This is a genomic window from Salipiger mucosus DSM 16094 (assembly GCF_000442255.1).
GTDB lineage: Bacteria > Pseudomonadota > Alphaproteobacteria > Rhodobacterales > Rhodobacteraceae > Salipiger > Salipiger mucosus.
The window spans coordinates 41637-98335 of record NZ_KE557282.1 but is presented as its reverse complement, the minus strand read 5'-3'; the positions used below and the strand labels follow the sequence as shown (position 1 = coordinate 98335).

The window sequence follows — 56699 nt, the reverse complement described above, 5'->3', positions numbered from 1 at the left end:
TGATCGAGGCCAGCTCGAGCTCCTTGTCGATGGGCATCAGCTCGACGTTCACGCGGCCCTCGGGCAGCGCCTCGACCATCTGCTGGGTGTAGTATTCCAGCGCGGGCTGGCGGTGGCTGATGACGCGGATGGCGTCCTGCGCCAGCGCGCCGCTGGCGACCGAGGACAGAAGCAGCGCGGCGGTCGCGCCCTTCATCATCGGAACATTCGGTCGAATGGTCATTGTATCGTCTCCTCCCTTGGATTGATCCGCCCGGTCCTCCTCGACCCGGCGGCCCTGTGCACTGCTCGTCAGGTCACCCGCATGCGGATCACGTGGTAGGACAGCGGCGCGAGGCGCCCGCGCAGCTGCCCGTCCTCGACCGCCGCGTCGCGGCAGTCGTCCAGGGCGACCTTGTCGGGCGTCTCGGGCCCGTTCGTCGCCATCAGATCGTGGCCCTGCATCACCTTGTGCATCTCGATGCCGTCCGGCGCGAAGCCCGCCATGTCCATGCTCAGCTCGGCGGTTTCGGTCAGGTGGCGGTTCAGCACGAAGACGGTCAGCATTCCCGCCGCATCGTCGTGGGTCACGGCCACGTCGAGGTAGGAAATGTCGTCGCCCACCCGGCAATCATAGGTCGGCGCCTCGACCTCGGCGCGCAGCGCCCTGCCCCGGCCGTAGAGGCTCGCCATCTGGTAGGGCCAGTAGATCGTCTGCCGCCAGGCCGGCCCGCCGCGCTCGGCCCGGATCGGCGCGATCACGTTCACGAGCTGCGCGATGCAGGCGATCTTCACCCGGTCGGACTGGCGGATGAACTCGTTGAGCAAACCGCCGATGAAAAGAGCATCCTCGAAGTTGTAGGTCTCTTCCAGCAGCGGCGGTGCCTCGGGCCAGTCCCACTCCTTGACCCGCTGCTTGTCCTCGGCGCGCTGGTGATACCAGACGTTCCACTCGTCGAAGCAGATGTAGATGTCGTTCTTCGCCCGCTTCTTGGCCTTCACGTAGTCGATCACGCCGCCGACGGTCTGGATGTAGCGCCCGGTCTGCTCGATCTTGCCGAAGTAGTTGAGCGTGTCGCGGCTGCGGTTGCCGAAGTACTTGTGCAGCGAGATGTAGTCGACGCTCTCGTAGCATTCCTCGAGCACCTCGCGCTCCCATTCGGGATAGGTCGGCATCTCGTCGTTGGAGGAGCCGCAGACAATGGTCTCGATCGAGGGATCGAAGGCCTTGAGCGCCTTCGAGGTCTCGTCCGCGATGCGGCCATAGTCCTTGGCCTCGCGGTGGCCGATCTGCCAGGGGCCATCCATCTCGTTGCCGAGGCACCACATCTTGACGCCGTAGGGCTGTTCGACCCCGTGCGCGCGGCGCAGATCCGACCAGTGGGTGCCGCCGGAATGGTTGACGTATTCCATGTACTCGCGGGCGTCCTGCAACCCGCCGGTGCCGAGGTTCACCGCCAGCATCATCTCGATGCCCGCATCCTTGGCCCAGACCGCGAACTCGTTGGTGCCGACCTGGTTGGTCTCCTTGGACCGCCACGCGAGGTCGAGCCGCACCGGCCGTTCGTCGCGCGGGCCGACGCCGTCCTTCCAGTCGTAGGCCGAGACGAAGTTGCCGCCCGGGTAGCGGATCGCGGGCACGTTGAGATCGCGCACCATCTCCATCACGTCGCGGCGGAAGCCGTTGGCGTCCGCCTGCGGATGGCCGGGCTCGTAGATCCCCGAGTAGATCGCCCGGCCCATGTGCTCGATGAAGGCCGAGTACAGCCGGTCGTCGATCCGCGAGATCGCGAAATCCCGGTGGATGGTCACGCGTGTCTTCATGCTCTCCCCCCTTATGCGCCCGATTTATGGGTGCATATCATCTTTTTTGATTTGTATGCAGCGGAGGGAACTGCGTCAAGCCCCGAGATGGCGGGGCGGCCGGGGGCGCGGCCAAGCCCCGGTCAGGGCTGCATTCTCATCCGCAGGACGATGTCCTGGTCGTAGTTGCCGAAGCCCCGGCCGAAGATGTTGAGCCCGCCGGGATGCTGCGCATCGGCGCGCACCTCGATGCGGACGCGAATCGAGCGGTGCGCTGAGAGGTCGAGGTCGTCCAGCGTCACGTCCGAGATCCGGACCCCGTCGACGAAGCTGCCCTGTGGCGTCACCGACCAGGTCTTGAGCATGCCGTATTGCGAGCCCTTGAGCTTCCACCACTGCGGCGTGTAACGCCCGCGCTTGTCGCCGAAATCCCCGGGCGAGGTCCAGTCACCGAGCGGCACGCCGTTGATCGAGACGGTGATGTCCGAGGGCCAGTCCGGGTCGGTCCCCGGGACCTCCGAGGAGCATTCCATCGACAGTTCCACCCCCGCGAGGCCGGCACCCAAGACACTGGAGTTGCTTGGAAACTGGTACTCCACGTAGCCGCTGGTGAACCACAGGAGCGCGGTCTTCATCCGGTCGGGTTCGAGGAAGGTGGCCGGCACATCCAGCAGCCCGATGATCCCCTCGGGCGAGCAGATGCCACAGGGCGCGGTGACCTCGCAGTTGGAATAGAGCCCCAGCGGCATGGCCACCTCGAGCGTGTCGTCGCGCGGCGAGTCGAAGCTGCGCTGGAAGGCGACGATCAGCTCGTCGTAGCGCGTGCGGCAGATCTTCTGCGTGCCCTTCCGGGCGTTGCGCAGCTCGGTCTCGATCAGCCCGGCAGCCTCGAGCGCGCGGACGTTGGTCGAGACCGATGACTGCGGTAGCTCGAGCTGTTCGGCGATGACGTTGACGTTGGTCGGGCCGTTCTCGTGCAGCAGCTTCAGGATGCGTATCCGGGTCGGCGAGGACAGGCCCTTGAGCACCGCGAAGTCCTTTTCCGGGTCCACGACCATGAACCGTCCCTGCATGCGACCCCCTTCGTTTCATCCCGCCGAATACAAATCCAGATTGTTGATACACACTTTGTGGCGCTTCGTGAAGGCCCCCTCGACCCGCGAAACGCCGGGAAGCCGGACCCGGAATACCCCTTTCGTCCGGCGCCTTGCCCTGCTCCCACGGCGGCGCCGTTGCGCGATCAGGGTTTTGGGCGCACCCTGCAGGGGGAGAGGAGCACAAGGGGGGAAACAGCATGAAACCGCAGGAAAGGGTGCATCCGAACGTGCCCGGCGTCGATCAGTCCGACCGCCTGGTGCCGATCAACCTCCGGCAGTCGGGGCCGACGCCGGTGCAGATGCTGATCTCGACGCGGGTGCGGAAATCACCGTTCTGGCACCTGTCCATCGAGGCCGGCTGCTGGCGGGCCACGGTCTACAACCGCATGTATCACCCGCGCGGCTATATCCGCCCCGAGGACGGCGGCGCGATGGCCGAATACGACGCGCTGGTGAACCGCGTGACGCTCTGGAACGTCGCGGTCGAACGCCAGATCCGCGTGCGCGGCCCCGGGGCCGAGGCCTTCGTGAACCGGATCGTGACGCGGGATGCCACGAAGATCGAGCCGATGCGCGGAAAGTACGTGATCGTCTGCAACGACAAGGGCGGTATCCTGAACGATCCCGTGCTGCTGCGGCTCGACCGCGAAGAGTTCTGGTTCTCGACCTCGGACAGCGACCTGCTGCTCTGGCTGCAGGGCGTCAACACGGGCCTGGGCTACGACGTTGACATCGCCGAGCTCGACGTCTCGCCGCTGCAGATCCAGGGGCCGCTCTCCGAGGACTTCATGGCCGACCTCTTCGGCAAGGCGATCCGCGAGATGCCCTACTACGGCCTGATGGAGGCGGAACTGGCGGGCTGTCCGGTGCTGGTCAGCCAGACCGGCTTTTCCGGGGAGGCCGGCTTCGAGGTCTACCTGCGCGACGCCACGCTCAACGCCGAGGCGGTCTGGTATGCCCTGCGCGGGCACGGCGCGCGCTACGGTCTGCGGGTGGTCGCGCCCGCGCATCACCGGCGCATCGCTGCCGGCATCCTGTCCTGGGGGCAGGACATGGACACCGAGACATCGCCCTTCCAGGTCAACCTCGCCTACCAGGTGCCGCGCAGGAAGGAGGCCGACTACATCGGCCGCGCCGCGCTCGAGGCGCAGCGGGCCGAGATCGACGCCGGGCGCTATCCGTTCCGGCTGAAGATGGTCGGCCTCGCCATCGGGGGACGGCCGATCACCGATTATGCCCCTGATTTCTGGCTGGTTTCCGCGCCAGATCGTGGGCGGGTGGGATATGTCACCTCGCCCTGGTGGTCGCCCGAGCTGTGCCACAACATCGCGCTGGGGTTCGTTCCGCACGAGCTGTCCGAGCTTGGCACGCGGCTGACGGTCGAGCTGCCCGAGGCCTATTGCGATCAATCGGGCCAGCCGGTCGCGGCCGAGGTGGTGCAGGTGCCCTTTCGCCCTTCGGCCCATCCCAGCGCCCGCGAACGGGCGCGGGCGGCCGGGCGGGACTACGTCGTCTGAGGCGGGCCGATGCGTGGCGCGCCGCTGATACCGGAGCCGACCGACGCCCTGCTGCGGCGGCTCGTGGAGTCGCGCGGCGCGGTGCCGCTGGGCTTCGAGCTGTTTCCGCCGCGCAGCGCCGAGCGGCGGGAGGCGCTGCGCGAGACGGTGGAGCGCCTTGCCCCCGTGGCGGGCAAGGGCTTTTCGGTGACGATGGGCGCGGGCGGGACCACGCGGACGGGCACGCATGACACGGCGGTCGAGGTCGCGCGGATCGCGGGGCGGCCGGTGACGGCGCATCTCACGGCGCTGGGGCTCTCGCGCGAGGATGCGCTGGCGGCGGCCGAGGGGTTCTGGGAAGCCGGGATCACGCGGATCCTCGCGCTGCGGGGCGACCGGCCGCGTGCGGTGCAGGGGCCCCTGCCCCCGGGCTTCGCGCATGCCGCCGACCTCGTTGCGGCACTAAGGGATTGTCATCCCTTTGAAATTTCCGTGGCCGCCTATCCCGAGAAGCATCCCGAGGCGGACACGCTGGAGGCGGATATCGATCATCTCAAGGCCAAGCTGGACGCCGGGGCGACGAGCGCGGTCTGCCAGTTCGTGCTCGACCCGGAGGCCTACGGGCGGTTCCTGGAGACCTGCGCGCGGCACGGGATCGACGCGCCCATCGTGCCGGGACTGATGCCGCTCGAGGGCTGGAGCCGCCTGCGCGGCTTTGCCCGGGAGAACGGGGCGCACGTTCCGGACTGGCTCAACCACCTGTTTTCACAGGCGGAACAGGCGCCCGAGACGATGCCCTACCTCTCGGCCGTGGCGACCGTCGAGCAGGCGCGGCGGCTCGTGGGCTACGGCGCGCCGGCGCTGCATGTCTACGCGATGAACCGCTGGCCGCTCGCGCTGGCACTGGCGCGCCTGCTGGGGCATTGATCACGGCTGCGCCAGAGAGGCGGTTTTCCGGACACGCGGGGTCCCGGGTCGTGCTAGGCGCAGGCAGACCGATGACCGCGAGAGGCCCGCCCGACCGATGCATCCGTACGACCCGTACAGGCGTTCCGTACTGTTCGCCCTGACCGGCCTCATCGCCGGGAGCGCCGCCGCGCAGGGCGCCCGGCCGGCGCCGCAGCGGGGCGACTGGGAGACGTGGAAAGCCGCCTTCCTCGCGCCCGAAGGGCGGGTGATCGACGACGGGCAGGAGGCGATCAGCCATTCCGAGGGACAGGCCTACGGGCTGCTGCTGGCGCAGGCCTTCGGCGACCGCGAGGCCTTCGAGCGGATCGAGGGCTGGACGCAGCGCCGGCTTGCGACGCGGCAGGACGCGCTGATGGCCTGGAAGTGGCAGGCAGGCGCGGTCGGGGACTGGCGCAACGCGACGGACGGCGACCTGCTGCGCGGCTGGGCCCTGCTGCGGGCGGGCCGGGATTCCGGCTGGACCGGGCACGCGGACAAGGTGGGGCCCATCGCGCGGGCGATCGCGGAGATCTGCCTTGCCCCGGACCCGCGCGCGCCGAAGGAGCCGCTGCTGAAGCCCTCGGACCAGTCGCTCGCGACGGCAGAGACCGTGCTGGTCAATCCCTCGTATTATGTGCCCCGCGCGATGATCGAGTTGGGCGAGGCGACGGGCGTGACGGCGCTTGTCCGGGCCGCCGCGCATGGCGAGACGCTGCTGAGGGACCCGCGCGCCCTGCGCGACTGGGTGAGCGTGACCCGCGAGGGCCCGCGCCCGCCCGAGGGGCTGGCGGATCGCTTTGGCTGGGACGCGCTGCGCATCCCGCTCTACCTCGCATGGTCCGGGCGCTGGCGGCATCCGGCGATGAATGTCGCCGCGCGGCGCTTTTCCGCGGCCCCGGCCCCCGGCCATGTCGCCACGGTGACCGGGCCGGACGCGCACCCGTTGGTTCAGAGCAACGCGCCGGGCTTTCTCGCCGTGGCCGCGCTGGCCGCCCGCCGCGCGCCCCCGGCGTCGGCGGGCGGCACGGCGCAGGGATACTATCCGGCGACGCTTGCGCTGCTGGCGCAGGTCGCCCGGGCCGAAGGTGGTGATGCGGAAGGGCCTCACTGATTTCCGGGACTTGCGCGGGGGCCTGTTCCACGCAGGCGTCATCTGCGAGACCATTTCGCGGTAAAAACCCGTCGCCGGGTCGGTGACAAACCCGGAGACCCTGACATGAAGACGCTTCGCGTGGTCCTGAGCGTGGCCCTGATCCTGTTCGCGCTGTGGGTGATCGTCGGAGAGCAGATGACCGGCGCCAGCGCGAACGCGGTGGTCAATGCCCCCGTCGTGACGGTGCGGGCGCCCACGGCGGGCAACCTGTCGCTGTCCGAGCGGCCCTTCGGCGCGCGCATCCAGGAGGGCGAGGTCATCGCCTCGATCGACGACACGCTCGTCGACACGATCCGGCTGAACGATCTGCGCATGGAACGCGAGTTCGCCTTGGCCGAGGTGACGCGGATCGAGGCGGACCTGGAGAGCACGCGCGCCATGCGCGACAGCCTGATGCAGCGCGCGAACACCTTTCGCGAGAACCGCCTGTCGGAGCTGCGCACGCGGCTTTCGCACGCGCGACGGCGCCTCGCGATCCTCGAGGGCGGCGAGATGCCCGCGGACACGGATCAGCGGCTGATCGACCTCGTGGACGACATGCAGGCCCGCCTGCCGCAGGAGCCCTACGTCGCGCCGCTGGTGCTGGACCACGCGCGCGAGCGGGTCGCGGTGCTGGAGATTGCCCTGCGCGCGGCCGAGGCGGGCGTGTTCCTCGGCGACGGCTACAACGACTCGCCCAACGCCGAGCAGCGCGCGACCGAGCTGGAGAGCGTGATCTCGGGTCTGGAATCGCGGCTGGCCGAGGCGCGGGCACGGCATGCATCGCTGGACCAGCGCACCAGCCGCGAGCGGCTGCGGGTCAACGGCCTGGCCGGCGGCGACATCGTCGCGCCGGTGAACGGGCGCTACTGGGAGACGCTGCAGTCCGACGGCGTGGCCGTGCAGCGCGGCGATCCGATCCTGCGTCTGCTGGATTGCGAGGGGATCGTCGTGACGCTGTCGGTCACGGAAATGGTCTACAACGACCTGCGGATCGGACAGGCCGCCACCTTCCGCCTGTCGGGCGGCGATACCGTGCATGAGGCGCGGGTCGGGCGGCTGGCCGGGACCGGGGCGGAGCGGATCTATCGCAACCTCGCCGTCGCGCCGACACAGAAGCACCTGGAGCGCTACGACGTGACGCTGCAGGTGCCCGGGCTTGCCTCGGACCCCGCGCGCGGCTGCGCGGTGGGCCAGACCGGGCGCGCCTTCTTCGACACCCGCCCGCTCGACTGGCTGCGGGGGCTGCTGCCCTGATGCTGCCCTTCCCTCACCTTGCAGAGCTTGGCGCCTCGGCGGTGCACGTGCTGCTGGTGATCGGCATCGCGGGACTGCTTCCGGGCGTGATCGACCCGCGGCGATCGCTCCACCGCGCGGTCCTGCTGGGTATCGCCGCGGTGCTGGCGCTGCGCTACGCCTGGTGGCGGGGGACCGAGACGCTCGCCCCGTTCGGTCCGAGCTTCGACGCGCTGGCGAGCTGGGCGCTCTTCTCGCTGGAGGGGCTGTCGCTGGTGGGCTCCCTGAGCGCCTTCCTGATCATGTCGCGGGTGCGGCTGCGCAGCGAGGAGGCCGACGCCAACCGCGACTGGTGGGGCGCGCGCGAGCCGCGCGTGGCCATCCTGATCGCCACCTACAACGAGGACAGGGACGTCCTGGAGCGGACCATCGTGGGCGCCAGGTTCCTGCGCCACGAGAACAAGGAGGTGATCGTCTGCGACGACAACCGGCGCGACTGGCTGCGCGGCTACTGCGCCGAGGCGGGCGTGCGCTACATGCGGCGGCCCACGAACGAGGGGCAGAAGGCGGGCAACATCAACCACGCGCTGGACCGGCTGGCCGAGGACGCGGTGGTGCCGGACTACGTCGCCGTGCTGGACGCCGATTTCGTGCCGCACCGGGGGTTCCTGTCGCGGACGCTGGCGCTGTTCCACGCGCCGGACGTGGGGCTGGTGCAGACGCCGCAGCATTTCTTCAACCCCGACCCGATCCAGCACAACTTCAACCTCGGCGCCTCCTACCCCGACGAGCAGCGCTTCTTCTTCGACCACATGCAGCCCTCGCGGGACGGCTGGGGCATCGCCTTCTGCTGCGGCACCTCGTCGGTCTGCCGCTGGGAGGCGCTGCGCGCCATCGGCGGGTTCAACACCGAGTCGGTGACCGAGGACTTCATGCTGACGCTGGCACTGCAGGACGGCGGCTGGCGCACGGTCTACCTGGCCGAGCCGCTGACCGAGGGGCTCGCGCCCGAGGGGCTGAAGGAATACGTCACGCAGCGCGCGCGCTGGTGCCTGGGGCTGATGCAGATCGCGCGGTCCTCGCTGGGGCCGCTGGCGCGCAGCAACCTGCGCCTGCGCGACCGGTGGAGCGTGGTGGATTCGATCCTCTACTGGACGACAACCTTTCCCTTCCGCATCGCGGCCATCGTCTTTCCCCTGCTCTACTGGTTCTTCAACATCACGGTGGTGAACGCCTCGCTGCCCGACGTGATCAGCTACTTCGGGGCCTACTACATCTGGATCCTGATGACGCTGAACCTGCTGAGCCGGGGCATGGTGGTGCCGATCCTGAACGACGTGAGCCAGCTGATCGGGGCCATTCCGATCAGCCGCGCGGCCTTCACGGGGCTGTTCCGGCCGCACGGGCACCCCTTCTCGGTGACGGCCAAGGGCGGCGACCGGTCGAAGGTGGTGGTGCAGTGGCGGATGATGATGCCCTTCCTCGCGGGCTTCGTGCTGACGCTGGTGGGGCTGTTGCTGGCCATCCTGCACGACGGCTTCGCGCATTACGACGCGGGCGACGGCAAGTGGGTGATCCTGTTCTGGACGCTCTACAACCTCGTGGTGCTGGGGGTCGCGTGCCTCGCCTGCATCGAGCTGCCGCGCCGCGAGGTGCATGTCGCGGACCGGCCCGAGCACGTGACCTTCAGCATGGAAGGGCGCGAGCACCGGCTTTGGATCACCTCGCTGACGATGGACACGGTGCGCATCCGGGGGCTGTCGCTGGAAGAGGAGACGCGCGGCACCCTGAGCATCGAGGGCATCCCCGGCCCGATCGAGGCCTACGCGATCTCGCGGCTGCGGGACGGGACGCGCCTGCAGCTGCTGCCCGACGACGCCCAGCGCGAGGCCTTCTTCGTGAAGTTCTACGCCGAGGGGGGCGAGCCGGGCGTCAGCCGGGTCCGGGCGGGCACGCTGATCCGCGACTTCTTCGAGCGATTCACGCCCCGCCGGGACTGAGCGCGCGGCGGGGCGCGGGGTCAGTAGGTGTTGACCGAGACCCCGATGAAGCCCGTCTCGGCGAGAAAGCGGTAGCCGGCGCGCAGGCTGACCGGCCCGTCGCCGATGCGGCTGTTCACCGCGATGGTGCGCTCGTCGTAGGTGTCGCTTCCGCCGGCGGAGAAATCGACCGAGAGCCCCTTGCCGTCGCCGACCTGCACGAGCGCGAACCAGTCGTTGTCGATGGTGTTGAACTGCGCCGCGAGGAACATGAAGCCGAAGGAGGTCGGCTGGTAGCGCTCGGCCACGACCTTGGCGCCGAGGGACCAGTCGTCGGCCTCGTCGGTGGTGCCGAGGCTGGGGCCCAGCTTGAGCGTGCCGATCCCCTCGAAGGCGACGTCGCGGGCGACGAAGGCGCCGCTGCTCCATCCGCCATCGTAGCCGGAGTAGTTGGCGCCGAAGCTGACCTTGCCGCGCGTGCCGGCGAAGACCGCGTCCTGCGTCTCGGGTGCGAGGTCGAACTGGAGGAAGGTGCCGTCGGCCTGCGCCGTGGTGGCCCCGCCGAGCGCGAGCCCGAGGATCGCGAAAAGCCTTGCCTTGATCATGGTGTCTGGTCGTGTCCCTGGCGCATCTAGCGTGTTGGTGGCCGGTTGCCCGCCACGGGGGCGGGCCGGGGCGGGCGTTGTGTCCGGGCTCAGGAGGCCCGCTTGCGCGGCATCCAGTCCGCCGCCGGCGCCTCGGGGCGCTCGCGGTAGACCCGGCCGGTGCCTTCCGGGTCCGGTCGCCCCGCCGCGACGCCGAGGTAGCGGGTGTCTCGGGCCGACTCCCGCGCCCTGAGCGTGGCCAGTTCCGCCTGGATCCGCGCCAGTGCGCGCGACAGGTCCGAGGCCTCGCGCGAGCTGCGGCTTTCGACCGGGTAGACGAGGCTTCCGGCGGCGACGTCGGCAGCGGTGTCCGTCAGGCATTCGAGCGGGCGGAGCAGCAGGCGCAGGACCATCATGGTGGCGCCCAGCACGAAGGTGGCCGCGATGGCGACCGCCAAGATGATGTCGCGCAGCAGCGAGGGCAGCAGGTCGAGGTGGCTGCTCTGGTCGAGCACCGCGAAGACGCGCCAGCCGAAGTCGGGCAGCGACTCGCCCACGAAGCTGGGGGTGAAGGCGTAGAGCCCCTCGGTGTCGCGCAGCAGGCGGAAGGCGCCCGCGGCGTCGGCTCCGAAACTGGCGGCCGCGGCGGCATTCTCGGGCAGCGGGGCCGGCTCGGGGCGGGTGTCGACAAGGGTCCGGCCCCTGCGGTCCTGCACGACCACGTCGATCCGCAGTTCTTCCTTGGCGGTCGCGAGGTAGGAGGCGACCCAGGCCATGCGCAGGCTGTAGACGGCCACGCCGATCGTCTCGCCCTTGGCATCGCGGATGGGCGTGGAAAGGTTCAGGAGGGACTGGGGCTTGTCGTTCTCGTCCCGCGCCAGCGAGCGGCTGTCGAAGGCGTTGCCCACCGCGGGCCTGCGGAGCCCCTCGCGGTACCAGCGCCGTTCGCTGACGTCCTGGCCTTCGCGCAGGCGGTGCGAGCCCGAGATGATGGTTCCGTTCAGGTCGGCGACCCCGGCCCAGGCGACCCGGCCGCCGGCCGCGACCACCGCGTCCATGAAGTCGTTGATGTCGGCCGGCGTCGCGCCGTCGATGGCCCGGGCGACAGCGTGAAGGCTGTCCCATTCCCGCTTGAGCGCCGTGTTGAAGCCCAGCGAGATCGCGTCCGCCCCGCGCATGACCACGTCCTGCTGCAGGCGCGACTGCGCCTCGTTCGCATGCCGTGTCACGGTGACCGCCACGAAGACCGCGGCGATGATGACCGCGACAAGCACGGTGATCGCGGCCCTCGTGAAGGCACGCGGCATGAGACCATGATCCGTAAGACGCATTCTGCCGATCCCCTACCCTGAAAACCTCTTCAACGTCGGTGCGTTAAGGTTAACGCAGGGTTCTGAAGACCAGTGGAATGCGGCCGCTATGAGGCATCTTTTTGTGCATTTCCGGATATCGGCCGGGGCTGCCGCAAGGGAGGCCCCGGCCCGCGCCCGCGGGCGGACGCGATCACGAGAGGTGGTGCACCTCCTGCAGGCCGTAGACGGGGGTGTCGATGCCCTCCATCCGCGCCTTGAGCTGCAACGCCAGATACTGCGAGTAGTGCCGTGACTGGTGCAGGTTGCCGCCGTGGAACCACAGCGCCTCCTGCTGGGTGGGCTTCCACATGTTGCGCTGTTCACCCTCCCAGGGGCCGGGGTCCTTGGTGGTGTCCGAGCCGAGGCCCCAGACCTTGCCCACCTTGTCGGCCATCTCCTGCCCCATGAGGTCGGCGACCCAGCCGTTCATCGAGTTGTAGCCGGTGGCATAGACGATGAGATCGGCCTCGAGCTTTTCGCCGGTGTCGAGCATGACGCCGTCCTCGACCACCTCGACCACCTGGCCGGCGGCCAGCTTGACCTCGCCGTCGATGATGAGCTGGCTGGCGCCCACGTCGATGTAGTAGCCCGAGCCGCGGCGCAGGTACTTCATGAAGAGGCCCGAACCGTCGTCGCCCCAGTCGAGCTTGAACCCGGCCTTCTCGAGCCCCTCGTAGAAGTCCTTGTCGCGCTCCTTCATCTGCTCGTAGAGCGGGATCTGGAACTCGTGCATGATCCGGTAGGGCAGCGAGGCGAAGATCAGGTCGGCCTTTTCCGTTGTCATGCCCTTCTGCACGGCCTCTTCCGAGTAGAGCGCACCGAGCCCGATATCCATGAGCGTGTCCGAGCGCACGATATGGGTCGAGGAGCGCTGCACCATGGTCACGTCGGCATCGTGCTCCCAGAGCGCGGCGCAGATGTCATGCGCCGAGTTGTTGGAGCCGATCACCACGCATTTCTTGCCGGCATAGGCATCGGGGCCCGGGTGCTGGCTGGAATGGTGCTGGTCGCCCTTGAAGGTGTCCATGCCGGGGAAGTCGGGCATGCGCGGCTTGCCGGACATGCCGGTCGCCATGACCAGCTGCTTGGGCTTCAGCACGACCTCTTCTCCGTCGCGGTCGACCACCACGGTCCATTCGCCCTTGGCCGCGTCGTAGCTGGCGGATTTCGCCGTGCTGCGCGTCCAGTAGTTCAGCTCCATGACCTTGGTATACATCTCGAGCCAGTCGCCGATCTTGTCCTTGGGCGCGAAGACGGGCCAGTTGTCGGGGAACTTGATGTAGGGAAGGTGGTCGTACCAGACCGGGTCATGCAGGCAGAGCGACTTGTAGCGCTTGCGCCAGCTGTCGCCGGGCCGATCGTTGCTTTCGAGGATGATGGTCGGCACGCCGAGCTGCCGCAGCCGCGCGCCCAGCGCGATGCCGCCCTGCCCGCCGCCGACGATGACGGTGTAGGGCTGTTCCTCGTAGCCCAGCGTCGCAAGCTCGTGCTCGCGCGCCTCCTTCCAGGTGGCGCGGTTCTTGTCCGCGCCGTGGCGGGCGCCGAGCGGACGGTCGAAGCCGCGCGGCTCCTCGTGGCCCTTGAGCTCGACCATCGCGGTGAGCAGGGTCCAGATCCTGCCGTCCTTCAGCCGCAGGAGCCCGTAGCCGCGCGCGACGTCGGTCTCGAACTGGATCCAGGCGGTGGTGACGCCGTCGGCCTCCTCGGGCATCTCGCCCTCGGCGACCTGCCAGTTGCGGGGCCGGGTCGTGGCGAGCTGGTGGTTCAGCATGTCCTCGACCTGGTCGCGGCCCTCCACGGTCTTGAGGTTCCAGGTGAATGCCACGAGGTCGCGCCAGTAGCAGTCCTCGAGGAACATGTCGCGCGCGGCGGCGATGTCGCCGCGTTCGAGCGCCCCTCCGAAGTCGTCCAGGAACGCCTGGGTGCGGTCGAGAACCGTTGAATCGAGCATGTCGTCCTCCCTTTTGGTCTGTCTCTCTCCCTTGGAAATCGTCACACGCGGGCGGGCGGCGGCGCCACGGCCGCGGCCGTCCGGACCCGGAAAATCCGCCCTGCGCGGGCCGGGCCGTTGCGCGCGCAACACCGCGCAACGGGGGCTGTTGCGCCTACTGCGGCGGGGTGAGCCCCGCCTTGCGCACGCGGCGCATCACCGTCGAGCGGTTGACGCCCAGCCGCCGCGCGGCCTGCGCCATGTTCCAGCCGCAGGCGTCGAGGATCGCCTCGAGCCCCTCGTCGGGGGCGCTTTCGCGCCGGGCGGCGAAGCAGGGGGCGGGCAGGTCCGGCAGGTCGATCACCCGGCCCTCGGCCACGGCGGCGGCGACGCGGAGGACGCTTTCCAGCTCGCGGATGTTGCCGGGCCATTCGCGGCCCTGAAGCTCGGCGCGGGCGGCGGGCGAGAGGCCCATGTCGGGGACGCCGCTGCGGCGCAGGGCGCGGTCGATGAGCCAGGCGAGATCGTGGCGCAGGCGCAGGGGCGGCAGGCGCAGCCGGTCGCCCGCCAGCCGGAAGAAGAGCTCGGGGCGGAAGGTGCCCTCCTGCGCGGCGCGGGCGAGGTCGGTGCGGACCGAGGCGACGGGGCGCAGGTCCGCACGCGATTCCAGCAGGGCCAACAATGCGCCCTGCGCCTCGGGGCCCAGATCCTCGACCCCCTTGAGGAAGAGTGTGCCCGCGCGCGCCTCGGCGAAGGCCTGCAGGGTGCCAGGCGTGGCGCTGGCGCAGTGCAGGCGGTGGAAGGCCCGCTCGGGCGGGCCGCAGACGTGGATCGCGCGGGCGAGCGTCTCCTTGCCGGTGCCGGTCTCGCCCTCGATCAGCAGGGGCACGGGGGTCGCGGCCAGCCGCGCGGCGCGGTGCAGCAGCGGCTCGAGCACCGGCTCGGCGCCGCAGAGGCTGGAGAGGCCGCCGGGCAGCTGCGCCGGGCCGCCGCGCCCGGGAACGCGGGGTTTCTGCGGCGCGATGGCATGGCCGAAGAGGCCCCGGCCGTCCCTGAGGCGGATGACCCGGTCCTCGGTCGGGCGGCCGCGCATGAGGTCGGGCAGGTCGTCGACCGAAAGGTCGATGTGGCGGCCGACGGGGGTGCCGATCAGCGGCCCGCCGTCCTCGGGCGCGAGCAGCGTCTGTGCCGCGTGGGTGAGCCCGACGATGCGGCCGGAGCCGTCCAGCGCCACCGCCGCCTCGGGGTCGACCTCGAGAAACTCGGGCGAGCTGGAGAGCCGCAGCACCCAGTCGCGGCGGGTGGTGGCCATGAGGTTCGCCATCTCGACGCGCCGGGCCGAGGCCCGCACGAGGTTCATGGCGAGGTTCTGGCTGGATTTCGGCGAGGGCGAGCGCAGCAGCGAGATGTCGAGCACCGCCGTCAGCTGCCCCTGCGTGTCGTAGATCGGCGCGGCGGTGCAGGAGAGCGGCGTGTGGGCCAGCCCGAAGTGATCGCTCTGGTGGATCGTGACGGCCTCGCCGGTCACGAGGCAGGAGCCCACGCCGCAGGTCCCGGCGAGATCCTCGGACCAGTCGGAGCCGAGGTAGAGCCCGGCCTCGCGCAGTTCGTCCTCGAAACGGGGATCGCCGAAGAAATCGACGCAGACGCCCTCGGCATCGGCCAGCAGCAGGACGTAGTTCTGCCCGGCCACCTGCCGGAAGAGCGACCGCAGGCCCGAGCGCGCCGTGGCGATCAGGCGCTCGGACTGTTCGCGGTGCCGCCTGAGTTCGGCCTCGGTGACGATATGCGCCGCCTCCGCGCGGGCGGGGTCCATGCCGTAGGTCTCGACGCAGCGGCGCCAGCTGTCGATGACCAGCGCATCGCGCAGATCGGCGGTCGGCTGACCGCGCAAGGCGCTGTCGATCTCCCTGACGTGAGCCAGATCGCGCAAACCATCCTCCCCCAGCTTGCGCGGCGACGATAGCACGACAGGGCGCGCAAGACGACTGATCCTTCCGTCGAAGGGCCGCGCCGGGCGCTGCGGGAGCGCGCCCGGCCCGGCAGGGGCGCGCGGCCCTCAGTCGGCGCTGGCGGTGAAGCGGCTGTTGCGGGTGATCTCGGCGCGCTCCTCGGCGCGGGCCTCGGCGCCTTCGCAGATCGGGCCGTAGTCGCCCGGCTCGCGGTGGAGCGCGAAGTTGAAGACGTTCTCGCGCAGCTCGCGGCAGCGGTCGAGGTCGATCTCGGCCACGGCCACCTCGTCGCCCACGCCCTGCGTGCGGGCGATGATCTCGCCCGTGGGGGCGATGATGCAGGAGCCGGCGATCAGGTCGCAGCCCTCCTCGCGGCCGGCCTTGGCTGTGCCGATGACCCAGGCACCGTTGGCATAGGCGCCGTGCTGCATCGAGAGGTGGTTGTGGAAGTCCTGCAGGTGATCGTGCTCGGGCGCCTGCGGGTAGTGCTGCGGCGTGTTGTAGCCGAGCATGATGAGCTCGGCGCCGCGCAGTCCGAGCACGCGGAAGGTTTCCGGCCAGCGGCGGTCGTTGCACAGGCACATGCCCAGCGTGCCGCCCATGGCCTCGAAGACCGGGAAGCCGAGGTCGCCATGCTCGAAATAGCGCTTCTCGAGGTGCTGGAAGCGGCGCCAGTCCTCGTGGTTGTAGTGCCCCGGCAGGTGGACCTTGCGATACCTGCCCGCGATCTCGCCCTCGGGGGTGACGAAGATCGAGGTGTTGAAGCGCCGCGTGGTGCCGCCCTCGTGCAGGAGTTCCGCGTAGCCGAGGTAGAAGCCGACGCCCAGCCGTTTCGCCGCCTCGAAGAGGGGCGCGGTGTCGGGGCCGGGCATTTCGGTCTCGTAGAAGGCGTCGAGCTCGTCGCCTTCGAGCAGCCAGCGCGGGAAGAAGGTGGTCAGCGCCAGCTCGGGAAAGACCACCAGGCGCGCGCCGCGCGAATGGGCGGTCTCCATGAGCGCGATCATGCGCGCGACGGCGGAGGCGCGCGGTTCATCCCGCGCGATGGGGCCAAGCTGTGCGGTTGCGACGACGATGCTGCGACTCATGACTTGGGTCCTTTCGAGACGCCCGCGCGGTCGAGGGCGACCTCGGCCAGCAGGCGCGCGCCCCGGACGAGGTCCTCGGGCGCGGTGTATTCCTGGATGTTGTGGCTGATGCCGTCCTTCGACGGCACGAAGATCATGGCGGAGGGGCAGCGCGGCGCGAACATCTGCGCGTCGTGCCCGGCGCCCGACGGCATGTGCCGGTGGCTGTACGCCCAGCCGGTCAGCGGCCTGCGCGACCTGCGCCACGACGGCCCGCGTCGAAGACCACCGGCTCGAACCGGGCGAGGCTGCGGCGGGTGACGGTGCAGCCCTCGGCCCTTGCGGCCTCCTCGGCGAAGGCGAAGAGGCGGGCCTCGGCCTGTTGCAGGCGGTCCTCGTCGGAGTGGCGCAGGTCGACGGTGAAGGTCGCGCTTTCGGGCACCACGTTGACGAGGTCCGGGGACAGGGAGAGCCGGCCCACGGTGGCGACCTGCGGCGGGCCGAAATCGCGGGCGATGGCGCGGGCCTCCATCGCGATGCCGGCGGCGACGTGGCCGGCGTCGTGGCGCAGGGGCATGGGCGTGGTGCCCGCGTGGGCCGAGCGGCCGGAGACGGTGAACTCGGTCCAGGAAATGCCCTGCACGCCGGTGACCACGCCGATCTGCAGCGCCTCGGTCTCGAGCACGGGGCCCTGTTCGATGTGCAGCTCGAGGTAGGCGGCGGGTTTCAGCGCGCCGGCAGGCGCCGGGCCGCGCGCGCCGATGCCGTCCAGCGCCTCGCCCACGGTGGTGCCGTCGATGCCGGGGCTTGCGAGCATCTGTTCGAGGTCCAGCGCGCCCTGCGCGACGCCCGAGCCCATCATGTCGGGGGCGAAGCGCGCGCCCTCCTCGTTGGTGAAGAAGACGACGCAGAGGGGGTGGTCGGTCTCGATCCCGGCCTCCAGCGCGCTTTCGATCACCTCGAGGCCCGCCAGCACGCCGAGCGTGCCGTCGTAGAGGCCGCCGGTCGCGACGGTGTCGATGTGCGAGCCCATGACGACGGGCGGCAGGTCGCGCTTGCCGGGGCGGATGGCCCAGGTGTTGCCGATGACGTCGGTGGCGATCTCGAGGCCCAGCTCGCGGAACCAGCCGGTGACGAGCGCGCGGCCCTCGGCGTCCTCGGGCGTGAGGGCGAGGCGCTTGCAGCCGCCGCCCGGGAGCGCGCCGATGCGGCCAAGCTCGGCGATGCGGGACGAGAGGCGATCGGCGTCGATCATGCCCCTGCCCTCACCTCGTCCGCGCTGCGGCCGACCAGTTCGGCGTAGAGGCCGGGGTCGGTGTCGGCCTCGGAGCCGAAGACCAGCACCCGCGAATCCGCGTCCAGCCCCAGCGCCTCGCGCGCGGGGGCGTGGCCTGCGACCGAAAGGAGCGCGGCGAGCCCCGCGACGGCGCTTTCGCCCGCCACGATCACCGGATCGCCCGGCAGCGGATCGGCCAGCCGGCGCATCATCGCGACGGCCTCGTCGTCGCGGACCGAGACGGTGGCGCAGGCGAGCGGCTTGAGCACCTCCCAGGCGAGCAGCGAGACCTCGCCGCAGGCAAGCCCGGCCATGAGCGTGTCGAGATCGCCGTGCACCGGGGTCGGCGCGCCGCTGCGGAAACTCTCGAGCCAGCAGGCCGAGCGGTCGGGGTCGGCAAGGATCACGCGGGGTGCGCGGGCGCCGTAGCGGCGGCGCATCTGGGCCGCGATCGCCGCCGCCATGCCGCCGACGCCGGTCTGCACGAAGACGTGGGTGGGCGGCTCCGGCAGGGCATCGGCGGCCTCGGCGGCCATGAGCTCGTAGCCCTGCATCACGTCCTTGGGGATCTCGGTGTAGCCCGGATAGGAGGTGTCGGAGACCACGGTCCAGCCCTCGGCCTGCGCGGTGCGGTCGGCCTCGCGCACGCTGTCGTCGTAGTTGCCGTCGCAGCGGCGGACCTCGGCGCCGTAGGCCTCGATGGCCTCTTTCCGGCTCTCGGAGACGGTGGCGTGGATGAAGATCACGCAGTTGCAGCCGAAGGTGCGCGCCCCCCATGCGACCGAGCGCCCGTGGTTTCCGTCGGTCGCGCAGCAGACGGTGATGCCGCGCACCACGTCGTCGTGATCCCCGGCGAGGATCTGGGCCACGGTGGCGGCGACGCCCTTCTTCGCCTCGATGGTGCGCACCAGCAGGCGCAGCACGGCATAGGCGCCGCCCAGCGCCTTGAAGCTGCCGAGGCCGAAGCGCGAGCCCTCGTCCTTGTAGTGCAGCGCGGCGACGCCGGCCTCTGCCGCCAGTCCCGGCAGGCTGCGCAGCGGGGTCGGCGCATAGCCCGGCCATGCCGAGATGGTCGCCTTCGCCGTGTCGAAGGCCGCGTCGTTCAGCACCGCCTGCTGCGCCTCGCCATAGGGCGCGGCGGGGTCGAAGTGGGGGTTGGAGATCAGCTCGGCGCTTGTGCCGAGCGGGCTGTCGAATTGCATGAGGGTCCTCATCTTGGGCGCCCGGAGCGGCGGCGGATGGTCTCGGCCAGCACCACGAGCGCGATGTTGCCCAGCACGATCAGCACGGCGAGCGCGTTGAGGCCGGGAGACAGGTTGAAACGGAAGTCGGAGGCCACGAGCACCGAGAGCGGCTGCGCGCGCCCGCTGAGAAAGGCCGTCAGGACGTATTCGGCCGAGGAGAGCACGAAGGCGATCACCCAGGAGGCCATGAGCCCGTTGCGCATCAGCGGCAGGGTCACGCGGCGGAAGCACTCCCACCTCGAGGCGCCGAGATCCTCGGCGGCCTCGATGAGCCGCAGGTCGATGCGGATCAGCACCGATGCGATGATGATGGTGCAAAAGGGCAGCACGATCACCGCCTGCGCGAGGATCACGGTCCAGAGGCCGCGCCCCAGCCCCAGCTCCTTGAGCAGGATGAGCTGGCTGACCGCGAGGATCAGCTTGGGCACGAGGAAGGGCAGCAGCAGGATCACGACCATGCCCCCGCGAAAGCGCATCGGGTAGACCGTGAGCGAGAGCGCCGCCAGCGCGCCGAAGAGCGTCGCGAGGATGGCGACCGGAAAGGCGGTCTTGAGCGTGGTCAGGAAGCCGCCGCCGAGGCGGCCGTCGCGCAGGATCTCGGCATACCAGTCCAGCGTGAAGCCCTGCAGCGGGAAGGCCATGACGTCGGAGGCGTTGAGCGAGAACAGCAGGATGATCGCGATCGGCAGGTACATGAAGCCGAAGACCAGCCAGACCCAGCTTTTGGCGACAGCACTCATGCCCGGCCCTCCACGAGACTGGAGCGGCGGATCGCCAGCGCGCCGGCGGCGAAGGCCAGCATGAGGATCGCCAGCATGGTCCAGGCGATGGCCGAGCCGAGCGGCCAGTCGAAGGCGGTGCCGAAGAGGTCGTTGATCGCCGATATGATGGTGATGCCCGAGGCGCCGCCCAGAAGCTGCGGCGTCAGGTAGTCGCCCGCGACCATGAGGAAGACCATCAGCCCGCCCGCGATGAGCCCCGGCGAGGTCAGCGGCAGCGTCACGCGGCGGAAGCGCTCCCAGCCGGGGGCGCCGAGGTCGGCGGCAGCCTCGAGCCAGGCGTCGTCCAGCGCCTCGAAGGCGAGCCAGAGGCCGATCACCATGAAGGGCAGGTAGTTGTAGGTCAGCGCGATATGGGTCGCGAGCGGGCTGAAGAGCAGCCCCTGCAGCGGCGCGTCGATGACGTTCAGCCACATGAGCGTGCTGTTGATGACCCCCTCGGCCCCCAGCAGCACGCGCCATGCGAAGATGCGCACGAGGTCGCCCGAGTAGAGCGGCACCAGCAGCAGCGTCAGCAGGGTGGATTTCGCCGGCCCCACGCGCTTGGCGAGGAACCAGGCCACCGGGTAGGCGATGACCGCGGTGATCGCCACCACCAGCAGCGCCGAACCGAAGGCGCGGGCGATGAGACCGCGGTAGGTCTCGGACCCGGCGATCTTGACGTAGTTGGCCAGCGTCGGATCGCGCGAGATGGCAACGAAATCGACCTGGAAGAAACTGTAGACGAAGAGGATCGCCAGCGGCGCGATGCAGAGCGCCAGCAGCGCCGCCACGACCGGGCTTGCGAGCAGGGTTCCGATGCGTCTCATGCGGCGATCCACGCGCGGTCGGAGTCGAAATGCAGCGCGACGGTCTCGCCCGCGGGCGGGGGCGGATCGCCCGCGCCGCCATGGGTGGCCTGCAGGATCAGGTCCCCGGCGCGACATTCCACCAGCCAGTCCGAGCCGCGAAAGACGCAGTGCGTGACCGTGGCGGGGATGCCCGTCGGGGGCGAGGTGCACCTGCTCGGGGCGCAGGCAGAGCACCGCCTCGCCCTGCGCGCCGGGCGCGGCGGGGCAGGTGAATGCGCCGATGGCGGTCCCGATCGTCGCGCGGTCCCTTTCCTGCCCGCGGATCTTGCCCGGCACGCAGGTGGCGCCGCCGATGAAGTCGGCGACCCAGGCGGTGCGGGGATGGGCGTAGATGTCCTCGGGGCGGCCCTGCTGCTCGATCCGGCCGTCGCGCATCACGATGATGCGGTCCGAGAGGGCAAAGGCCTCTTCCTGGTCGTGGGTCACGTGCAGGAAGGCCATGCCGAGGCGGCGTTGCAGGTCCTTGAGCTCGATCTGCATGTCCTTGCGCATCCGCCGGTCGAGCGCCGAGAGCGGCTCGTCCAGCAGCAGCAGGCGCGGTTCGTTGACGATGGCGCGGGCCAGCGCGACGCGCTGCTGCTGCCCGCCCGAGAGCTGAGCGGGGCGGCGGTTGGCGAAGTCCTGCATCTGCACGGTCTTCAGCACGTCGTGGGCGCGGGTCGTGACCTTGGCGCGGGGCGTGTCGCCGTAGGCGAGGCCGAAGCAGACGTTTTCCAGCACCGTGAGGTGGGGAAAGAGCGCGTAGCTCTGGAACACGGTGTTGATCGGACGGCGCGCGGCGGGCACCGGGTCGAGCCGGTCGCCGTCGAGCCGCAGCGCGCCCGAGGTCACGGCCTCGAACCCGCCGATCATCCGCAGGATCGAGGTCTTGCCGCAGCCCGAGGGTCCGAGAAGCGTGACGTAGCTGTTTTCGGCCAGGGTGAAATCCACCCCGGCCACGGCCTCGACACGGTCGTAGATCTTGGACAGTCCCGAAGCTTCGAGAAGAGGCAACATCAGCTGGCCTTGACCTCGTTCCAGAGGGCGACCCACTCGTTGTAGCGCGGCGGGTTCTTCTTCCAGACGAAGCTGTCCATGACCGAGAGGTCGTCGACGAAGATCTTCGACTGCTCCTCGGGCGAGAGCATGTCGCGCGCGGCCGAGGTCGATTGCGCGTAGGGGCCGCCCACCGCGAGCATCTTGCCGTATTCCGGTCCGAGCAGGTAGTTGACCAGCTCCAGCGTGGCGTCCAGCCGGTCGCCCTCGAGGCCCTTGGGCACGGCGACGGTGTCGCACCAGCCGATGACGCCGGCCTCGGGCTTGGCCATGCCCATGTCGATGCCCTTGTCACGCAGGTCGTAGTAGGGCGGCACCCAGGAGAAGGCGCAGACCACCTCGCCGGTGGCGAAGAGGTTGGTCAGGTCGCTGATCGAGTTCCAGTAGGTGCGCAGCTTGGACTTCTGGATCATCAGCACGCGCTTGACCTCGGCGAGCTGCTTGTCGTCCATGTCGAACATCTCGGACTCGGGGATGCCGAGATACATGGCGGCGATCATGATGCCCTCGAGCGCGTAGTCGCGCATGGCGAGCTTGCCGTTGTACTTGTCGCCCTCGAAGAAGACCGACCAGTCGGGTTCCTCGTCCATGAGGTCGGCGCGGTAGACGATGGGGTTGATGCCCCAGTAGAAGGGGATGCCGTAGGTCTCGCCGTCGACCTTGCCCAGCGGGGTCTGCTTGAAGGTGTCGTAGAGCAGGCTGGCGTTGGGCACCTTGTCGAAGTCGATCGGCTGCAGCAGGTCCGAGGCGGTGTAGAATTCCACCTTGTCGAGGCCGGGCGTGATCAGGTCGACCGAGGAGGCGCCCCCGGCGCGCAGCTTGGCGAACTGCTCGTCGTCGGTGCCGATGAAGGTCTTGGTGAGCGAGACGTCGTGCGCGTCGAGGAAGGGCGCGAGATAGTCGTCCTTGGCCAGGTTCTCCCAGGTCATCCAGAGGATGTCGGTGGCGGCAAGGGCGCGGGTGGCGGGGGCCAGCGCCCCCAGCGCGGTGCCCGCGAGGGCGGACTGCAGAAGCATTCGGCGGTTCATGGCGTTTCTCTCTGTTGTGTCCTTGTCGTGTTCTTGTCCGGCGCTGCGTGGTGTCGGCCGGCGGGGTCGTTCCTGGTGAGCCCGGCCCGCCGTCCGGCGCGCCGTTGGGTCCATGCCGCCAAGGTGGAGCGAAAAATGATTTTCATAAAGCGTTAACAGGTGAAAATTGCATTGCAAGCAGGACCTGCTCATGAAAGCGGCAGATTCATGGCCTCCGCGCTGGCAAAACCATCGCTGACCGCCCTTCCCGGCCGCGAATCGCGCCCGGGGCGGCCCGGACCCGCGCCTCGGTGAAAGCGGCTTTGCACGGGGGTGAAAATGTGGAAATCCTGACGCCATGACATCGCCGATGCCCCCCGATCCCCGGACCGACGCCCCCGTCTCGCTGCTGCGCCGCCTGCACGAGGCCTATGCCATCCTGCCCGGCCGCGAGCGGTTGGTGGCGGACACGATCCTCAACGCGCCGGCCGAGATGGCGGTCTGGAGCGCCTCGGAACTGGCGGGGCTGGCGGGCACGTCGAACGCCACCGTGAGCCGGCTGGTGCAGCGGCTGGGCTATCGCAGCTTCGAGGACGCGCGGCAGGACGCGCGGCGCCTGCGCGAGACGGGCTCGCCGCTCTTCATGAAGGGCAGCGCGCCGATGGCGGCCTCGCACGGCGAGGTGCTGCGCGCCGAGGCGGGCATCATCGAGGCGACGCTGGCGCAGCTCGACGCGGAGGTGATGCAGCAGGCTGCCCGCGCGCTGGCAGAGGCGCGGCAGGTCCGCCTGCTGGGCTTTCGCAACAGCCGGTTCCTGGCCGACTACCTGACGGCGCAGCTGGCGCAGCTGCGCGCCGACGTGGCGCCGCTGGCGCTGGAGGGGCAGACTCTGGCCGAGGGCATCGCAGGGATCGGCCAAGGCGACGTGGTGGTGCTGATCGGGCTGCGGCGGCGCCCTGCCCGCTTCGGCCAGCTGGTCCGCCTGCTGGCGGAGCGCGGCGCGAAGCTGCTGCTGGTGGCGGACAAGGGCCTGCGCGAGGCGCCGGCCTATGCCACATGGACGCTGACCTGCGCGGTCGAGACCGACCTGCCGCTCGACAGCTACGTCGGCGTGATGACCGTGCTGCGGCTGCTGGCCTCGGACACGGCGGAGGCGCTCGGCGACGCCGCGCTGCACCACCTCAACGAGGTGGAGACCCTGCGCGACACGCTCAGCGAGCTGGAACAGGCCCGCTGAGCGGACACCCGGGCGCGCGCGGCGCCGCGGCGATCACATCGCGCCTTCGTCGCCCATGAACATGATCGACGGGTTGCTTCCGTCGTCGGAGACGATGCAGCGCCATGGCGCGCCGTTGGCACCGACGCGCATGTAGACCGCGCTGTTGGCCTGCGAGAATTCCGAGCCCACCACGGTCACGCCGCCGGAGGTCCGGGAGGCGAGCAGATCGCGGCAGGCGTTAACGGCGGCCTCGCTGGCCGAGAAGCTGCCTTCGATGAAGGGCGGGCCGCCGGCCATGGGCGGCATGACGGTGGTGGTGCCGCCACCGCCTTCCATCTCGACGCAGGCCGTCAGCGCCGCGAGCGCGGCGAAGCCGGCGAAGGCTCTTGTCAGCTGGATCATGGTTTCACTCTCCCCCTATGGATCCTGGATTTCCGAATTCACGCGCTGCCCGTTCCCGATCCCGGCGGTGCAGGACGGCGCAGAGATCGCCGTACCGCAGCCTTTCGATGACGTGACCCCGACGGCGGCAGGTGAGCGCATCCGCACGTCGGGCCGGGAAAGAGGCAGGGACACTTTACGCTTACCGAACTCATGCCCGAGTATTGCCGCTGCCCCAGCCCGCGCGAAGGGCAAAAATATGCATTTTCATGCTTTCCGCAAACAAGCGGCGTGACGCTCGGCCACCGCGTCATTCGAGAAGATAGAGCCTCGCGGCATGCTGCGAGGAGGCGACCTCGCTGATCGAGACCGAGCGGTCGGGGTCCTGCAGGTGCCGCTCGAGCAACTCGACCTTCTGCCGGGGGCCAAGACCGCCCGAGGCGTGGATCTCCCAAAGCAGCACCGGGCAATCGCGCGCGCCGCTCTCGGTGTCGCGGACGAGCCGCCGCATCGGCGCGCTTTCCAGCCCCTGTTGCAGCGCGTCGCGCGGAAGCGGCAACCAAGCGGTCTCGTTGGGTTCGGGAAGGTAGAACCCGTGGAAGCGCTCCGGATCGTCCTCGGAAAAGTAGGGCTGTTCCCACCAGATGACCGGAATCGTCGCCGAGAGGCAGCCGTCCCGCGACGCCACGGCCCGGGCGGACTCGCGGTATGGCTCCTTGGAGTTCTGGCCGCGGTCCAGGACGCTGCTCGCCGACAGCATGAGCGCCGCGGTCATCGCCAGCGGCGCGCCCGCCCGAAGCCGGGCGTCGGCGCCGGACCGGTCGAGACGCGCGAAGATCCCCTGGACGATATGGGCGAGCGCGACCCAAAGCAGCGGCGCGAGCACGGCGAACATGCGGCTCGAGTACATGGGCACCGCCAGAACCGTCACCGCGACCCCGAAGGCGGGCGCGAGCACGCCCGCGCCGATCAGCAGCGCGGCCTCGCGGTCCACCGGCCAGCGCGTCTGCGCGACCATCCGCGCGACGAGCATCAGGATCAGCACGACCCCCAGCGCCACGCGGTCGAGGCGGTCTCCGACCAGCTCGCCCACCCCGGCACGCGTCATCTGCAGGATGAAACCGGCGGTCGCCGAGAACCACGTGTCATCGACGTCCGCAACGATCCGCGGCAGGTGCCAGGCGAGAAAGGCACAGACGACGGCAAGCACCGAGAGCCCTGCGACGACGACGCGCGCGCGAGCCGGCCAGCTGCGCGCCGAGAGCAGGAGCATGGCGAAGACGCCGCCCGAGACGAGCACCGTGTAGTAGTGCACGAGACCAGCAAGCATCGCGACCGCCGCCACGGCGACCAGCGCGCCCGTCGCCGTCCCGCCGGCGCGCAACCGTTCGTCCGCGCGCAGCGCCAGCCCCGCAAGGACGCCGACCAGCACGAACACGAGCGTGTAGGAGCGCGCCTCGTGCGTGTAGCCGGCCCAGATCGCCGAGGTCGCGACGAAGGCGACCGCGACAAGCCGCGCCGTGACCCCGACGCCACGGCCCGGCGCGACGTAGATCACCACGAGCGCCAGCACGCCCAGCGCGGCCGAGACCCCGCGCGCCACGAGGTCGAAGTCCGCCTCCGTGACACGCGCGGCCAGCCAGACCAGCAGGTAGTAACCCGGCGGGTGCACATCCTCCGCCCCGCGGGTGACAACCTCTCCGGCGGAGCTCATGTCCGGGTCGGCGAAGTAGGCGGTGAAGAGTTCGTCGGTCCAGAAGCCGTTGGCCGCGAGCCCGGTGAAGGCGGCGGCGGCGCAGACCAGCGCGGTGAGCAGCAACAAGAGATTGCACCAGTAAAAAACCCGCATGCGTGACGCTCCCAATACAGCCGCGCGGAAGCGGCGGGCCCCGGCTCCATTACACTGGATCGCCGTGGTGAGAACCGCTATCCCCATACCGGGTCGGGGTATAGGCGACACGCGGTTCGCCTCACAAGTGGAGCTTGGCGTTGGATCTCAAGGAAAGGCACATGCTCGGCGAGGGGGCGGACGATCACTGGTATTACCAGTCGAAAGCCCGGATGATCACGCATCACTTCCACCAGCGCCCCTCCTCGATCCTCGACGTCGGCGCGGGGCTGGGCTGGTTCAGCCGCTGGCTGCTGGAGAACGACCGGGGCGACGGCGCGACCTGCGTGGACCCCGGTTACGAGACGGAAAGCGAAGAGAAGCTGCCGAACGGCCGGACCGTTCGCTACGTGCGCGAAACGGGCGAGAGCGACGCCGACCTCGTGCTGCTGATGGACGTGCTCGAGCACGTGGACGACGATGTCGCGCTGCTCTCGACCTACTGGGACCTCGCGCCGCCGGGCGCCACCTTCATCATTACCGTGCCGGCCTTCGAGTTCCTGTGGAGCGCGCACGACGACTACCTCGAGCATCGCCGCCGCTACACCGTGCGCTCGCTGGAGCGCACGATCCGCGCGGCCGGCGCGACGCCGGAGCGGCTGCACTACTACTTCGGCGCGATCTTCCCGCTCGCAGCGGCCGTGCGCCTGCTGAAACGGGGCCGGACCTCCGAGACCTCCGACATGCGGCCCGCCGGCCCGGTGGCGAACGGCCTGCTGAAGGGCATCTGCGGGGCCGAGACCGCCGTGATGAAGCTCAACCGGCTCGGCGGCCTTTCGGTGGTCGCGGTGCTGAGGAAGCCGGCGTGACGCGGGCACGGGAGACCGGGCAGATCCTGCGCTTCGGCGCGGTGGGGGGCGTGGCGACGGCCACGCACCTCGCGATCGTCGCGCTCCTCGCCGGCTGGACCGCGCTGGCGCCCGCCCTGGTCCACGCGGGCGGCTACGCGGGCGCTTTCCTGGTGTCGTTCTTCGGGCACTACCACGTCACCTTCCGGAGCCGCCGCGCCTATGCCGTCGCACTGCGCAAGTTCATGGTCGTCTCGCTCGCGGTGTTCCTCGCGAGCGTCGGGATCGTCTGGGCGGCGGTCGCCGCGGGCCTTGCCGAAGCCGCGGCGCTGCTGCTGGCTGCGATGAGCGTCCCCGTCCTCAGCTACGTCTTGAACAGGGCCTATGTCTACTGATTGCACCGCACCGGAGCCGCGCGGCGGCCGCAACCGAGACCGGACGGGCGCGCGCCTGTCGCTGGTCGTGCCCTTCTTCAACGAACAGGAGGCGCTGCCGCACTTCTTCGAGGCGATCAAGCCCCAGCTCGGGCCCGTGGCTGGCGCTGCTCGGCGAGGGCAGTACCGTCGAACTGGTCATGGTCGATGACGGCAGCCACGACCGCAGCGTCGAGACCGTGCTGGCGATGGCGCCCGAGGCCTTCGAGCTGAAACTCGTCAAACTGTCGCGCAACTTCCGCAAGGACAACGCCCTTGCGGCGGGCTTCGCCCATGCCACCGGCGACGCGCTGATCCCGCTGGACGTGGACCTGCAGGACCCGCCGGAGCTCTTCGTTCCGATGGTCGAGGCCTGGCTGCGCGGGGCCAAGGTCGTCAACGCGCGCCGGCGCAGCCGCGAGAGCGACAACTGGCTCAAGCGCGCGACCAGCAGCTGGTTCTACAGGCTGTTCAACCGGCTCTCCGACCACCGTATCGAGCCCGACGTGGGCGACTTCCGCCTGCTCGACCGGCAGGCCGTGGATGTCATCAACGCCTTGCCCGAGCGGGTGCGCTTCATGAAGGGACTCTTCGCCTGGATCGGCTTCGAGGCGGAGACCGTGGAATACGACCGCCCGCATCGCTCTGCCGGGCAGACGAAATGGGACTACTGGACGCTCTGGAACTTCGCGCTCGACGGGCTGACCGGATCGACCACGCTGCCGCTGCGGATCTGGACATACCTCGGGAGTGCCATCGCCGTGCTGGCGCTGGCATACGCGGTCTTCATCCTGGTCCGCACGACGATCTACGGCGTCGACGTTCCGGGCTATGCCTCGCTGATGGTGATCGTCCTCGTGCTCGGGGCCTCCAACCTGATCGCGCTGGGGATGATCGGCGAGTACCTCGGCCGCATGACACACGAGGTGAAGGCCCGGCCGGTCTTCGTCGTGGACGAGGTGATCGACCGCCCCGCGGCGCTCCCGGCCTCCTCCGCGGGACAGCCCGTGGAGACCGGCTGAAGGGCCCTCCACCGGCACCCGCATGAAGAAACCGGCCCCTCGGGGGGGCCGGTTCTGCTGTCCTGCCAAGTGGTCCCGGCGTCAGAGCACGAAGTCGCCGATCACCGCGCCGCCGACGATGTAGAGCTGGCCGTCGATCACCGCGTCGCCGTCCACGTCCATCGAGGCGATGGTCACATCGACCCCCGAGAGCACGTAGTCGTTGAGGATCAGCTCGCCCGCCGTGCCGGTGAACGAGGTGCCGGCGTAGGTGAAGGCCTGGTTGCCCGCCGTCGTCGCATCCGCATCCACCAGGTAGACGTTGATCTCGTCGCCCTCGGCGGCGTCGAAGTCGCGGATCTCGTCGCGGTTGTAGCGGCCCACCCCGGTGTCGTCGATCGAGCGCAGCACGAAGGTGTCCGCCCCCGCGCCCCCCTCGAGGAAGTCGGTCGCGCCGCCGCCGTCGAGGAAGTCGTCCTGCGCCCCGCCGTAGAGACGGTCCACGTCGTCGCCGCCGTAGAGCCGGTCGTCGCTGTTGCCGCCCAGGATCGTGTCGCGCCCGTCGAGGCCGTAGATCGTGTCGTTGCCGTTCGAGCCCTCCAGCCGGTTGCCGTGGGCGTTGGTGCCGTAGATGACGTCGTTCGAGGCGCCGCCGAAGACGTGCTCGATGTTCAGCAGCACGTCGGTGCCCGCCCCGCCCGTGGCGGTGCCGGACTCGAGGTTGACGTAGACCGGCGCGTAGATCCCGGCGTAGAGCACCGTGTCGTAGCCGCCCTCCCCGTTCAGCGTGTCATCGCCCGCGTCGCCCTTGAGCGTGTCGCTGTTGGAGCCGCCCAGCAGCAGGTCGTCGCCGTCGCCGCCCTCGAGCCGGTCGGAGCCCGCGCCGCCCAGCAGCGTGTCGATGCCCTCGCCGCCGTAGAGGCTGTCGGCGCCGTCCTCGCCGTTCAGCGTGTCGCTGCCGGCGTTGCCGCGGAGCGTGTCGGACCCGGTGCCGCCGCGCAGCACGTCCGCGTCGCCGCCGCCGTAGAGCGCGTCGGCCCCGGTCCCGCCCAGCAGCGTGTCGTCGCCGTCGAGCCCGTAGAGCGCGTCGCCGCCGCCGCCGCCCTCCAGCAGGTTGCCCGCCGCGTGGCTGCCGTAGATCGTGTCCGCGCCGCTGCCGGTCTCGGCGTTCTCGATCGAGGACAGCGTGTCCGACCCGGTCAGCGCGCTCGAGGCCGAGCCGTTCTCGAGGTTCACGTACATGTTCGAGGGCGCGTAGATGAAGGACGCCGTGTCGGTGTCCGCCCCGCCCGCCATCAGGTCGTCGCCCGAGTCGCCGCGCAGCAGGTCGTCGCCGGCCCCGCCCGAGAGCGTGTCGTCGCCGCCACGGCCCGCCAGCGTGTCGTCGCCGTCCTCGCCCACGAGCAGGTCGTCGGCCCCGCCGGCCCCGGTCAGCACGTCGCCGAAGGCGCTGCCCACAACGCCCTCGATGTCGATCAGCGTGTCGTTGCCCTCGCCCGTGGCGGTGCCCGCCCCGAGATCCACCGTCACCCCGGCCGTGGCCATGGTGAAGCGCGCGGTGTCGATGCTGCCCGCCCCGCCGTCGAGCGTGTCGTCGCCCGCCAGACCGAAGAGCCGGTCGTTGCCCGCGCCGCCCTGCAGCAGGTTGCCGTGCACCATGGTCCCGATCAGCGTGTCGTCGCCCGACGAGCCGATCGCGTGCTCGAGGTTGAGCAGCGTGTCGCTGCCCTCGCCCGTGGCCGTGCCGCCCTCGAGGTCCACCCCGACCGGGCCCGCAGCGGCGGAGTAGTCCACCGTGTCGTAGTTCGACCCGCCGTCGATGGTGTCGTCGCCCGCGCCGCCCGAGAGCGTGTCCCGCCCCGAGCCGCCGTCGAGCGCGTCCATGCCCGCGCCCCCGAGCAGCGTGTCGCTGCCGGAGCCGCCGAGGAGCGTGTCGCTGTCGCCGAGGCCCGACAGCAGGTCGTCGCCGCCGCCGCCCGACAGCAGGTTCCCGCCGGTCAGGTCGTCGCCCGAGATCGTGTCGCCGAAGTCCGAGCCGACGACATCCTCGATGTCGATCAGCGTGTCGCTGCCCTCGCCCGTGGCCGTGCCCGCCACGAGGTCCACCGTCACCGGACCCGCCGCACCCGAGAAGTCGGCCGTGTCGAAGCCGATGCCGCCGTCGAGCACGTCCGCTCCCGTGCCGCCAACAAGCGTGTCGTGCCCGCCCTGCCCGCGCAGGGTGTCGTTCCCGGTTCCGCCGATGAGCGTATCCTCGCCGCCGTCGGCCTCGAGCAGGTCGGCGCCGCTGGCCCCGTTCAGCAGGTCGTCTCCGCCATCGGAGAGAATGACGTTGCCCCTGGTGTCGCCGGTGACCGTTTCGGGGTTCACGTTGCCGATGTCGATGGTGAAGTTCTCGCTCCGGGTCAGGCTGCCGTCGCTGACCTGGACCGTGATGACATGACTGGTGGCCTGCTCGTAGTCGAGCCCGAGGCTGTCCGCGACGGTGATCTCGCCGGTGACGCCGTCGATCGCGAAGCGCCCGCCCGCATCGTCGGTCAGCGAGAAGGTCAGCGACTGGCCGACGTCGGGATCGGTGGCGAGCATCGTGCCCACCACCGTGCCGTTGGCGCTGTTCTCGGGCAGGCCGAGGCTGCCGCCGCCGCTGATCGCGATGTCGGTCGGCGCATCGTTGACCGAGGTCGCGGTGACGGTGGTCGTGGCATCGCTGTCGGTTCCGCCGGCCCCGTCATCGACCGCGAGGGTGAAGGTCGTGGTCTGCGTGTCGCCCGGAACGACCGCGTTCTCGGTCGGATCGAACACCAGCCCCTGCAGCGCCGCCGTGGCGGCGGCCGCGGTGCCGGCGAAGCTGTAGACCCCCGCGCCGGAGTAGGTGAAGCCTGTGGCCGCGAGAGAAGCGGCGGTGAAGACACCCTTGGCGGAATCGTCCAGCGTCACCGTGACGGCCAGAGTCTGGTCGGGCCGGTCGATGTCGGTGATCGTGGTCGCCGCGAAGGGCTGTGTCGTCTGCTTGTCGGTGATCGAGTCGGAACTGCCCGCGCCGTCGATCTCGGGCGGGACATTGGGCAGCGCGACCATATCGCCGATATTGCTGCCCTGGGCCGTGAAGGTCTCGGTAACCTGGGTGCTGGCGCCGGTCCCGTTGTTCACCCAAAGCTCGTAGCCGCTGCCACTCTCGTTGCCCTCGAAGAACAGAAGCCCGTCCGAGACCCCCGTATAGCGGAAGATGCTCGTGCCCGCATCGACCACCGAGGTGCCGGCCACGGTGCCGTCCGTCTTGATGATCGCGTAGCTGCTGGTGCCGTAGTCGTAGACGCGGGCGTAAAGCTCGCCGTCGTAGAGCACCGGGTTCGACACGCTCGAGTAGTTGCCGATCTGGACGGTACCGGCCACGGTGCCGTCCGAGGCGTAGGCCCGGTACTGGTTGGTCGTGTAGTCGTACACCGTGTAGACGAAGACCCCGTTGACCGCCCCGATGAAGTCGTCGAACCTGCTGTCCGTCCCGATGGTGAGGTCGATGGTGCCGGCGGACGTGCCGTCCGAGGCCAGGATACGGTAGCGGGAAATGCTCGTGTCGTAGACCGAGTAGAAGGCCATCCCGCCGGACGTGCCGCCGAAGGCGCTGAAGTACTGGTCGGCGGTGCCGGTGATGTCCTCGGTGCCGGCGGCGGTGCCATCGGTGCCGTAGATCTCGTACTGCGTCGTGGTGTTGTTGTAGAAGCTGAAGAAGCCGGCGGTCGCCGTGGTGCCCTCGACATTCATGGTCCCGTTGGCCGTGCCCGGGTTGTTGTCGCCGAGCAGCACGGTGCCGGCGCCGGTGCCGTCCGAGAACCAGACCTCGCGCCCGTTGACCGGGTCGTAGGCCGAGAAGAGGACCCCGCCCGCGAAGGGCGTGATGTCCGTCGGACTGGAGCTGTTCGAGCCGAAGTAGACGTCGCTGACGAGCCCGGTGCCCGCGGCGGTGCCGTCGGTCGCCCAGAGCTCGTAGCCCGAGGTCGAGTTGTACCCCGAGAAGAAGAGCATGCCGCCGGATTCGACGAAGTCGCCGCTCATGTTGGTGGCGCTGCCGATCTGGCTGGTGCCCGCGTTCGTGCCGTCGGAGGCGTAGAACCCGGCCGTCCCGTTGCTGCCGGTGAACACCATCATGCCGCCGATCACGCCGATCTGGTTGTTCACGTTCATGTCCACGGCGATCTCGGTGCCCGCCGCGGTGCCGTCCGAGGTCCAGATCTGGTAGCCGTTGGTGCTGTCGTAGGCCTCGAAGTAGAGCTGCCCCATGTAGCTGGTGAAATAGTTGAAGTAGTTCACGTTCAGGGTGGTGGTCAGCTGCACCGTGCCGGACGAGGTCCCGTCCGAGGTGAAGAGCGAGTACCCCGAGCCGTCATAGGCGGTGAAGAACAGGTTGCTCCCTGCCGCGATCATGTCGTTTATGAAGCCGTTTGCCGAGCCGGGGTTGATGTCCTTGAGCTCCATCGTGCCGGCGACGGTGCCGTCCGAGACCCAGAGCTCGCGCCCGGTCTGGGGGGTGTCCAGCGTGAAGAAGGTCGTGCCGGCCGCCTCCATCATGTCCCGCGGATTGCCGCTGGTGTTGGTGTTGACGCCTTCGTTGATGTCGTCGACGAGGATCGTCCCGCCGGGCGTGCCGTCCGAGAAATACAGCTCTTCGCCGGTGACAGGGTCCGTCGCCCGGAAGAGCACGCCACCCGCGTAGGGGATCAGGGTGTTCGGGTTCGAGGAGTCGGTGCCAGGCGAGAGATCACCCAGCAGCTGGGTGCCCGCCGCGGTGCCGTCCGAGGCCCAGAGCTCGTAGCCGTTCGTGCTGTCGTAGGCCTCGAAGAAGAGATAGTCGCCCGAGACAACGGCGTTGGCGGTCTGGAAATTCGAGACGGGGGCGAGGAAACTCGTCCCGGCGGTGGTGCCATCGGTGATATAGAGCCCCACCCCATTGGCACTGCTGTTGCCCTGGAAGATCATCGAGGAGCCAAGCTGGTACTGGGAGCCCGTCGTATACACGGTGACGTCCGCGAAGGCGCTCGTTCCCGCGGCGGAGCCGTCCGTCTTCCAGAGCCGGTAGCCGCTGACCGGATCGTAGGCCTCGAAGATCAGCGTCCCGTCGAGGTTGAAGAGGTCCCGCGGGTTGTAGGCCGTGGATGCCGGGATGACCTCGCCGGTCCCGCTGGCGGTGCCGTCGGTCGAGAAGAGCACGTAGTTGCTGCCGTTGTAGGCGGTGAAGAAGGCCTCCGAGCCGATCACGGTGATGTCGTCGACCAAGCCGCTGCTCGAGCCCGGACGGATGTCATCCAGCAGCAGGGTGCCCGCGGGCGTGCCGTCGCTGAACCACAGCTCGCGCCCGTTGGTCGGGTCGTAGGCCGTGAACAGAAGCCCGCCGTTGAGCGCCGTGAAGTCCCGCGGCGTCGAGCTGCCGGTGCTGTTGATGTTCGCCAGCATCTGCGTGCCGGCGGTGGTGCCGTCGCTCACCCAGAGTTCTTCACCGTTTGTTCCGTCATTGGCGGTGAAGAACAGGTTGCTGCCCGAGACGAAGAAGTCGTCGATCGAGCTGCTGGTGCCGCCCGGCCGCACGTCGGCGACAAGTCCGGTGCCCGCGACGGTGCCGTCGCTGGCCCAGAGTTCCGTGCCGTTGGCCGAGTTGTAGCCCTCGAAGAAGACCCGCCCGTCGAATTCGACCGGATTAAGGAAGTTGCCTGTGTTGCCCAGCAGCGACGTGCCCGCCGGGGTGCCGTCGGTGACCACGAGCTGATAGCCGTAGAGCGCGTCGTAGGTGCGGAAGAAGAGCTGGGAGCCCACCACGAAGGGCTCTTGGTAGATTGCCGCCCCGGAGCTGGCAAGAAGCTGCGTGCCGTCGGTCGTGCCGTCGGTGGTCCAGAACTGGTACTCGCCCGCGTCCGAATTGTAGACGGAGAAGAAGACCACACCGTTGACGAGGGTCAGGTCGTCGGGATTCGATCCGCCCGCGCCGGACACGATGTCGCTGAGAAGGAACGTGTCGCCGGGCGTCCCGTTGGTCACCCAGACCTCGGTCCCGTTGGCTTCACTGGTAGCGGTAAAAATCTGCACGGTCATGAAATTGTTTCCCCCGAAAGACAAGCGTGAAAGCGGCTTGAGATGTGATGACTGTCTTCAATGGGGTCAGTATTTGGCGGTTTCACATTCCGGTCAAGTTTTCTGCGAACTATCTTGTCGGGATCGCAAGCCGTGATCGCCGTCCGGCGCGTCCCGACAAGGGGGACTTCAAGGCGCCCGGCAGCCACGGTGCCGGCTGACGAGGGCCATGGGCCGGAAATGTCGCGCCGCCGATCCGCACCGGTGGGCAGGCTTTCCGCGCTGATCGAGAAACTTCGCTTTGGTTGGCGCGAGGCGCTGTCGCGACAGAATCAAATAATTGGGCTTTCCGAAGACGAGTACTTCGGACGTAAGTGAATCGTGCAATCTTGGCACGCCGGGTCCGCCGGATCTCAGTGAAAGCTGGCCTGAAACGACGTCGGCGTCAGCGAGACATGCGCATCGAGCGGCGGGTACAGCTCGAACGCCCGCGGCTCGCGCGAGAAATTCCACATCCGGAACAGGCACCACTCCGCGCGCCGTTCGTCGGCAACGGCCAGCTCGTTGCGCGTTATGTGGAAAGGCGTGCGTTCCCAGCCGTTCGTGGTCTTCACCTCGATCAGCCGTGGGCGGCCGTCCGGCGCATAGCTGGCGATGTCATAGCCCGCACCATCGCCGTCTTCTTCGGAGACCCAGCGGACCTTTCGCGCGAGATCATCGCGCCCCGCGTCCTTCAGAGTAGCATGCTCGTGCGCCAGGACGCGCTCCTCGCCCGCGCGGCCGAGGGCGCGATTGCGCTCGTCCCGGCCCGCCACGTCGAACTTGCGGGCGATGTGCAGCATCTGGTCCAGCTCCTGCGGTGGAGGCTGGTTGGAGAGCGTGGGCGGAGGACCGATCCAGATCTGCGCAGGCGCGCGCATGTCGGTCGCAGGGCGCGTTCCGGGCAAACGGCCCAGCCAATCCGGATACATATCCAGCCACCGCGCCACCGCGTCGACCAACGTTACCTGGAAATTGAAGGCGGGCTTGTAGCCGGGGATCCAGTCCTCGCCGAGCCCCTTCAGCACCGCGCTGATGTTCTGGTGCTTGAACTCGACCGATCCCTCCGACCGATCATTCAGCAGCGGCAGTAGGGCCCGGCGATGCTCAGCCTTGCTGTAGCGGCGCCCGGCGATGTCGTCGGCCAGCATCGCGAAATAGTCCGCGACGATCAGGTCGTTTTCTTCATCGGTCCAGAGGCCACTCGCCATGCCGCCAGGCTAGAGGCGCGATGTGCGTTTGTCATCAATGGCTTCGCCAAACTCGATGCCGATTGATCCGCCACCGCTATGCGCCGTTCTGCCAGCGCACCCATCGGCTACGCCTCCTGCATGTTCGGTCTCTGTTGCGCTCGATAGCGATGGATATAGGGCGCGCAGTTTTGGCGGTGCTGCGATTCATGCCATTGTAAAAGCGAGAGAATTTTCGACCGAACCGAAATCGGCGCGGTTCGCCCGACCAGAGACGAGAGGCCATTCAGAGACGGAAATCGCCGCGCCGCGGAGTCTCGGCGGTTCGCCCCCAGGTGGCAAACCCCTTTGAAAACAGGAGAAATTCCGACTCGGTGTAAGCGCTGTCCCGCGGTCACCTTCCGCGATGTTTCGGCGAATGCGAGAGCATCCTTATCGTGAGTTAGGGAGTGCGGTTCGCAATGTGCGCTACAAATGCGTTTCTCAGATCGCTCGGTGTGGAGATCTACGCGTCCGGACACCGGCGCTGGCCGGATGAGGCGAAGGCGCAGGCAGTCGCCGAGACGCTCCAGCCGGGAATGACGGTGAACGATGTTGCAACGCGGTTCGGTATCCAGCCGAACCAGCTGTCGGCGTGGCGGCGCATGGCGAAGGACGGCAAGCTTGTCCTGCCGGCCGATGAGGGCGCCGGAGATGAGGCGGTGTTCGCGCCTCTCGTGGTGTGTGACGCGGGGTCTCCTGCGCCAGAGGCGGAGAGCAGCGCCGTGGGGCGCGATATCCGGCTCGCTGTCNGATCGCCGCCGAGGGCCTGCGCCGTATCGCTGAGATCTACAAGGTCGAGGACGACATCCGCGGCATCGAGCCCGGCCAGCGCTTCTCGGCCCGGCAAACGCGAACGGCACCCCTGGTCGCGGCGTTCGGAGAGTGGCTGCAAGAACAGCGATTGCGGGTGTCGGCGAAATCCCGGCTCGGTGAGAAGCTGGCCTATATCCATCGCCACTGGGATGGCCTGCAGACCTTCCTCTACGACGGCCGCGTCGAGATCGACTCCAACGGCGTCGAAAACCTGATCCGCCCTATCGCTCTGAACAGAAAAAATGCGTTGTTCGCCGGTCACGACGAGGGCGGCAGGGCCTGGGGCCGCATCGCGTCACTGATCGAAACCGCAAAGATCAACGGCGTCGAAAACCTGATCCGCCCTATCGCTCTGAACAGAAAAAATGCGTTGTTCGCCGGTCACGACGAGGGCGGCAGGGCCTGGGGCCGCATCGCGTCACTGATCGAAACCGCAAAGATCAACGGCGTCGAAAACCTGATCCGCCCTATCGCTCTGAACAGAAAAAATGCGTTGTTCGCCGGTCACGACGAGGGCGGCAGGGCCTGGGGCCGCATCGCGTCACTGATCGAAACCGCAAAGATCAACGGCGTCGAACCATTCGCCTATCTCAAGGCCACCCTTGAGGCCATCGCCGCTGGCTATCCGCAAGGTCGGATCGACGATCTCCTGCCGTGGAACTTCCCGCCGTCAAGCTGAACGCGCGTGGGGCGCAGCCAACGCTTACGAAAATCTTCGCCATTTCAGATGCTTGTAACCTATTCACTAAATCCGCGCAGTCATGAGGTCCGGAGAATATAGGCCCTGAGAGACCGCTTCCGGGCCACCCGGCGCCTCTGCCGGTGCTCAGCCCCTCCCGCATAACCCCCGAATACAACGAGAAAATCCGGCCGCAGCCGGATGGAGAGAACGCTTTCGCGAGGGCAAGTGGCGGAGAGGAAGGGATTCGAACCCTCGAGACGGTTTCCCGCCTACACACTTTCCAGGCGTGCGCCTTCGACCACTCGGCCACCTCTCCGCCGACCCGTCTAGCCGAAACCGACGGAGAGGTTCAAGCGATTATCTCGACCCAGCGAGACGCCCGCAGCGGCGTCACATGTTGGGGTAGTTCGGGCCGTCGCCCCCCTGCGGGACCGTCCAGTTGATGTTCTGGGCCGGATCCTTGATGTCGCAGGTCTTGCAGTGCACGCAGTTCTGGAAGTTGATCACGAAGCGCGGCTCCTTGCCCTCTTCCTCGACGAACTCGTAGACGCCCGCAGGGCAGTAGCGCGCCGAGGGGCCCGCGTAGGTCGCAAGGTTGACCGAGACCGGCACGGATTCGTCCTTGAGCTTCAGGTGCGCCGGCTGGCTCTCCTCGTGGTTCGTGAAGGAGTAGCTGACGTTCGTCAGGCGGTCGAAGCTCAGCTTGCCGTCGGGACGCGGGTAGCCGATCGGCTTGTGCTTCGCGGCGGGCTCGGTGATCTCGGCGTCGGACTTGCCGTGCTTGATCGTGCCGAAGAGCGAGAAGCCGAGGGTGTTGGTCCACATGTCGAGACCGCCAAGACCCAGCGAGCCGCCCAGCCCGTACTTCGACCACAGCGGCTTGACGTTGCGCACCTTCCAGAGGTCCTTGCCGATGGCGCCTTCGCGCACCTCGGTTTCGTAGTCGGCCAGCTCGTCCGAGGCGCGGCCTTCCTTCAGCGCCGCGACGGCCGCCTCGGCCGCCGCCTTGCCCGAGAGCATGGCGTTGTGGTTGCCCTTGATGCGCGGCACGTTGACCATGCCGACCGAGCAGCCCAGCAGCGCCACGCCCGGCGCGACCATCTTCGGCATCGACTGGTAGCCGCCCTCCGAGATCGCCCGCGCCCCGTAGGCCACGCGCTTGCCGCCCTCGAGCAGCTCGGCCACGTGCGGGTGATGCTTGAAGCGCTGGAATTCCATGTAGGGGAAGAGGTGCGGGTTCTTGTAGTTCAGGTGCACCACGAAGCCGACGTAGACCTGGTTGTTGTCCAGGTGGTAGATGAAGGCGCCGCCGCCGGCGTTCTTGCCCAGCGGCCAGCCCATGGTGTGCTCGACCCGGCCCTCGCGATGCTTCTCGGGGTCGATCTCCCAGATTTCCTTCATGCCCAGGCCGAACTTCTGCGGGCAGTGGTCCTTGGAGAGGTCGTATTTCGCCATGACCTCCTTGGCGAGCGAGCCGCGCACGCCCTCGGAGAGGAAGACGTACTTGCCGTGCAGCTCCATGCCCGGCTCGTAGCCCGGGCCGGGGGTGCCGTCGGGGTTCTTGCCGAACTCGCCGGCGACCACGCCCTTGACCTCGCCGTTCTCGCCGTAGACCAGCTCGGAGCAGGCCATCCCGGGGAAGATCTCGACCCCCAGCGCCTCGGCCTGTTCGGCCATCCAGCGGCAGACGTTGCCCATCGAGACGATGTAGTTGCCCTCGTTCGACATCAGGCCGGGCATCGGCCAGTGCGGGATGCTGACCTTGCCGCCCTCGCCCAGGAGGTAGAACTTGTCCTCGCGCACGGGAACGGTGATCGGGGCGCCCTTTTCCTTCCAGTCGGGCATCAGCGCGTCCAGGCCGCAGGGGTCCAGAACCGCGCCCGACAGGATGTGCGCGCCCACCTCCGAGCCCTTCTCGAGGAGGACCACGTCCAGGTCCGCGTCGAGTTGCTTCAGGCGGATCGCTGCGGAGAGGCCCGCCGGGCCCGCTCCCACGATCACCACATCGTATTCCATCGACTCGCGTTCGATTTCGGCCATGCCGACCCCTCTGCTGGCATTGAGAAATAATCTTGCCGTTCTGGGTAGCGCGGGGGCAATGCCGAGGTCAATCTCGACAGGCCCTGCCGGACCCGTTGGCCCCTCTCGGCTATGGCGATGCCACCGCTCCGGGCACGGCGGCGCGGCGCGTCTACAGGCGGCGCTCCGCCCTTGCCAAAGCCCGGCGCAATGCCCACTCTTGCGTGACGACCCGACACATGCTTTGAGGCGAAAACCCAATACGGGGCCCGAGGAGAAGGCCCCGCATCAGTTCCGGGAAGACCCATGGAAAAGATACCGATGACCCGCGCGGGCTTTACCGCGCTCGAGACCGAATTGAAGACGCTCAAGTCCGAGGAGCGTCCGGCCATCATCCGCGCAATCGCCGAGGCGCGCGAGCATGGCGACCTGTCGGAAAACGCCGAATACCACTCCGCGCGCGAGAAGCAGAGCTTCATCGAGGGCCGCATCAAGGAGATCGAGGGGATCCTGGGTCTCTCGGAGGTGATCGACCCCGCCAAGCTCTCGGGCTCGGTCAAGTTCGGCGCGACGGTCACCGTCGTGGACGAGGACACCGACGCCGAGAAGACCTGGCAGATCGTGGGCGAGCACGAGGCCAACATCGAGAAGGGCCTGCTCAACATCAAGTCGCCGATCGCCCGTGCCCTCATCGGCAAGGACGAGGGTGACAGCGTCGAGGTCCGCACGCCGGGCGGCGACAAGAGCTACGAGATCCTGAGCATCGACTACAAGTAGGGCCCGCGCCGCATGGCCGACAACAGGGACAGCCGCAACGCGCCGCCGGGCATTCCGCGTTCGGACAGCGGCGGCGTGACCGGAATCGAGATCGCCGCCACCGGCTTCAGCCTGCTCTGGCTGGTGCTCTCGGGCGGCTACTTTCTCAGCTTCGGCGGCGAAGGGGCCGACGGGCTGCGTTTCGTGCTGACGATCATGGTGATCGTGCTGCCGGTGGCGCTGGTCTGGGTGGCAGCGACGGCCGCGCGGGCGAGCCGCGTCATGCGCGAGGAAAGCGCGCGGCTGCAGTCGGCCATCGACGCCATCCGCCACGCCTACATCACGCAGGCCCAGTCGGGCAGCAAGGACAGCTCGAGCGCCATCACCAAGAAGCTCGACGAGATCGCCGCCGCCCAGCGCAAGACCGAATCGGCGCTGGCGATGGTCTCCTCGACGCAGGCGGTGGCGGCGCAGGCCGCCGCGCAGACGCCCGTCGCCGCGGCGACCGGCAGCGCGGCCGAGGGCTCCGACGATCAGCCGACGCTGTCGCTCGGCACGCCGGCCGAGGCGCTGAGCCCGCCGCTGGCGCACGAGGATTTCATCCGCGCGCTGAACTTCCCCGAGACGGCCGACGACCGCGAGGGGTTCGCGGCCCTGCGCCGCGCGCTCAAGGACCGGCAGGCCGCCCAGCTGATCCAGGCCGCGCAGGACGTGCTGACCCTGCTCAGCCAGGACGGCATCTACATGGACGACCTGCGCCCGGACATGGCCCGCCCGGAGATCTGGCGCGCCTTCGCCGAGGGCGCGCGGGGCCGTGCCATCGCGGCGCTTGGCGGGGTGCGCGACCGCTCGTCGCTGGCGCTGGCCGCGGGGCGGATGAAGCAGGACCCGATCTTCCGCGACGCGGCGCACCATTTCCTGCGGCTCTTCGACAAGGGCGTCGCCCGCTTCGCCCCCGAGGCCAGCGATGCCGAGATCCAGCACCTGGCCGACACCCGCTCGTCGCGCGCCTTCATGCTGCTGGGCCGCGTCGCAGGCACCTTCGACTAGTCCAGCGCGGCGCAAAGCTCGGGCTCGTGGCCGAGCCCGAGGATCCAGCCCTCTTCCGGCGCCTCGACCGCCAGCATCGCCGCCCGGCGTTCGGGCGTCAGCCGCGCAAGCGCCCGCGCGGTCAGCCGCACCTGGTGCGCGTCCTTGATGCCGCCCCGGGCAGCGGCTTGCGCAACGGGGGCCTTGAGCAGCGAGGGCCAGATCTCGACCAGCGCAACGGGCGCCTCCAGCGGCTCGAAGGGCCAGGCGGCCACGCGGCCCGGAAAGCGCGAGCGCAGCCGGTCGAGCACCGGCAGACCGGTCAGCACCTGCCCGCCCACGGCGCCCGCGCCGCCCAGCTGCCAGCAGGAAAACGACCCGCGCGCCCGATCCTCGCAGGCGCGCCGCTCGGACATGCCGTGGCCTTCGCGGATGTCGCGGCGCGGCAGGTCGGGGATGTCCTCCTGCAGGCCGTTGAACCAGAAGGGCCCGATGCCGGGAAAGCGCCGGTTGATCGCCGCGCCAAGGTGAAAGCGGGTGTTGCGCCGGGGCGAATCCTCGAGCCGTTCCGCGATCCAGCGCCAGACCGCGAAGGGATCGGCGGTGCCGGTCAGCGCCCGGGCGAAGCCGCGCGGGTAGCCGAAGGGGAAGTCGAAGCCGATCATGAGCCGCTCGCCCAGCTCAAGCGCCGCCTCGATGCGCGCGACGAGCATCTCCTCGGCAAGCACCCGGTTGCGGGCGTAGAGCGGCGGCGCGTCGCCCGCGGGGCCGCTCTCGCCGATCCAGATGGCATCCTTGCGCGGGCGCGGTCCGGTGTCGTTGCCGCCGGACCAGTCGACCATGACGATGCCGTCGAAATCACTCATGGCAACCGCTCCTCCGCCGCGGCGAGGTCGTCCGGCGTGTTGATATTGGCGAAGGGATCGCGCGCCCCGACGTCCCAGACCGCCAGCCGGGCGCCATGCGCCTCGGCGAAGCCGCCCACGCGCCGTTCGCCCCGCTCGAGCGCCGCACGCAGTTCGCCGCGCAGCGCCACGGGCCAGAGCCCCACCGCCGGATGCCGCCGCAGCGCGCCACACGCCTCGCGCCCGGCAGCAATGGCCAGCGGCGCCTCCATGTCCCGCGCGGCCTGCGTAAGTCGCGCCACGAGGTCGGCTGGCGCGAAGGGCGTGTCGACCGGCAGGCTCACCACGGTCCGGGCCCCCTGCCCCGCCGCCCAGTCGAGCCCCGCCAGAAGGCCGGCCAGCGGGCCGGGGTGATCGGGCAGCGGATCGGGCAGCACCGGCAGACCGAACTCCGCGAAGCGCGCCGCCCCGGCGTTGGCGCTGAGCGCCAACGCCGCCACCTGCGGGCCGAGCCGCGCGATGGCATGGGACAGCAGCGGCCGGCCATGCAGCGCAAGCAGCGCCTTGTCGCCGCCGCCCATGCGCCGTGCCAGCCCGCCGGCAAGGATCACGCCAACCGTCTCTCCGTGCAATTGCATCTCCCCTGCGGCCCGGCTACGCCTGCGGCATCCAATCCCGGGAGATCAGCAATGGCCGTGCGCGGCGTCAAGTCGAGTTACTGGAAAGGCGTGCGCGACGGCGCCCCGTTTCTGCTGGTGGTGCTGCCCTTCGGGATGCTCTTCGGGGTGCTAGCGACCGAGGCCGGGCTGCCGATGTTCGACACCCTGGCCTTTTCCGTCGTCGTGGTCGCAGGGGCCGCGCAGTTCACCGCCATGCAGCTGATGCAGGACAACGCGCCCACGGTGATCGTGATCATCTCGGCGCTGGCGGTGAACCTTCGCATGGCGATGTATTCGGCCGCGATGACGCCGCACCTGGGCGAACTGCCGGTCTGGAAGCGCGCCGTTGCCGCCTATCTTCTGCTCGACCAGACCTACGCCAGCTCGGCCATCCAGTACGAGCGCGAGCCGGACATGACCCTGTCCGAGCGCTTCGCCTATTTCCTCGGCGTGGCCTCGATCATCTGCCCCGGCTGGTACGGCTTCACGCTGGTCGGCGTGATGATGGGCGCCGCCGTGCCGCCGGAATACGGGCTGGATTTCGCGCTGCCCATCGCTTTTCTGGCGATGATCGGCCCGGCGCTGCGGACCGGCGCGCATGTCGCGGCGGCGCTGGTCGCGGTCACCGCGGCGCTGCTCCTGTCGGTCGTGCCCTACAACCTCGGCATGCTGGTCGCCGCGCTGCTGGGCATGATGGCCGGCGCCGAGGTCGAGCGGAGGACGCAGGCATGATCGACCGCACGGAACTCTGGATCGTCATCATCGCGCTGGGGCTGGGCAGCTTCGCGCTGCGCTTCGTCTTCCTGGGGCTGGTGGGCGACCGCCCGCTGCCCGCGTGGCTGCTGCGCCACCTGCGCTACACGGCCGTCGCGGTCCTGCCCGCGCTGGTGGCGCCGCTGGTGATCTGGCCCCCGGCGACCGGGGGCGAGACCGACCCCGTGCGGCTCGCGGCAGCGGCCGCGGCATTCGCCGCGGGCTGGTGGCTCAAGAACGTGATCGCCGCCATGCTCGCGGGCGCCGTCGTGCTCGTTGGCCTGGGTTACTGGCTGTCCTGATCGCCGGACCGGTTGCGCCCGCCCGGGCCGGCCGCGGTGATGCGCGCCTCGTACTCGGCGATGGCGATCTGCTTGTCGTCGGCGTCGTTCTCGCGCAGCACCTGCTCGGTCACGCCGGGATATTTCGCAAGCTGATCGGCCAGCCGCACGGGGAACCACGTGCTGCTGATGCCCTCGAAGCCCGGAAGCTGCTTCAGCAGCCCAGAGGTCGCCACGGTGCACTGCGCCTCCGCCACGGGACCGGAAGCCTGCGCCAGCTGCAGCGCGCGTTCGGCCACCTCGGCGGGCACCTCGATACGCTGGATGCGCACGCGGTAGGTCTCGCGCGCGTGGGCGCGGCCGTAGAATTCCGCCACGTCCGGGGTGATGCCGTAGAGCACGTCCCCCACTTCGGGCACGTTCTTGGCGCGCACCGAGCCGGCGGGGTCGAAGACCACCCGCTGCGAGGGCGCGTTGATCATCAGGCTCGAATGCGCACCGGCGTCCGAGCGGTTGTTGACCATCGTGTAGAGCGTGATCGCCGGCGGACCGTCGTGCCGGTAGCGCGCGGCGGCGACCTCTTCCGGGCTGGCGTCCGGGCGATTGGCGCCGGGCACGGCGCAGCCCGCAAGCGCGACCATCGCGGCGCAGAGGACCGCGGACCGAAAACGCATCGTCACTCTGTCACCCTTGCCGCGTGAGATCAGGCGTTCCACATCGCCAGAAGCAGGAGGAGGACGATGATGGTCACCACCGTGCGGATGGTGAAGGTGATGAAGCTATTGAAGGTCTTTTCCTGCTCGGTGATGTCCATGCTGCCGTGCTTGTAGTCTGCCATGTGCCTGTTTCCGTCCGTGTATCCGCGTCAGATCGGGTGCCTGACTAGCCCATTTTCCGGCACCTGTCACCTGCGCAAAAGCCGCAGGTCGCGGCAATTCTCCGCGCCGCGGCGCGGGCCGGCGTCAGGCCGCCTGCCAGAGCCAGGCGCCATCCGCGCGCAGGCTCCGCGTGGCGCGGCCCTCGTGCCACAGATGCAGGCAATGGGCCATCGCCTCGACCAGCGCGAGGCCGTATTCCGCCTCGCCGATGGTGCGCTTGAAGAGCGGCGCAAAGCACTCTCCGGCGGCCTTGGGCTCGGTGAGGTGCGCGTGCAGCCGCGTCAGCGCGCCGTGGTGGTTGTCGATGAGCTGCGCCATGCGGAAGGGCAGCCCGGTGAAGGGCAGCTTGTGCCCGCCGAGCACCAGGTGATCCGGCCGCGCCAGGTCCGACAGGCGCTCGCAGGACTCCAGCCAGTCGCCCACCGGGTCGGCCTCGGGCTCGCTGGCGAAGACGCCGAGGTTCGAGCTGATCGTCGAGAGCACCTGGTCGCCCGCCAGCACCAGCCGGTCGTCGCGCGACCAGAGCGTCGCGTGCTCGGGCGCGTGGCCGTTGCCGATGTGCACGTCCCAGGTGCGCCCGCCGATGCGCAGGGTGTCGCCCTGCCGGATGCGCGTGAAACCCAGCGGCATCGGCCAGACGCAGTCGGCGAAATTGAACGGCCGCTCCGACGCGCGCTTGTCGAAGATCTCGGGCGCCATGCCGCAGCGGCGCCAGTAGTCGAGCTGATCGTCCCCCGGGCGATCCTGCGCATCGAGCTGCAGCATCCGCGCGTAGAGCCATGCCGTGCGCGTGGTGACAAGCTCGGCGCCCGCCTCCTGGAACCAGCCGGCGAGGCCCACGTGATCGGGGTGGTGATGCGTGACCAGCACCCTTTGCACCGGCCGCCCCGCCAGCGGACCGGCCAGCAGCCGCTCCCAGACCGCGCGGGAGCGGTTGCTGGAAAAGCCGGTGTCCACCAGCGTCCAGCCGTCGCCGTCGTCCAGCGCGTAGACGTTGACGTGATCCAGCTTCATCGGCAGCGGCAGGCGCATCCAGAGCACGCCCTCGGCCACCTCGGTCGCCGTGCCCTCGGCCGGAGGCTCCGGCCAGGGGTAGTGCAGCCCCGAGGTCATCAGGCCGCGAGGTCGTCGGGGGAAATCGCCATGAGGGGATCGCTGCCCGCGCGGACCTGCGCCAGCAGGCCGGAATGCTCGGGCAGCAGCGATTCGATGTAGAACCGGCCCAGCCGCGCATGCGCGCCCTCGGGCTCGGCCAGGGCCGCGCGCAGGTGGAAATGGCCGCCCAGCACGCGGGCAAAGGCGCGCAGGTAGGCCACGGCACCGCCGAAGCGCGCCGGCGCGGGCTGTTCGGCCAGCCACTCGGTCGTCTCGCGCAGGCTCTCGGCCGCTTCCCAGACCGCCGAGGCGAGGTCGGGCAGCGCGCCGCGGGCGGCCTCGGCGCTGGCCTCGATCTCGTCCAGCAGACGGCAGGCGGCCTCGCCCCCGTCGGCCAGCTTGCGGCCGACCATGTCCATCGCCTGGATGCCGTTGGTGCCCTCGTAGATCGCGGTCACCCGCACGTCGCGGAAGAACTGCGCCGCGCCCGTCTCCTCGATGTAACCCATGCCGCCATGCACCTGCACGCCAAGGTCCGAGACCGCGCAGCCGGTGTCTGTGCCGAAGGCCTTGGCGATGGGCGTCAGGAAGGCCGCGCGGGCGGTCCATTCGGCCTCGCCGGTGGCGCGGCCCATGTCGATCGCCACGCCGCAGGACAGCGCGATGGACCGCGCCGCGAGAATCTCGGCCTTCATGGTGGCGAGCATCCGGCGCACGTCGGCATGGCCGACGATGGTGCCCTCGGGCGACTTGCCCTGCTTGCGCTCCATCGCGTAGGCCAGCGCGTGCTGGTAGGCGCCCTCGGCCGCGCCGATGCCCTGCCCGCCCACGCCGAGGCGCGCGTTGTTCATCATCGTGAACATGGCGCGCATGCCGTCGTTGGGCTCGCCCACGAGCCAGCCGGTCGCCCCCTCGTAGGACATCACGCAGGTCGGGCTGCCGTGCAGGCCCATCTTGTGCTCGACCCCCACGACCTTGAGGCTGTTGGCAACGCCGGGCGTGCCGTTCTCGTCGGGAATGAGCTTGGGCACGATGAAGAGGCTGATGCCCTTGGTCCCCGGCACCGCGTCGGGCAGGCGCGCCAGCACCAGGTGGCACACGTTCTCGGTGAAGTCGTTGTCGCCCCAGGAGATGTAGATCTTCTGCCCGGTGATCGCGTAGCTGCCGTCGCCGTTGGGCTCGGCCTTCGTGGTCAGCGCGCCCACGTCCGAGCCCGCCTGCGGCTCGGTCAGGTTCATGGTGCCCGACCACTCGCCCGAGATCAGCTTGGGCAGGTAGAGCGCGCGCAGTTCCTCGGAGGCGTGGTTTTCCAGCGCGTCGATCTGGCCCTGCGTCATCAGCGGATTGAGCTGCAGCGACAGGCAGGCGCCGGCCATCATCTCGTTCACGGCCGTCGTCACTGCCATCGGCAGGCCCATGCCGCCCTGCTCGGGGTCCGCCGCGATGGCGACCCAGCCGCCCTCGGCCACGGCGCGGTAGCCCTCGGCGAAGCCGGGCGAGGTGCGCATCCGCCCGTTCTCGAGCACCGCCGGGTGCAGGTCACCCTCGCGCTGAAGCGGCGACAGCTTCTCGTCGCACATGCGGCTCGCCTCGCTCAGCACGGCGCTGACGATCTCGTCTGTGGCCTCGGCGTAGCGGTCTGTCTCCTGCACGGCCGGAAAGCCGACCACCTTGTCCAGCAGAAAACGGAATTCCGAAACGGGCGAACGGTAGGGCATGGTCAAAGTCCGATCACGGTTGGCAATGAAAGGCGCCTCGGATACTGAGGGCAACAATCCTCGGGACCGTAATGGCCCCCGGCCCACCGACCAACAGAAACGCCGCGTCACGGACCAGCCATGAGCGACCTCGTCACCCTCCGCCTCGACGCCGACGCGCCAGGGGTCGCACGCGCCGCCGAGATCCTCGCCGAGGGCGGGCTGGTCGCCTTTCCCACCGAAACCGTCTACGGGCTGGGCGCCGATGCCGCCAACGACCGCGCCGTCGCGCGCATTTACGAGGCCAAGGGCCGGCCCAGCTTCAACCCGCTGATCGTGCACCTGTCGGACATCGAGGCGGTGCAGCGCCTCGTGGTCTGGTCCGAGCCGGCCGAGCGCGTCGCGCAGGCCTTCTGGCCCGGGCCGTTGACCATGGTGCTGCCGCTGCGCGAGGACGCCCGCGTTTCGCGGCTGGTGACCGCCGGGCTCGACACGCTGGCGGTGCGGCTGCCGGCCAATCCCACCGCCCGCGCCCTGCTGAACGCCTTCGACGGCCCCGTGGCGGCACCCTCGGCCAACCCCTCGGGCCGGATCAGCCCGACGCGGGCCGCGCATGTGCTCGAGGGGCTGGACGGCAAGATCGAGGCGGTGCTCGACGGCGGCCGCTGCGGCGTTGGGCTGGAATCCACGATCCTGGGGCTGACGGGCAAGCCCACGATCCTGCGTCCCGGCCGCGTCACCTCCGAGGACCTGGGCCGCGTGCTGGGCCGCCCGGTGCTCGAACGCAAGGACCGCGACAAGATCTCGGCGCCCGGGCAGCTGGCCTCGCACTACGCGCCCCGCGCGCGGGTCCGGCTCAACGCCGCCGAATGGCGCGAGGGCGAGGCGCGGCTGGGCTTCGGCGACGAACCCTGCGACCTGAACCTCTCGCGCTCCGGCGACCTGGTCGAGGCCGCGGCCAACCTCTTCGAGTACCTGCACCGGCTGGATGCCTCGAACGCCGAGGTCATCGCCGTGGCCCCGATCCCGCACGTGGGCCTGGGCGTTGCGATCAACGACCGGCTCAGCCGCGCGGCCGCGCCGCGCGAGACGCCCTAGCTCAGGCGCTGCCGCCCTCGGCCGACAGCAGGTGCGCCGAGACGCCGAGCGACTTCAGTGCGGCGCCCCATTTCTCCGGGTCCGGCGTGCGGAACACCAGCTCGGGCGCCGCGTCGCAGACCAGCCAGCCGTTCTGCGTCAGCTCGGCTTCCAGCTGCCCCGGCCCCCAACCGGCATAGCCCAGCATCGCCATCCAGTCCGCCGGACCGTCGCCGCGGGCGATGTGTTCGAGCACGTCGAGCGTGCCGGTCATGTGAAATGTCCCGTCGACCTGCAGCGTCGTCAGCTCGGAACTGTAGTCGGCCGAATGCAGCACGAACCCGCGCCCCATCTCGACCGGGCCGCCGAAATGCACGTGGCGGTCGCCCATCTCGGCCTCGGGCTCGATCGAGAGCTGTTCGAGCAGCGCCGTCATGGTCACCTCGGAGGAGGGCTTGTTGACGATCAGCCCCATCGCGCCCTCGTCGGAGTGCGCGCAGACAAAAACCAGCGCCTGCTCGAATCGTTCGTCGCCCATGCCCGGCATGGCAATGAGCATGCGGCCCGTCAGATCGGATGCGCCGGAAGGGGTGGTCATGATGCGCGAGACGTCCTTGTCTTGTGTGATCGTCTCAACATGACCGTGGCCGCGAGGGGGTGCAAGGGGCCTGCCGGCAACGCCTCGCGGCGCTTCGCCGGAATGTGACTTGGCATTTCGACGCAGCCGCGCCATTCAAAAGACATGATACGTCGTCTGCTTGCCTCCATGGCCTGCGCCGCCGCGCTGGCCCTGCCCGCCGCCGCACAGGAGCCCGTGACCGCCGAGTTGCGCCCCGGCTGGCGCCTGCCCGACGGCGACCACGTGGCGGCGCTGCACCTGCGGCTTGCCCCCGGGTGGAAGACCTACTGGCGCGCCCCGGGCGCGGCGGGCATCCCGCCCGAGTTCGACTGGAGCGGCTCGCGCAACACCGGCCGGATCACAGCCCTGTGGCCGACGCCGCATGTCTTTCGGCAGTCGGGCATGCGCTCGATCGGCTACAAGCAGGAACTGGTGCTGCCGCTGCGGATCGAGACACGCGGCAGCGGCGACGCCAAGCTCTCCATCGAGATGGACCTCGGCATCTGCAGCGATGTCTGCCTGCCGCACAGCCTGAGCCTCACGGGACGGCTGCCGGCGGATGTCACCCAGCCGGACCCGGCAATCGCCGCCGCGCTGGCCTCGTCCCCCTTCTCGGCCTCCGAGGCCGGGGTGCGGGGCGTGCGCTGCAGCATCCGCCCGGTGAAGGGCGGCATCGCCCTTCACGCCGAGATCGACATGCCCACCGCGGGTGGCCAGGAGGAGGCCGTGGTCGAAAGCGGCCAGCCGATGCTCTGGGCCAGCGAGCCGCGCAGCGCGCGCAAGAACGGCACGCTCGTGACCGAGACGAAGCTGATGCACGTCGAGGGCGGCGCCTTTGCGCTCGACCGGTCGCGGCTGCGCTTCACGGTGATCGGCAAGGATCACGCGGTCGATATCCGCGGCTGCGACCCCTGACCTTCTCAGGCGCGGCGCGGGGCGCCGCGCCCAAACACCACCGTGGCCAGCCAAAGCAGCAACACCAGCGCCGCGACCCCCGCGATGAAGAGCGCGAAGCCCGCCATCAGCGGCGAGACCGCCGCGAGCGCCGGCAGCGACAGCGCCGCCGGCAGCGCGCCGGTCACCGCGACCCAGCCCATCGTCACCGCCAGCCAGCCCAGCACCAGCGCCAGCGCGCCGCCCAGCGCCGCGCGCACGCCGCTCACGCGGAAGCCCAGCCCGCGACGGAAGGCCCGCACGCGCCGCCCGATGTCGTGCTGCGCCGCCACCAGCGCCGGCACCACGAGCAGCACCAGCACCATGCCGAAGCCCAGCCCGTAGACCAGCGTGATGACCGTGGGCTTCAGGAACTCGGCCTGCGACGAGCCCTCGTAAAGCAGCGGCGCGAGGCCCAGCACCGTCGTGGCGGTGGTCAGGAAGACCGGCCGCAACCTGTCGGCCGCGCCGTCCACGATGGCCTGCATGATGCCGCGATCCTCGGCGTATTCGTCGATCTGCGTCACCAGCACGATGGAGTCGTTGATGATGATCCCCGTCATCCCCAGCAGGCCCACGACCGTGAACATCGACAGCGGCACGTCCCAGAGCGCATGGCCGTAGATCGTGCCCACGAGGCCGAAGGGAATGATCGACATCACAACCAGCGGCCGCGTCCAGCTCGCAAAGACCCAGGCCAGCACGAGGTAGATCCCCAGCAGCACGAGGATCAGCCCCGTGCGCGCGTCGCTGAGGAACTCGTCCTCCTGCTCCGACAGGCCCGAGAGGCGCCATTCGACCTGCCGCTCGGCGGCGATCGTTGGCAGGATCTCCTCCTCCAGGGCCTGCTGGATCTCGGTCGCGCGCTCGGCGTTGTCCTCGGAGATGTCTCCGGTGACCGAGATCACCCGCAGGCCGTTCTCGCGCCGCACGGTCGAAAAGCCGGTGCGGCGGTCGACGCTGACGATGTCCGCCAGCGGCACGTAGGCCCCGTCGGGCGTGCGCATCTGCGTGCGTTCGAGGAAATCCGCCGTCAGCTCGCTCTCCGGCAGCTCGACCCGGATCTCCGCGCTGCGCGGCCCGTCCGGATAGGTCGCCGCCTCGATCCCGCCCAGCCGGTTGCGCAGCACGCTGCCCAGCTCGTCGATGGTGAAGCCAAGCGCGTCCCCCTGTGCCGTCAGCTCGAGGATCAGCTCCTCCTTGTCGTAGGAAAGGTTGTCCTCGACCGCCGAGACCTCGGGGTAGCGCAGCATCTCGGACTTGAGGTCCTCCGAAGCCGCCTTGAGCGTCGGCGCATCGGCGCCGTAGAACTGCACGTCCAGCGCATCGCCCCCGGGCCCCGAACGCCAGCCGCGGAAGCTGATCGTCTCGGCCAGCGGGTGGCGCTCGGCGCGCTCCTGCAACTCGCCCACGAACTCGAAACTGGAATAGGGCCGCAGGTCGGAATCGATCAGCTCGATCGAGATCGCGCCCAGCTGGTCGGCGTCCTTGGTGTCGGCCCCGGCGAGCCCCCGGCCCGAGTTGCCGCCGATCTCGGTGATGACGTAGTTCAGCGGATTGCGGCCGTAGCGCTCTTCGTATTCCGCGCCCAGCGCCTCGGTGGACTGCTGCAGCAGGCGCATCTGCGCCAGCGTGTCGGCGCGTGTGGCGCTCGGCGCCATGGCGAAATTGCCGCTGACCGAGGACCGCTCGGGCGCGTTGAAGAACCGCCACTGCACGTCGCCCCGGATCAGCAGCGCCGCCTGGCTCGCCAGCGCAACGACGGCCACCGCAAGCACGACGTAGCGCCCGGTGATGACACCCGCCATCAGCGGGCGGAACAGCTGCGCGCGCACCCAGCGGAAGCCCCGGTTCACCAGCCGCGACGGCAGGTCGTACCAATGTTCCTTGCGCGAGGCGCCGATGGCATGGGCCATGTGGTTGGGCAGGATCAGGAAGCATTCGACGAGGCTTGCCAGAAGCACCACGATCACGGTGAAGGGAATGTCCTGGATCATGTCGCCGAAGCGCCCGCCGATGGCGGTCAGCCCGAAGAAGGCGATCACCGTGGTCAGCGTGGCCGAGAAGACCGGCAGCGCCATGCGCTGGGCCGCGGTTTCGGCCGCCTCGACCGGCGGCAGCCCGTCGCGCGCGAGGTGGTCGGCGTGCTCGCCCACGACGATGGCGTCGTCGACCACGATGCCCAGCGTGATGATGAGCGCGAAAAGCGAGATCATGTTCAGCGTGAGGCCGCTCACGTACATCAGGGCCAGCGTCGCCAGCATCGCCGTCGGGATGCCCATGGCCACCCAGAAGGCCGTCCGCGCGTTCAGGAAGAGGAACAGCAGCACCACGACCAGCACGAGGCCCGTCAGCCCGTTGTCGATCAGGATGTTGAGCCGCCCCGAGATCGCCTCGGCCCGCGTGCGGATCAGGTCGATGGACGATCCCGCGGGCAGCGAAGCCTCGAACTCGCGCGCGACCTCCTCGACCTGGCGCTGGATCTCGATGGCGTCGCCCTCGGCCGAGCGGTCGACCCGGACCGAGATCGCCGGGTTCTCGCCCACGAAATAGCTGCGTTCGCGGTCGATCCCCTCGACCCGCAGCCGCGCCACGTCGCCCACGGTCAGGTTGGTGCCGTCCCGCTCGGACCGCAGGACGATGGCCTCGATATCGTCGGCGGTGCGTTTCTCGACCCCGGTGCGCACCCGCGCGTTGGCGCCGCTCACGTCGCCGGCGGGGCTGGTGTCGACCTCGGCGGCGATGGCCTGCGAGATCTCGCGCATGGTGACGTCGTAGGCGATCAGGTTCTGCGAGGGCACTTCCACGATGGTCTGCGGCGCCGCGAGGCCGCGGATCGTCGTCCGCGTCACGCCCTCGGCAAAGAGCCGCACGACGAACTCGTCGGCGAAGCGGCCCAGCTGGTCGGGCCCGACCGGGCCGGTGATGACCACGTCGGTCACCCGGTCCCACCAGCCGCCCGAGCGGATGTTCGGGTCCTCGGCGTCCTCCGGCAGGTTCGAGATCGAATCCACCGCCGTCTCGACATCGTCGACGGCCTTCATCATGTCGTAGCCCGGCTCGAACTCGAGCTCGATGCTGGCCGAGCCCTCGCGCGAGCGGCTCTCGGCGTTGACCACGCCCTCGACGCCCAGCAGCGTCGGCTCCATCACCTGCACGATGCCGGAATCGATGTCCTCGGCGCCGGCGCCCTCCCAGGTCACGTTGACGGTCACGTCATCGTCGACGATGTCCGGGAAGAACTGCGCCCGCATGTTGGGCGCCGCCAGCAGGCCCGCCGCCAGCAGCATGACCAGCAGCAGGTTGGCCACCGTGGGGTGACGGGTGAAATAGCTCAGGATGCCACTTGCCTGGCCGGGGACGCGCTGCATGGATCAGCCCCCCATCCGCGCCTCGAGCCGCGCCACCATCTCGGCGGGCACCCGGTCCTGCGACAGCTGCGCCAGCACGCGCTCCTTGGCCGCCTCGGGCATGCCGTCCGCCGCCTCGATGAAGGCCACCAGCCGCGCCCGCCGGTCGGCGCTGAGCGCGAGCGTCTCGCTCTCGTCCTCACCCGATGCGGCCGCCCCGGTCTGCGCATCGCTCTGCAGCGGGCGCACCTTGATGCCGGCGCCGAGCAGCGGCGTGCGCTGCGCGACCACCTCGCGGCCTTCCAGCCCCTCGGCCCGCACTAGCACGTCGTCGCCCTGCCGGCGCATGAGTTCGACCTCGACCGGCTCCAGCCGCGACTCGGCGCCGATGACCAGCACCGCGCCCGAGGCATCCAGCGCCGTCGCCGGCAGCCGCGCCACGCGCTCGAGCGGCGGTTCCTCGACCTCGACGGTGACGAAATCGCCGGGCTTGAAGCCCCGCGCCCGGTCCAGCGTCGCGTAAAGCTGCCGCCCGGTCTGGCCCTCGCCCACCGCGGCGCCCTCGCGGTCGAGCATGCCCTCGGCCGAGAGGTTCGTGCCGAAGAGGTCCAGCACCGCCGTCACGGGGGCGTCGCGCAGATCCCCTTGCGCGTCCAGAAGCCGGGCGTATTGCTGGGTCGAGACGCGAAAGGCCACTTCCAGCGCGTCGGGATCGACCAGCATGGCAAGTTGTTCGTTGGCCGAGACCAGCCGCCCGGAAACCACCGTCACCTCGGACAGCTGCCCCGCGAACTCGGCGCGGATCTCGGTCTCGTCGAGGCGCCGCTGCGCCTCCTCGCGCGCGATGCGCGCACGGGTCAGGGCCGTGTCGGCCTGATCGACCCGCGCCTCGGCCTGCGCCAGCGCCTGCCGCTGGCTCACCACCGCCTGGCGCGACGACGAGGCCGAAAGCTCGGCCTCCTCCGACAGCGCCGCCGTGCCGACGCCCCGGTCCGCGAGGTCGCGCTGCCGCTCGAAGGCGCGCTGGCGCAGGGCAGCCTGGTCCTCGGCCGCGGTCAGCGCGTCCTCTTCCAGCGTCACCGCGCGCCGCGCCTCGCGCAGCTCGGCCTCGGCGTCCATCAGCGCGCTCTCGGCGCGGTCGAGCTCGGCCTGCATGTCGGCGGGATCGATCCGCGCCAGCAGCTGCCCCGCCTCGACGCGCCCGCCCTCGACGAATTCGGGCGCGAAGTCGATCAGCGTGCCGCCGACCGCGCTGCGCAGCTCGAGCCGGCGCTGGCTCTGCACCTCGCCGAAGGCGGTCAGCACCGGGCGCAGGGTTTCCAGCCGGACGGGCACCGTGTTCACCGCGAAGACCCGCTCGCGCGCCTCCGGGATCCGGGGCTCGTCGGCCAGCCGGGCCTGCACCGCGTCGCGCACCAGCACGCCGGCGTAGACCAGCAGACCGAGGGTCAGTGACAGAAGGAACAGCCCGACCAGGCTGCGGCGGAGAAAGCGCATGCGTATGTCTCGTCCAGGTTGCCCGATACGTCGTATACGAGTGTAAGCGAGGCCCGGATTTTTCCAAACCACAAGGGTGTTACGCGCGCCGGGACTATTTCCGTCGCCGATGTTCGTCGAGACGCGGAAAAATTTCGACAAAGTTGCAGGGCATGTGCCGGTAGTCGAGCTGGTAGCCAAGGATCTCGTCCCAGGCGTCCTTGCAGGCGCCGGTCGAGCCCGGAAGCGCGAAGAGGTAGGTGCCCCCGGCGACGCCGCCCGTCGCGCGCGACTGCACGGCCGAGGTGCCGATCTTCTGCATCGAGACCATCGTGAAGACCGTGCCGAAGGCGTCGATCTCCTTCTCGTAGACGTCGCGATGCGCCTCGACGGTCACGTCGCGCCCCGTGAGGCCCGTGCCCCCGGTCGAGATCACCACGTCGACCTCCGGATCGGCCACCCAGGCGCGCAGCTGCGCCGCGATGGCCCCGCGGTCGTCCCGAACGATGGCGCGGGCGGCCAGGACGTGGCCCGCGTCGCCCAGCCGCTGCACCAGCGTGTCGCCCGAGCGGTCGTCGGCCTCGGCCCTGGTGTCGCTGACGGTCAGCACGGCGATGCGCACGGGGATGAAGTCTCGGGATTCGTCGATACGGCTCATGGCAAGCTCACAGGCAGGGGGTCATCACAGGCAGGCGCGGCGTCTCGAAGACCTGCGTCATGCGGCGCTGCCCCTCTTCGTTCGCAATGTGGCGCGCAAAGGCCACGAAGGCGCTCTCGGGATCGGCGCAGATCGCCCGGAACCGCGGGCCTGCCGCCTCCGTCATGTCCGACAGCGCGTGGTGCAGCGCCGCGTCGCGCTGACCCGGCGTCATCCTCGGCACGGTGTTGCGGGCAAAGAAGTCCGCCGCGCGTGCCAGCTGCGCGTCGATCCCGCTGCGCTCGCGGTCGGAGAAGCGATCGGGACAGGCCTGCACGACCTGCGCCGTCTGCACCAGCATGGTCAGCGCGCAGCCGGCCGCGCCCCAGGCGCTCTGGTCCGTACCGACGATCCCGCCCGGCCGGCGCCGCACGATCACCGGCCCCGGCAGCTCCAGCACCTCGAGGTCCGGCGCGGGGCGCAAGACCTCACCCGCGTGCTCGGCAAAGAGCCGGGCGTAGTCGATCCGGAAGCCCGGCGCCTCCTCCGCGGCGGCGGGCAGGGCCGCAACGAGAGCCAGGACCACGGCGCGCAGCCTCATGCCAGCGCCTTCATCTTCGCCTGCAGCTCCAGCAGGTCGGCCCAGGCCTCGCGCTTGAGCTGTGGCTGGCGCAGCAGGTAGGCGGGATGGAACATCGGCAGCGCCGGGCGGCCCTGCGCCTCGGTCCACTGCCCGCGCAGGCGGGTGATGCCGCGCCGGCCCAGCAGCGCGTCACAGGAGATATTGCCCATGATGACCAGCAGATCTGGGTCGATCAGTTCGATATGCCGCGCGAGGAAAGGCGTCATCATCGCGATCTCGTCCGGCTTGGGATCGCGGTTGCGCGGCGGGCGCCAGGGCAGGACATTGGTGATGTAGACGCTCTCGGCGCGCGACAGGCCGATGGCGCCCAGCATCCGGTCGAGCAATTGCCCCGCCCGGCCGACGAAGGGCTTGCCCTGCCGGTCCTCCTCGCGGCCCGGCGCCTCGCCCACGATCATCACGCGCGCGCCCGGCGCCCCGTCGCAGAAGACCAGCGACCGCGCCCCCAGCTTCAGCTCGCAGTGCTCGAAGGCGGCGATGGCCTCGCGCAGCGCCTCGAGCGAGTCCGCCGCGCCCGCCATGGCGCGCGCCTGCTCGACCGGATCGGGGCCGCTTTCAACCGGGGCTGCCGGACCGGGCCCCTGCGCCACGGCCGCGGGCGCCGGCTGGCTCTCCTCGTGGTTCGTGAAGGAGTAGCTGACGTTCGTCAGGCGGTCGAAGCTCAGCTTGCCGTCGGGATGCCCATGGCCACC

General features: G+C 69.6%; 46 protein-coding genes, 1 tRNA gene and 2 pseudogenes (1 of these 49 only partly in view). 17 read left to right on the top strand and 32 right to left on the bottom strand.

Translation table 11 applies throughout. The features are described 5' to 3' along the window. The 3 genes from SALMUC_RS21890 to SALMUC_RS21880 all read right to left on the bottom strand — a co-directional run. Positions 1–223, bottom strand: partial view of an extracellular solute-binding protein gene (locus tag SALMUC_RS21890; protein ID WP_021120814.1) — the 5' portion only. Its footprint begins 1022 nt before the window's first position; the window shows 223 of its 1245 coding nt (coding positions 1–223); its start codon is at positions 221–223; the stop codon falls past the left edge of the window. A 68-nt stretch (positions 224–291) separates the two neighbouring features. Beyond that, positions 292–1803, bottom strand: coding sequence for an arabinosylfuranosidase ArfA (gene arfA / locus SALMUC_RS21885; protein ID WP_020039308.1), 1512 nt, complete (start codon positions 1801–1803; stop codon positions 292–294). Positions 1804–1925: 122 nt separating this feature from the next. Next, positions 1926–2855 (bottom strand): ArsR/SmtB family transcription factor, encoded by a 930-nt coding sequence (locus SALMUC_RS21880; protein ID WP_020039307.1) that lies wholly within the window; start codon positions 2853–2855, stop codon positions 1926–1928. Between the two features lie 221 nt (positions 2856–3076). Here SALMUC_RS21880 and SALMUC_RS21875 point away from each other — a divergent pair, with 221 nt between their 5' ends. From SALMUC_RS21875 to SALMUC_RS21855, 5 genes are all read left to right on the top strand, one after another. Beyond that, positions 3077–4396, top strand: coding sequence for a glycine cleavage T C-terminal barrel domain-containing protein (locus SALMUC_RS21875; RefSeq protein ID WP_020039306.1), 1320 nt, complete (start codon positions 3077–3079; stop codon positions 4394–4396). 9 nt (positions 4397–4405) lie between these two features. Beyond that, on the top strand, positions 4406–5302 hold the full coding sequence (locus SALMUC_RS21870; RefSeq protein WP_020039305.1) for a methylenetetrahydrofolate reductase: 897 nt from the start codon (positions 4406–4408) through the stop codon (positions 5300–5302). A gap of 97 nt (positions 5303–5399) precedes the next feature. Then, complete coding sequence (locus tag SALMUC_RS21865) at positions 5400–6434, top strand: family 8 glycosyl hydrolase (RefSeq protein ID WP_020039304.1); 1035 nt, start codon at positions 5400–5402, stop codon at positions 6432–6434. A gap of 105 nt (positions 6435–6539) precedes the next feature. Continuing rightward, a complete protein-coding gene (locus SALMUC_RS21860; protein WP_020039303.1) occupies positions 6540–7712 on the top strand; it encodes an HlyD family secretion protein in 1173 nt (390 codons plus the stop codon). Then, positions 7712–9691 carry a glycosyltransferase gene (locus SALMUC_RS21855; RefSeq protein ID WP_020039302.1) on the top strand — a complete coding sequence of 660 codons (1980 nt, stop codon included), beginning with the start codon at positions 7712–7714 and terminating at the stop codon, positions 9689–9691. The genes SALMUC_RS21860 and SALMUC_RS21855 overlap by 1 nt, the downstream gene beginning before the upstream one ends. 20 nt (positions 9692–9711) lie before the next feature. Here SALMUC_RS21855 and SALMUC_RS21850 read toward each other — a convergent pair whose 3' ends face one another. From SALMUC_RS21850 to SALMUC_RS21800, 11 genes are all read right to left on the bottom strand, one after another. Then, positions 9712–10275 (bottom strand): hypothetical protein, encoded by a 564-nt coding sequence (locus SALMUC_RS21850; RefSeq protein ID WP_020039301.1) that lies wholly within the window; start codon positions 10273–10275, stop codon positions 9712–9714. A gap of 89 nt (positions 10276–10364) precedes the next feature. Beyond that, positions 10365–11561 (bottom strand): cache domain-containing protein, encoded by a 1197-nt coding sequence (locus SALMUC_RS21845; protein WP_020039300.1) that lies wholly within the window; start codon positions 11559–11561, stop codon positions 10365–10367. A gap of 196 nt (positions 11562–11757) precedes the next feature. Then, on the bottom strand, positions 11758–13557 hold the full coding sequence (locus tag SALMUC_RS21840) for an NAD(P)/FAD-dependent oxidoreductase (RefSeq protein ID WP_020039299.1): 1800 nt from the start codon (positions 13555–13557) through the stop codon (positions 11758–11760). Between the two features lie 154 nt (positions 13558–13711). Next, complete coding sequence (locus SALMUC_RS21835) at positions 13712–15469, bottom strand: sigma-54-dependent Fis family transcriptional regulator (protein ID WP_020039298.1); 1758 nt, start codon at positions 15467–15469, stop codon at positions 13712–13714. Positions 15470–15595: 126 nt separating this feature from the next. Beyond that, positions 15596–16573 carry an N-carbamoyl-D-amino-acid hydrolase gene (locus SALMUC_RS21830; RefSeq protein WP_020039297.1) on the bottom strand — a complete coding sequence of 326 codons (978 nt, stop codon included), beginning with the start codon at positions 16571–16573 and terminating at the stop codon, positions 15596–15598. Then, complete coding sequence (locus SALMUC_RS31590) at positions 16570–16737, bottom strand: M20/M25/M40 family metallo-hydrolase (protein WP_281168874.1); 168 nt, start codon at positions 16735–16737, stop codon at positions 16570–16572. The genes SALMUC_RS21830 and SALMUC_RS31590 overlap by 4 nt, the downstream gene beginning before the upstream one ends. Before the next feature lie 56 nt (positions 16738–16793). Then, entirely contained in the window at positions 16794–17807 is a 1014-nt protein-coding gene (locus tag SALMUC_RS21825; protein WP_021120811.1) for a hydantoinase/carbamoylase family amidase, read from the bottom strand. Then, the gene (locus tag SALMUC_RS21820) at positions 17804–19030 is read right to left on the bottom strand and encodes a diaminopropionate ammonia-lyase (protein ID WP_020039295.1); all 1227 of its coding nucleotides are present in this window, start codon (positions 19028–19030) and stop codon (positions 17804–17806) included. Before SALMUC_RS21820 ends, SALMUC_RS21825 begins: the two co-directional genes overlap by 4 nt. 8 nt (positions 19031–19038) lie before the next feature. Next, positions 19039–19812 carry an ABC transporter permease gene (locus tag SALMUC_RS21815; RefSeq protein WP_020039294.1) on the bottom strand — a complete coding sequence of 258 codons (774 nt, stop codon included), beginning with the start codon at positions 19810–19812 and terminating at the stop codon, positions 19039–19041. Then, entirely contained in the window at positions 19809–21698 is a 1890-nt protein-coding gene (locus SALMUC_RS31910) for an ATP-binding cassette domain-containing protein (RefSeq protein WP_021120810.1), read from the bottom strand. Before SALMUC_RS31910 ends, SALMUC_RS21815 begins: the two co-directional genes overlap by 4 nt. Continuing rightward, positions 21698–22765, bottom strand: coding sequence for an extracellular solute-binding protein (locus tag SALMUC_RS21800; RefSeq protein ID WP_021120809.1), 1068 nt, complete (start codon positions 22763–22765; stop codon positions 21698–21700). Before SALMUC_RS21800 ends, SALMUC_RS31910 begins: the two co-directional genes overlap by 1 nt. Before the next feature lie 349 nt (positions 22766–23114). On the opposite strand from SALMUC_RS21800, the gene SALMUC_RS21795 reads away from it, so the two are divergent. Next, on the top strand, positions 23115–23981 hold the full coding sequence (locus tag SALMUC_RS21795) for a MurR/RpiR family transcriptional regulator (RefSeq protein ID WP_020039290.1): 867 nt from the start codon (positions 23115–23117) through the stop codon (positions 23979–23981). A gap of 33 nt (positions 23982–24014) precedes the next feature. On the opposite strand, the gene SALMUC_RS21790 is transcribed toward SALMUC_RS21795, so the two are convergent. Further along, positions 24015–24365 carry a hypothetical protein gene (locus SALMUC_RS21790; protein WP_020039289.1) on the bottom strand — a complete coding sequence of 117 codons (351 nt, stop codon included), beginning with the start codon at positions 24363–24365 and terminating at the stop codon, positions 24015–24017. Between the two features lie 289 nt (positions 24366–24654). Beyond that, positions 24655–26193 (bottom strand): glycosyltransferase family 39 protein, encoded by a 1539-nt coding sequence (locus SALMUC_RS21785; RefSeq protein WP_037372658.1) that lies wholly within the window; start codon positions 26191–26193, stop codon positions 24655–24657. 161 nt (positions 26194–26354) lie between these two features. On the opposite strand from SALMUC_RS21785, the gene SALMUC_RS21780 reads away from it, so the two are divergent. The 3 genes from SALMUC_RS21780 to SALMUC_RS21770 all read left to right on the top strand — a co-directional run bounded on the left by SALMUC_RS21780 (position 26355) and on the right by SALMUC_RS21770 (position 28455). Continuing rightward, positions 26355–27041 (top strand): class I SAM-dependent methyltransferase, encoded by a 687-nt coding sequence (locus SALMUC_RS21780; protein ID WP_020039288.1) that lies wholly within the window; start codon positions 26355–26357, stop codon positions 27039–27041. Then, a complete protein-coding gene (locus SALMUC_RS30645) occupies positions 27038–27415 on the top strand; it encodes a GtrA family protein (RefSeq protein WP_020039287.1) in 378 nt (125 codons plus the stop codon). Before SALMUC_RS21780 ends, SALMUC_RS30645 begins: the two co-directional genes overlap by 4 nt. A gap of 179 nt (positions 27416–27594) precedes the next feature. Next, positions 27595–28455, top strand: coding sequence for a glycosyltransferase family 2 protein (locus tag SALMUC_RS21770; RefSeq protein WP_021120806.1), 861 nt, complete (start codon positions 27595–27597; stop codon positions 28453–28455). A gap of 81 nt (positions 28456–28536) precedes the next feature. On the opposite strand, the gene SALMUC_RS28465 is transcribed toward SALMUC_RS21770, so the two are convergent. Together SALMUC_RS28465 and SALMUC_RS21760 are read right to left on the bottom strand one after the other, a co-directional pair. Continuing rightward, entirely contained in the window at positions 28537–34515 is a 5979-nt protein-coding gene (locus SALMUC_RS28465) for an ELWxxDGT repeat protein (protein WP_020039286.1), read from the bottom strand. Positions 34516–34907: 392 nt separating this feature from the next. Further along, a complete protein-coding gene (locus SALMUC_RS21760; protein WP_020039285.1) occupies positions 34908–35744 on the bottom strand; it encodes a protein NO VEIN domain-containing protein in 837 nt (278 codons plus the stop codon). A gap of 440 nt (positions 35745–36184) precedes the next feature. Here SALMUC_RS21760 and SALMUC_RS31735 point away from each other — a divergent pair. Together SALMUC_RS31735 and SALMUC_RS31905 are read left to right on the top strand one after the other, a co-directional pair. Next, positions 36185–36343, top strand: a pseudogene (locus SALMUC_RS31735) (transposase); the annotation flags it as partial. A 173-nt stretch (positions 36344–36516) separates the two neighbouring features. Further along, a pseudogene (locus tag SALMUC_RS31905) lies at positions 36517–37257 on the top strand (transposase domain-containing protein); the annotation flags it as partial. A 229-nt stretch (positions 37258–37486) separates the two neighbouring features. Here SALMUC_RS31905 and SALMUC_RS21750 read toward each other — a convergent pair. Next, a tRNA-Ser gene (locus tag SALMUC_RS21750) sits at positions 37487–37576 on the bottom strand. Positions 37577–37650: 74 nt separating this feature from the next. After that, the gene (locus tag SALMUC_RS21745) at positions 37651–39300 is read right to left on the bottom strand and encodes an electron transfer flavoprotein-ubiquinone oxidoreductase (RefSeq protein ID WP_020043305.1); all 1650 of its coding nucleotides are present in this window, start codon (positions 39298–39300) and stop codon (positions 37651–37653) included. Between the two features lie 285 nt (positions 39301–39585). On the opposite strand from SALMUC_RS21745, the gene greA reads away from it, so the two are divergent. Then, positions 39586–40056 carry a transcription elongation factor GreA gene (gene greA, locus SALMUC_RS21740; protein WP_020043304.1) on the top strand — a complete coding sequence of 157 codons (471 nt, stop codon included), beginning with the start codon at positions 39586–39588 and terminating at the stop codon, positions 40054–40056. A gap of 12 nt (positions 40057–40068) precedes the next feature. Further along, a complete protein-coding gene (locus SALMUC_RS21735) occupies positions 40069–41085 on the top strand; it encodes a hypothetical protein (protein ID WP_020043303.1) in 1017 nt (338 codons plus the stop codon). Here SALMUC_RS21735 and SALMUC_RS21730 read toward each other — a convergent pair. Next, a complete protein-coding gene (locus SALMUC_RS21730) occupies positions 41082–41930 on the bottom strand; it encodes a hypothetical protein (protein ID WP_020043302.1) in 849 nt (282 codons plus the stop codon). The two genes, SALMUC_RS21735 and SALMUC_RS21730, sit on opposite strands and share 4 nt — an antisense overlap. Then, the gene (mobA, locus tag SALMUC_RS21725; protein WP_021120801.1) at positions 41927–42547 is read right to left on the bottom strand and encodes a molybdenum cofactor guanylyltransferase MobA; all 621 of its coding nucleotides are present in this window, start codon (positions 42545–42547) and stop codon (positions 41927–41929) included. The genes SALMUC_RS21730 and mobA overlap by 4 nt, the downstream gene beginning before the upstream one ends. Before the next feature lie 51 nt (positions 42548–42598). Here mobA and SALMUC_RS21720 point away from each other — a divergent pair, with 51 nt between their 5' ends. Together SALMUC_RS21720 and SALMUC_RS21715 are read left to right on the top strand one after the other, a co-directional pair. Continuing rightward, positions 42599–43300: an AzlC family ABC transporter permease gene (locus SALMUC_RS21720; protein ID WP_020043300.1), complete on the top strand. Its 702-nt coding sequence runs from the start codon at positions 42599–42601 to the stop codon at positions 43298–43300. Continuing rightward, a complete protein-coding gene (locus SALMUC_RS21715; protein ID WP_020043299.1) occupies positions 43297–43623 on the top strand; it encodes an AzlD domain-containing protein in 327 nt (108 codons plus the stop codon). Before SALMUC_RS21720 ends, SALMUC_RS21715 begins: the two co-directional genes overlap by 4 nt. Here SALMUC_RS21715 and SALMUC_RS21710 read toward each other — a convergent pair. The 4 genes from SALMUC_RS21710 to SALMUC_RS21700 form a co-directional block, all read right to left on the bottom strand. Further along, positions 43608–44276: a hypothetical protein gene (locus SALMUC_RS21710; RefSeq protein WP_020043298.1), complete on the bottom strand. Its 669-nt coding sequence runs from the start codon at positions 44274–44276 to the stop codon at positions 43608–43610. The genes SALMUC_RS21715 and SALMUC_RS21710 overlap by 16 nt on opposite strands. A gap of 29 nt (positions 44277–44305) precedes the next feature. Next, a complete protein-coding gene (locus SALMUC_RS29180) occupies positions 44306–44440 on the bottom strand; it encodes an aa3-type cytochrome c oxidase subunit IV (protein ID WP_020043297.1) in 135 nt (44 codons plus the stop codon). A gap of 124 nt (positions 44441–44564) precedes the next feature. Continuing rightward, positions 44565–45593 (bottom strand): MBL fold metallo-hydrolase, encoded by a 1029-nt coding sequence (locus SALMUC_RS21705; RefSeq protein WP_020043296.1) that lies wholly within the window; start codon positions 45591–45593, stop codon positions 44565–44567. Continuing rightward, positions 45593–47293 (bottom strand): acyl-CoA dehydrogenase, encoded by a 1701-nt coding sequence (locus SALMUC_RS21700; RefSeq protein ID WP_020043295.1) that lies wholly within the window; start codon positions 47291–47293, stop codon positions 45593–45595. Before SALMUC_RS21700 ends, SALMUC_RS21705 begins: the two co-directional genes overlap by 1 nt. Positions 47294–47413: 120 nt before the next feature. On the opposite strand from SALMUC_RS21700, the gene SALMUC_RS21695 reads away from it, so the two are divergent. Continuing rightward, positions 47414–48370 carry an L-threonylcarbamoyladenylate synthase gene (locus SALMUC_RS21695; protein WP_020043294.1) on the top strand — a complete coding sequence of 319 codons (957 nt, stop codon included), beginning with the start codon at positions 47414–47416 and terminating at the stop codon, positions 48368–48370. Position 48371: 1 nt separating this feature from the next. Here the strand turns inward: SALMUC_RS21695 and SALMUC_RS21690 are convergent, their stop codons facing one another. Beyond that, positions 48372–48947 carry a YqgE/AlgH family protein gene (locus SALMUC_RS21690; protein ID WP_020043292.1) on the bottom strand — a complete coding sequence of 192 codons (576 nt, stop codon included), beginning with the start codon at positions 48945–48947 and terminating at the stop codon, positions 48372–48374. Between the two features lie 144 nt (positions 48948–49091). On the opposite strand from SALMUC_RS21690, the gene SALMUC_RS21685 reads away from it, so the two are divergent. Next, entirely contained in the window at positions 49092–49883 is a 792-nt protein-coding gene (locus tag SALMUC_RS21685) for a protein-disulfide reductase DsbD domain-containing protein (protein ID WP_021120798.1), read from the top strand. Positions 49884–49888: 5 nt separating this feature from the next. Here SALMUC_RS21685 and SALMUC_RS21680 read toward each other — a convergent pair whose 3' ends face one another. From SALMUC_RS21680 to SALMUC_RS21660, 5 genes are all read right to left on the bottom strand, one after another. Continuing rightward, positions 49889–53272 (bottom strand): efflux RND transporter permease subunit, encoded by a 3384-nt coding sequence (locus SALMUC_RS21680; protein ID WP_020043290.1) that lies wholly within the window; start codon positions 53270–53272, stop codon positions 49889–49891. A 3-nt stretch (positions 53273–53275) separates the two neighbouring features. Beyond that, positions 53276–54748 (bottom strand): efflux RND transporter periplasmic adaptor subunit, encoded by a 1473-nt coding sequence (locus tag SALMUC_RS21675; protein ID WP_020043289.1) that lies wholly within the window; start codon positions 54746–54748, stop codon positions 53276–53278. Positions 54749–54842: 94 nt separating this feature from the next. Beyond that, positions 54843–55385 carry a molybdenum cofactor biosynthesis protein B gene (moaB, locus tag SALMUC_RS21670; protein ID WP_020043288.1) on the bottom strand — a complete coding sequence of 181 codons (543 nt, stop codon included), beginning with the start codon at positions 55383–55385 and terminating at the stop codon, positions 54843–54845. Positions 55386–55392: 7 nt separating this feature from the next. Next, the gene (locus tag SALMUC_RS21665; RefSeq protein ID WP_020043287.1) at positions 55393–55965 is read right to left on the bottom strand and encodes a hypothetical protein; all 573 of its coding nucleotides are present in this window, start codon (positions 55963–55965) and stop codon (positions 55393–55395) included. Further along, positions 55962–56657: a uracil-DNA glycosylase gene (locus SALMUC_RS21660; RefSeq protein ID WP_425414325.1), complete on the bottom strand. Its 696-nt coding sequence runs from the start codon at positions 56655–56657 to the stop codon at positions 55962–55964. The genes SALMUC_RS21665 and SALMUC_RS21660 overlap by 4 nt, the downstream gene beginning before the upstream one ends. Positions 56658–56699: the final 42 nt, after the last annotated feature.

Bases quoted from the DNA above. Each gene is read 5' to 3' on its own strand.
- arfA (WP_020039308.1), bottom strand. From the start codon at position 1,803: ATGAAGACACGCGTGACCATCCACCGGGATTTCGCGATCTCGCGGATC.
- SALMUC_RS21880 (WP_020039307.1), bottom strand. From the start codon at position 2,855: ATGCAGGGACGGTTCATGGTCGTGGACCCGGAAAAGGACTTCGCGGTG.
- SALMUC_RS21875 (WP_020039306.1), top strand. From the start codon at position 3,077: ATGAAACCGCAGGAAAGGGTGCATCCGAACGTGCCCGGCGTCGATCAG.
- SALMUC_RS21870 (WP_020039305.1), top strand. From the start codon at position 4,406: ATGCGTGGCGCGCCGCTGATACCGGAGCCGACCGACGCCCTGCTGCGG.
- SALMUC_RS21865 (WP_020039304.1), top strand. From the start codon at position 5,400: ATGCATCCGTACGACCCGTACAGGCGTTCCGTACTGTTCGCCCTGACC.
- SALMUC_RS21860 (WP_020039303.1), top strand. From the start codon at position 6,540: ATGAAGACGCTTCGCGTGGTCCTGAGCGTGGCCCTGATCCTGTTCGCG.
- SALMUC_RS21855 (WP_020039302.1), top strand. From the start codon at position 7,712: ATGCTGCCCTTCCCTCACCTTGCAGAGCTTGGCGCCTCGGCGGTGCAC.
- SALMUC_RS21850 (WP_020039301.1), bottom strand. From the start codon at position 10,275: ATGATCAAGGCAAGGCTTTTCGCGATCCTCGGGCTCGCGCTCGGCGGG.
- SALMUC_RS21845 (WP_020039300.1), bottom strand. From the start codon at position 11,561: ATGCCGCGTGCCTTCACGAGGGCCGCGATCACCGTGCTTGTCGCGGTC.
- SALMUC_RS21840 (WP_020039299.1), bottom strand. From the start codon at position 13,557: ATGCTCGATTCAACGGTTCTCGACCGCACCCAGGCGTTCCTGGACGAC.
- SALMUC_RS21830 (WP_020039297.1), bottom strand. From the start codon at position 16,573: ATGAGTCGCAGCATCGTCGTCGCAACCGCACAGCTTGGCCCCATCGCG.
- SALMUC_RS31590 (WP_281168874.1), bottom strand. From the start codon at position 16,737: ATGTTCGCGCCGCGCTGCCCCTCCGCCATGATCTTCGTGCCGTCGAAG.
- SALMUC_RS21825 (WP_021120811.1), bottom strand. From the start codon at position 17,807: ATGATCGACGCCGATCGCCTCTCGTCCCGCATCGCCGAGCTTGGCCGC.
- SALMUC_RS21820 (WP_020039295.1), bottom strand. From the start codon at position 19,030: ATGCAATTCGACAGCCCGCTCGGCACAAGCGCCGAGCTGATCTCCAAC.
- SALMUC_RS21815 (WP_020039294.1), bottom strand. From the start codon at position 19,812: ATGAGTGCTGTCGCCAAAAGCTGGGTCTGGCTGGTCTTCGGCTTCATG.
- SALMUC_RS31910 (WP_021120810.1), bottom strand. From the start codon at position 21,698: ATGTTGCCTCTTCTCGAAGCTTCGGGACTGTCCAAGATCTACGACCGT.
- SALMUC_RS21800 (WP_021120809.1), bottom strand. From the start codon at position 22,765: ATGAACCGCCGAATGCTTCTGCAGTCCGCCCTCGCGGGCACCGCGCTG.
- SALMUC_RS21795 (WP_020039290.1), top strand. From the start codon at position 23,115: ATGCCCCCCGATCCCCGGACCGACGCCCCCGTCTCGCTGCTGCGCCGC.
- SALMUC_RS21790 (WP_020039289.1), bottom strand. From the start codon at position 24,365: ATGATCCAGCTGACAAGAGCCTTCGCCGGCTTCGCCGCGCTCGCGGCG.
- SALMUC_RS21785 (WP_037372658.1), bottom strand. From the start codon at position 26,193: ATGCGGGTTTTTTACTGGTGCAATCTCTTGTTGCTGCTCACCGCGCTG.
- SALMUC_RS21780 (WP_020039288.1), top strand. From the start codon at position 26,355: ATGCTCGGCGAGGGGGCGGACGATCACTGGTATTACCAGTCGAAAGCC.
- SALMUC_RS21770 (WP_021120806.1), top strand. From the start codon at position 27,595: ATGGTCGATGACGGCAGCCACGACCGCAGCGTCGAGACCGTGCTGGCG.
- SALMUC_RS28465 (WP_020039286.1), bottom strand. From the start codon at position 34,515: ATGACCGTGCAGATTTTTACCGCTACCAGTGAAGCCAACGGGACCGAG.
- SALMUC_RS21760 (WP_020039285.1), bottom strand. From the start codon at position 35,744: ATGGCGAGTGGCCTCTGGACCGATGAAGAAAACGACCTGATCGTCGCG.
- SALMUC_RS21745 (WP_020043305.1), bottom strand. From the start codon at position 39,300: ATGGCCGAAATCGAACGCGAGTCGATGGAATACGATGTGGTGATCGTG.
- greA (WP_020043304.1), top strand. From the start codon at position 39,586: ATGGAAAAGATACCGATGACCCGCGCGGGCTTTACCGCGCTCGAGACC.
- SALMUC_RS21735 (WP_020043303.1), top strand. From the start codon at position 40,069: ATGGCCGACAACAGGGACAGCCGCAACGCGCCGCCGGGCATTCCGCGT.
- SALMUC_RS21730 (WP_020043302.1), bottom strand. From the start codon at position 41,930: ATGAGTGATTTCGACGGCATCGTCATGGTCGACTGGTCCGGCGGCAAC.
- mobA (WP_021120801.1), bottom strand. From the start codon at position 42,547: ATGCAATTGCACGGAGAGACGGTTGGCGTGATCCTTGCCGGCGGGCTG.
- SALMUC_RS21720 (WP_020043300.1), top strand. From the start codon at position 42,599: ATGGCCGTGCGCGGCGTCAAGTCGAGTTACTGGAAAGGCGTGCGCGAC.
- SALMUC_RS21715 (WP_020043299.1), top strand. From the start codon at position 43,297: ATGATCGACCGCACGGAACTCTGGATCGTCATCATCGCGCTGGGGCTG.
- SALMUC_RS21710 (WP_020043298.1), bottom strand. From the start codon at position 44,276: ATGCGTTTTCGGTCCGCGGTCCTCTGCGCCGCGATGGTCGCGCTTGCG.
- SALMUC_RS29180 (WP_020043297.1), bottom strand. From the start codon at position 44,440: ATGGCAGACTACAAGCACGGCAGCATGGACATCACCGAGCAGGAAAAG.
- SALMUC_RS21705 (WP_020043296.1), bottom strand. From the start codon at position 45,593: ATGACCTCGGGGCTGCACTACCCCTGGCCGGAGCCTCCGGCCGAGGGC.
- SALMUC_RS21700 (WP_020043295.1), bottom strand. From the start codon at position 47,293: ATGCCCTACCGTTCGCCCGTTTCGGAATTCCGTTTTCTGCTGGACAAG.
- SALMUC_RS21695 (WP_020043294.1), top strand. From the start codon at position 47,414: ATGAGCGACCTCGTCACCCTCCGCCTCGACGCCGACGCGCCAGGGGTC.
- SALMUC_RS21690 (WP_020043292.1), bottom strand. From the start codon at position 48,947: ATGACCACCCCTTCCGGCGCATCCGATCTGACGGGCCGCATGCTCATT.
- SALMUC_RS21685 (WP_021120798.1), top strand. From the start codon at position 49,092: ATGATACGTCGTCTGCTTGCCTCCATGGCCTGCGCCGCCGCGCTGGCC.
- SALMUC_RS21680 (WP_020043290.1), bottom strand. From the start codon at position 53,272: ATGCAGCGCGTCCCCGGCCAGGCAAGTGGCATCCTGAGCTATTTCACC.
- SALMUC_RS21675 (WP_020043289.1), bottom strand. From the start codon at position 54,748: ATGCGCTTTCTCCGCCGCAGCCTGGTCGGGCTGTTCCTTCTGTCACTG.
- moaB (WP_020043288.1), bottom strand. From the start codon at position 55,385: ATGAGCCGTATCGACGAATCCCGAGACTTCATCCCCGTGCGCATCGCC.
- SALMUC_RS21665 (WP_020043287.1), bottom strand. From the start codon at position 55,965: ATGAGGCTGCGCGCCGTGGTCCTGGCTCTCGTTGCGGCCCTGCCCGCC.